The organism is Enorma shizhengliae, from assembly GCF_009676995.1.
GTDB classification, from domain to species: Bacteria; Actinomycetota; Coriobacteriia; order Coriobacteriales; family Coriobacteriaceae; genus Enorma; species Enorma massiliensis.
This window is the reverse complement of record NZ_VTFZ01000014.1, coordinates 1-43,256: the sequence shown is the minus strand read 5'-3', so window position 1 is coordinate 43,256 and position 43,256 is coordinate 1. Positions and strand designations below refer to the sequence as shown.

Annotated in this window: 33 protein-coding genes; 16 read left to right on the top strand and 17 right to left on the bottom strand. The window is 61.1% G+C overall.

Annotation, left to right across the window (positions count from 1 at the left end; genetic code table 11):
- Positions 1–82: 82 nt before the first annotated feature.
- Together GJE22_RS09540 and GJE22_RS10235 are read right to left on the bottom strand one after the other, a co-directional pair.
- A complete protein-coding gene (locus tag GJE22_RS09540) occupies positions 83–1,696 on the bottom strand; it encodes a DUF2130 domain-containing protein (protein ID WP_144688862.1) in 1,614 nt (537 codons plus the stop codon).
- 513 nt (positions 1,697–2,209) lie between these two features.
- A complete protein-coding gene (locus GJE22_RS10235) occupies positions 2,210–3,184 on the bottom strand; it encodes a patatin-like phospholipase family protein (protein ID WP_154324169.1) in 975 nt (324 codons plus the stop codon).
- 349 nt (positions 3,185–3,533) lie between these two features.
- Here GJE22_RS10235 and GJE22_RS10115 point away from each other — a divergent pair, with 349 nt between their 5' ends.
- The 11 genes from GJE22_RS10115 to GJE22_RS09480 all read left to right on the top strand — a co-directional run bounded on the left by GJE22_RS10115 (position 3,534) and on the right by GJE22_RS09480 (position 15,835).
- On the top strand, positions 3,534–4,376 hold the full coding sequence (locus GJE22_RS10115) for a response regulator transcription factor (RefSeq protein WP_235895870.1): 843 nt from the start codon (positions 3,534–3,536) through the stop codon (positions 4,374–4,376).
- Positions 4,369–6,039 carry a sensor histidine kinase gene (locus GJE22_RS09525; RefSeq protein ID WP_186297461.1) on the top strand — a complete coding sequence of 557 codons (1,671 nt, stop codon included), beginning with the start codon at positions 4,369–4,371 and terminating at the stop codon, positions 6,037–6,039. Before GJE22_RS10115 ends, GJE22_RS09525 begins: the two co-directional genes overlap by 8 nt.
- A 246-nt stretch (positions 6,040–6,285) precedes the next feature.
- Complete coding sequence (locus GJE22_RS09520) at positions 6,286–7,875, top strand: amino acid adenylation domain-containing protein (protein ID WP_144688860.1); 1,590 nt, start codon at positions 6,286–6,288, stop codon at positions 7,873–7,875.
- A 74-nt stretch (positions 7,876–7,949) separates the two neighbouring features.
- The gene (locus GJE22_RS09515; protein WP_144688859.1) at positions 7,950–9,152 is read left to right on the top strand and encodes a diaminopimelate decarboxylase family protein; all 1,203 of its coding nucleotides are present in this window, start codon (positions 7,950–7,952) and stop codon (positions 9,150–9,152) included.
- Positions 9,153–9,200: 48 nt separating this feature from the next.
- On the top strand, positions 9,201–9,434 hold the full coding sequence (locus GJE22_RS09510; RefSeq protein ID WP_019129071.1) for a phosphopantetheine-binding protein: 234 nt from the start codon (positions 9,201–9,203) through the stop codon (positions 9,432–9,434).
- A gap of 18 nt (positions 9,435–9,452) precedes the next feature.
- Positions 9,453–11,126 (top strand): MBOAT family O-acyltransferase, encoded by a 1,674-nt coding sequence (locus GJE22_RS09505; protein ID WP_144688858.1) that lies wholly within the window; start codon positions 9,453–9,455, stop codon positions 11,124–11,126.
- Positions 11,127–11,189: 63 nt separating this feature from the next.
- A complete protein-coding gene (locus GJE22_RS09500) occupies positions 11,190–12,194 on the top strand; it encodes a hypothetical protein (protein WP_144688857.1) in 1,005 nt (334 codons plus the stop codon).
- Positions 12,195–12,365: 171 nt separating this feature from the next.
- Positions 12,366–13,352 (top strand): hypothetical protein, encoded by a 987-nt coding sequence (locus tag GJE22_RS09495; RefSeq protein ID WP_144688856.1) that lies wholly within the window; start codon positions 12,366–12,368, stop codon positions 13,350–13,352.
- A 199-nt stretch (positions 13,353–13,551) separates the two neighbouring features.
- Positions 13,552–14,073, top strand: a complete 522-nt coding sequence (locus GJE22_RS09490; RefSeq protein WP_144688855.1) for a nitroreductase — start codon at positions 13,552–13,554, stop codon at positions 14,071–14,073.
- A gap of 67 nt (positions 14,074–14,140) precedes the next feature.
- A complete protein-coding gene (locus GJE22_RS09485) occupies positions 14,141–14,416 on the top strand; it encodes a GNAT family N-acetyltransferase (protein ID WP_144688854.1) in 276 nt (91 codons plus the stop codon).
- Between the two features lie 390 nt (positions 14,417–14,806).
- On the top strand, positions 14,807–15,835 hold the full coding sequence (locus tag GJE22_RS09480; RefSeq protein ID WP_144688853.1) for a 3-deoxy-7-phosphoheptulonate synthase: 1,029 nt from the start codon (positions 14,807–14,809) through the stop codon (positions 15,833–15,835).
- Between the two features lie 228 nt (positions 15,836–16,063).
- On the opposite strand, the gene GJE22_RS09475 is transcribed toward GJE22_RS09480, so the two are convergent.
- Complete coding sequence (locus GJE22_RS09475; RefSeq protein WP_144688852.1) at positions 16,064–16,720, bottom strand: HAD family hydrolase; 657 nt, start codon at positions 16,718–16,720, stop codon at positions 16,064–16,066.
- Between the two features lie 160 nt (positions 16,721–16,880).
- Between GJE22_RS09475 and GJE22_RS09470 the strand changes: the two genes are divergently transcribed.
- Positions 16,881–17,351: a low molecular weight protein-tyrosine-phosphatase gene (locus tag GJE22_RS09470; protein WP_144688851.1), complete on the top strand. Its 471-nt coding sequence runs from the start codon at positions 16,881–16,883 to the stop codon at positions 17,349–17,351.
- Between the two features lie 22 nt (positions 17,352–17,373).
- Here GJE22_RS09470 and GJE22_RS09465 read toward each other — a convergent pair whose 3' ends face one another.
- From GJE22_RS09465 to bsh, 3 genes are all read right to left on the bottom strand, one after another.
- Complete coding sequence (locus GJE22_RS09465) at positions 17,374–18,681, bottom strand: MFS transporter (RefSeq protein WP_144688850.1); 1,308 nt, start codon at positions 18,679–18,681, stop codon at positions 17,374–17,376.
- A gap of 198 nt (positions 18,682–18,879) precedes the next feature.
- Entirely contained in the window at positions 18,880–20,685 is a 1,806-nt protein-coding gene (locus GJE22_RS09460) for an MFS transporter (protein ID WP_235895869.1), read from the bottom strand.
- A 163-nt stretch (positions 20,686–20,848) separates the two neighbouring features.
- Positions 20,849–21,823: a choloylglycine hydrolase gene (bsh, locus tag GJE22_RS09455; protein ID WP_144688849.1), complete on the bottom strand. Its 975-nt coding sequence runs from the start codon at positions 21,821–21,823 to the stop codon at positions 20,849–20,851.
- Positions 21,824–22,235: 412 nt separating this feature from the next.
- Here bsh and GJE22_RS09450 point away from each other — a divergent pair, with 412 nt between their 5' ends.
- Both GJE22_RS09450 and GJE22_RS09445 read left to right on the top strand, forming a co-directional pair.
- Positions 22,236–26,270: a M60 family metallopeptidase gene (locus GJE22_RS09450; RefSeq protein WP_235895868.1), complete on the top strand. Its 4,035-nt coding sequence runs from the start codon at positions 22,236–22,238 to the stop codon at positions 26,268–26,270.
- 189 nt (positions 26,271–26,459) lie between these two features.
- Positions 26,460–27,248, top strand: a complete 789-nt coding sequence (locus tag GJE22_RS09445; RefSeq protein WP_144688848.1) for an ADP-ribosylglycohydrolase family protein — start codon at positions 26,460–26,462, stop codon at positions 27,246–27,248.
- Between the two features lie 15 nt (positions 27,249–27,263).
- On the opposite strand, the gene GJE22_RS09440 is transcribed toward GJE22_RS09445, so the two are convergent.
- Positions 27,264–27,917 (bottom strand): class I SAM-dependent methyltransferase, encoded by a 654-nt coding sequence (locus tag GJE22_RS09440; RefSeq protein WP_218957905.1) that lies wholly within the window; start codon positions 27,915–27,917, stop codon positions 27,264–27,266.
- 316 nt (positions 27,918–28,233) lie between these two features.
- Positions 28,234–28,599, bottom strand: coding sequence for an SWIM zinc finger family protein (locus tag GJE22_RS09435; RefSeq protein ID WP_186297460.1), 366 nt, complete (start codon positions 28,597–28,599; stop codon positions 28,234–28,236).
- 240 nt (positions 28,600–28,839) lie between these two features.
- On the opposite strand from GJE22_RS09435, the gene GJE22_RS09430 reads away from it, so the two are divergent.
- Both GJE22_RS09430 and GJE22_RS09425 read left to right on the top strand, forming a co-directional pair.
- Complete coding sequence (locus GJE22_RS09430) at positions 28,840–29,118, top strand: type II toxin-antitoxin system RelB/DinJ family antitoxin (protein WP_144688845.1); 279 nt, start codon at positions 28,840–28,842, stop codon at positions 29,116–29,118.
- Positions 29,119–29,124: 6 nt separating this feature from the next.
- The gene (locus GJE22_RS09425) at positions 29,125–29,406 is read left to right on the top strand and encodes a type II toxin-antitoxin system YafQ family toxin (RefSeq protein WP_144688844.1); all 282 of its coding nucleotides are present in this window, start codon (positions 29,125–29,127) and stop codon (positions 29,404–29,406) included.
- 1,769 nt (positions 29,407–31,175) lie between these two features.
- Here GJE22_RS09425 and GJE22_RS09420 read toward each other — a convergent pair.
- The 9 genes from GJE22_RS09420 to GJE22_RS09380 form a co-directional block, all read right to left on the bottom strand.
- Positions 31,176–31,832, bottom strand: coding sequence for a hypothetical protein (locus tag GJE22_RS09420; RefSeq protein ID WP_144688842.1), 657 nt, complete (start codon positions 31,830–31,832; stop codon positions 31,176–31,178).
- Between the two features lie 229 nt (positions 31,833–32,061).
- Entirely contained in the window at positions 32,062–35,175 is a 3,114-nt protein-coding gene (locus tag GJE22_RS09415; RefSeq protein WP_144688841.1) for a type I restriction endonuclease subunit R, read from the bottom strand.
- 197 nt (positions 35,176–35,372) lie between these two features.
- Positions 35,373–36,548 carry a restriction endonuclease subunit S gene (locus GJE22_RS09410; RefSeq protein WP_144688840.1) on the bottom strand — a complete coding sequence of 392 codons (1,176 nt, stop codon included), beginning with the start codon at positions 36,546–36,548 and terminating at the stop codon, positions 35,373–35,375.
- 2 nt (positions 36,549–36,550) lie between these two features.
- A complete protein-coding gene (locus GJE22_RS09405) occupies positions 36,551–38,116 on the bottom strand; it encodes a type I restriction-modification system subunit M (RefSeq protein WP_144688839.1) in 1,566 nt (521 codons plus the stop codon).
- 52 nt (positions 38,117–38,168) lie between these two features.
- Entirely contained in the window at positions 38,169–38,702 is a 534-nt protein-coding gene (locus GJE22_RS09400; protein ID WP_144688838.1) for a hypothetical protein, read from the bottom strand.
- A 2-nt stretch (positions 38,703–38,704) separates the two neighbouring features.
- Positions 38,705–40,429: an N-6 DNA methylase gene (locus GJE22_RS09395; RefSeq protein WP_144688837.1), complete on the bottom strand. Its 1,725-nt coding sequence runs from the start codon at positions 40,427–40,429 to the stop codon at positions 38,705–38,707.
- Between the two features lie 487 nt (positions 40,430–40,916).
- Positions 40,917–42,263 carry a hypothetical protein gene (locus tag GJE22_RS09390; protein ID WP_144688836.1) on the bottom strand — a complete coding sequence of 449 codons (1,347 nt, stop codon included), beginning with the start codon at positions 42,261–42,263 and terminating at the stop codon, positions 40,917–40,919.
- 331 nt (positions 42,264–42,594) lie between these two features.
- Positions 42,595–42,870 carry a DUF4160 domain-containing protein gene (locus GJE22_RS09385; RefSeq protein WP_144688835.1) on the bottom strand — a complete coding sequence of 92 codons (276 nt, stop codon included), beginning with the start codon at positions 42,868–42,870 and terminating at the stop codon, positions 42,595–42,597.
- Entirely contained in the window at positions 42,863–43,123 is a 261-nt protein-coding gene (locus tag GJE22_RS09380; RefSeq protein ID WP_144688834.1) for a hypothetical protein, read from the bottom strand. Before GJE22_RS09380 ends, GJE22_RS09385 begins: the two co-directional genes overlap by 8 nt.
- Positions 43,124–43,256 lie beyond the last annotated feature (133 nt).

Below are 43,256 nucleotides of genomic sequence, written 5' to 3'. Positions count from 1 at the left end.
CTTCCCCCACACTGTGGGGGTTTTAAAAACTTAAAAAAACCCCTTTCTTGCCACTTTAACCCCCCCCACAACTGTCTCACGGCTACGCCTCTGCGTCGTCCCGCTCGGCAGCTTCGGCGATGCGCGCCTCCTCGAAGGCGGCCTTCATGGTAGGATTGCCGCGCGTGAGCTTCTTGATGGTGAGGCCCTGCGCCTTGTCGTTAGCTAGGCGCAGGTTGCGGTCGCTCGAGAGCAGTGCCTCCTTGGTCTTCTGCAGATGGCTAATGGTCTTGTCAATCTCCTCGATCGCCGTCTGGAACTTGCGGTTCGCCAGCTCGAAGTTGCGCGAGAACCCTTCCTGGAACGCCTCCAACTTCGATTCGAAATTAGTCACGTCCACGTTCTGCTGCCGCATGATAGCGAGCTCCTGCTTGTAGGCAAGCGCGTTCATGGCGGCGTTACGCAGAAGTGTGATGAGCGGGATGAAGAACTGCGGGCGGATCACGTACATCTTTTCGTAGCGGTAGCTCACGTCCACGATGCCCGTGTTGTAGAGCTCGCTCTCCGGTTCCAGCAGGCTCACCAGCACCGCGTACTCGCACTTCTTCTTCGTGCGGTCCGCATCGAGCTTCTTGAAGAAGTCCTCGTTCTTGTGTTTGGTGGCCGTGGCATCGTTTTCGTTCTTCATCTCGAACATGATGGAGATGATCTCGTTGCCGTTATCGTCGCATTCACGGAAGATGAAATCGCCCTTGGAGCGGTGCGAGCCATCCTCGCCCTCAACAGCATCGTTGTCTTTCTCGAAGTACGCGTGCGGGAAGGCCGTCATGCGCAGGCGGTTGAACTCGGTCTCGCAGTGCTGCTCGAGCGTCTCGCCCACCATCTTGGTGGACAGGCGCACCTTCATGTCGCGCAGGCGCTCGATTTCCTCGTCCTTGTAGCGAATGAGCGCATCGCTCGCCTTTTTGGATTGCTCGAGCTCAAGCGCGTGCGAGGCCTCGAGCTGCTGGCGCTCGCTATCGTGAAGCGCGCGCTCGCTCGCAAGTGCTGAGCGTGCCTCGTCACGCTCGCGCTCCGCCGCCGTAACCGCCTGCGCCACGGCAAGCTCCTGCCTCGCCGCATCGGCGGCAATCTGCTGCCTGAGCTTGGAAATCTCGGCATCCTTGGCGGCAATGCCCCGGGAAAGCTCCTCGCGTGTCGCAGCGCGCGCGTTCTCAAGCGCAACCGCCTGCTGCTGGGCAGATGCCTCAGCCTGGGCCTTGAGTCGAGCGATTTCGGCGTCGCGAGCGGCGATATCCTCCTGAAGACGCCGAGCTGCCTGCGCCTGGGAGAGCTCCGCCTCCGTCTCTTGCTGAGCCAACTTCGCCCGCAGCTCGTCGCACGTGCGCTCGAGCTCCGACAGCTGCTGCTGAGCATCTCGCTGCGCCTGCGCCGCGGCGCGCTCCTCAGCGAGCCCGCGCTCGTTCGCCGCGGATGCAAGCTGTGCCTCGAGCTCGGCGATGCGCGCATCGCGCCCCGAAACGGTTTCCTGAAGCTGGCGCTCGGCCTTCTGTTCGGCAAGCTCCACCGCTGCCGCACGCTCGCGCTCCATTATGCGCTCGCGCTCGGCGAGCTGACGCGAAAACTCCTGGTCGCGCACCTGGCGCGCGATATCCGCATACCCTTGTTCGTCTACCTGGAACACCGTACCGCACTGGGGGCACTTTATCTCGTTCATAAACGGACCTTTCTTCCAAAGACGCCTGCGCTCATGGTTCCTTTTACTGGAATCAGTCTACCCCGGCATGCGGACAGAAGAATGCGGCGCTTGCCCGGAAAGCTAACGAAACGTATGTAGACGAGCAGACGAACCGTACCTGTCCGTCACGAACGCCGCACGTCGCGGGCGGCTAAGGTCATCGGACGGTTAAGGCTTCCCCGTGCGTTCGGGCGGGATTCGAACGCGCCCGGCGCGCCTGCCGTCCCCGGACCGGACTGGGACATCGCCTGTGTTGTCGGGCAGGATTCGGACGCGCGCGGGACGTTTTGCCATTCTCGGGCGGGATTCGGACATAGCCAGCGTTCTTGGGCGAGATTCGGACGGAACAGGGCCCTTGAATGTCCAAATGCCGCCCGAAGGCGGCCAACATGTCCGAATGCCGCCCGACAAAGGAGAACGGCAGCGGAGTGTCGCCCAGCTCAGAAGAGCAACGGCGAATGCCGACCGGCAACGCCGTCAGGGTGAGACAGTTTAACCCGGCACAACTGTCTCCCTGTTCATCCCGAGGTACGAGCGCAGCGCGTCGAGCGTAGCCTTGCCGTCGCGGCGGCCGACCTGGTACACGTGGTCGAGAATCGCCGGATCCTTCACCGAGAGCGGCGTCTTGACCGATTCGCTCGGCCGAATCACAAACACCTTGCCCTCACGCTCCAACCGCGCGAGCTCGTCGAGCTGCGCGTTGTAGCGCTCATGACGGTTGGCCAGAAGCTCGACCAGCTTGGGATACCGGTGCAGCAGCACGCGCAGCGCGGGCATGAGGCCGTTGGGCCCCTTCCGATACCCCTCGGGCTGCGTACACACCACCACGCAGCGGTCGTAGCCCTGATCGAGCATCCAGCGGAAAGGAATGGAATCGGCCGTTCCGCCATCGAGCAGCAACCGCCCTTCCAGCTCAACGGGGCGAGAGAGCGCCGGAATAGCCGACGAGGCGCGCATCCACTCCACGTCCTCCACGTCGCCGCGGTTCACGTCGTGGTACACCGGCTCGCCGGTTTGGATATCGGTCGCCACCACGGTGAATCGCATGGGGTTAGCAGCATAGGTTCCCACGTCGAACACGTCGAGCTCCCAAGGGAGGCGTCCGAAGGCGAACTCCCGATTGAAGAGGTTCCCCGTGGTGAGCAAGCTTCTCATGCCTGCATAGCGGGGATCATTGCAGAACCTTTTGTTATAGCGAACCGCGCGCCCCAACTGGCACGACTTGAAATTGCACCCGAAAGTCGCGCCCGCGGAAACTCCCACCGTATGCGTGGCCCCTATGCCCTCCTCGAGCCATACGTCAAACACGCCCTCGGTATAGTGGCCGCGAAAACCGCCACCCTCGAACACCACGCCTACCGTATGCGGCAACGCGCCAAACTTGGGGCGCTCGCTCGGATCCCGCACATCGGAAAGCCTGTAGTCTGCACCCGAGCCAACAATCTTAGGTTCTTTCGCCTGTACCATGCCATACCTCACTTAATCATGGCTTTTGAGTATAGCGCGGCGCATGGAAAAGGTAGTCGGCTTCCTCGGCGCCTTCGTCGCCCCATGGCCGTATCACCGGGCGAGTCCTCGCCCGCTCCAGCCCCGTCGCCCATCGGGACGGGCGGGCCCTCGCTCCATCGCAGGACGAGCCAGCGACCCCCAGCGCAGTCGCCCGTCGCCGGGCAGGGCCGGCAAGCCGCCCCGTCCCGTCGCCCCATGGATTCTTCACGGCCGCTTAAGCCAGACTTCACTGCTGTGGAAAGCCCATGCAGGGCAGCGGTTCACCGTAGAATCGAGAGAGTGCCGATAAACGGAAGGGGGCTAAACCATGGCAGAAACAGTCTTGATCGTAGAGGACGACCGGGATATCGTCGAGCTGCTGTCGCTCTATCTAACCGGCAGCGGGTACGACGTCGTCACTGCTGGAAATGGGGAAGAAGCTCTCGAGCAACTTCAGCAGCACCCTGCCGATATCGCGCTTGTCGACATCATGATGCCGCGCATGAACGGCTACGACTTCATCAAGGCCCTCCGCGCCACGGACAACATCCCCGTCATCATCATCTCGGCTCGCACGCAGGCTGCCGACAAGATCGTGGGGCTTGACGCCGGAGCGGATGGATTCATCGCGAAGCCCTTCAACCCGCTTGAGGTCACAGCGCAGATTCGCGCCCTCCTGCGCCGCCGGGCCACCGACGTTGCCGACGCCCTCGCCGCAGCCGGCCGCACCGCCCCCACCTCAGATGAGGCGCGCGCTACCGCACCATCGGAAGGCGAGGCATCCTTTCCAGGACCAGACGCCTCTGGCCCCAGTGATCGCGCGGCCGCAGAGAGCACCCCCGCGCCTTCAACCCCCTCGCAAGACGGCGCGCATGTGCTGCGCGTGGGCGACCTCGCCTTTGACACTGAACGGCTCGAGCTCTTCAAAGGCGGCACGCCGATTCCGCTCACCGCCGCCGAGCTCAAGATCATGGCAACCTTCATGGCCGCCCCTGGTCGCGTTTTCAGCAAAGCTCAGCTCTATGCCTGCATCAACGGGGAGAGCTTCGCTGGCAGCGAGGCAAGCGTGATGGTTCATGTCTCCAACATCCGTGCCAAGCTGGAAGACGACCCGCTGCGTCCGGCATACATCAAGACCATCCGCGGTATGGGATACAAGATCGATGGCTAGCGAATTCGAACACACACCCTCTTCCCGCAGCCCCTTGCATCGCCTGCGCAAGAGCATCGCCGTGCGCTGCCTCGCCGGCCTCGTCGTCTACGCAGCGCTCCTAGCACTCGTGCTCTGGGGCATCAACCGCGCGAGCGAGAATCTGTTCGACAGCGCCTTTCCCTCCATGGAAACCGTGCTGACGTATGCCGACGATCTAGAGCATGACCGCTTCGATGCGCTGCAGACGCAAGCGCTCGAGCACTGCAAGATCGTCATCTTCGACGGCGACGGCACACGGCTCTACGCATCGAGCGCACGGGCAGCGGAGAAGATCCATGCCTCCGACCTCGACCTCATCAGCGAATACGATGAGCAGAGCTTCTACGAGGTGTTCCAGGAAAGCACCGTCGACGGCCTGCACTACCGCATCGTGCAGTGCACCTACAGCCTCGAAGATGGGTTCACCAAGCGCATCACGGCGTGGTGCGAGCTCGACGAAAACCTAACCGTGGTGGCCGGCGATCTATTCGCCGACCGCGGCGCGCTCACACAGCGCGAGTTCGACTTCCTGCAGGGCGTCTACAGCGCGCAGATGTCTGTAGAGCGCGTGAGCTACCAGACCGTAGACGGCGAAGAGCGCATTCTCGTGCTGGCCGCCCCGCTCGTAAGCGGCATTCGCTACCAGCAAGTCGTAGACGAGGCCAACCGCCTGCCGCTCCTTGCTGCCCCCGTGGCGCTCGTCATCACCATTGGCTGCGCGTGGTACCTGGTGGGCGTCGCGAAACGTGCGACGCGCCCGCTGGACCGCGCGATCAACGCCTACCGCCGCGGAGAGGAGCAAGTGGACGCGGCGACCGACGTTCCCACCGAACTCGTGCCCATCTACGACAACTTCACCGACCTCATGGACGAGCTGCGCGAGGCGCGCGAGGACAGCCAGCGCATCATCGCCAACATCTCGCACGACCTCAAGACGCCGCTCACCGTGATCTACGGGTACGCACAGGCCTTCCGCGACGGGCGCGTTCCACCGGAAAAGGAGCAAGACTACCACCGCATCATCGGAGAGAAGGCGCTTGCCGCAAGCGAGCTCATCGACACGCTCTTCGCCTATGCGAAGATGGAGCACCCCGAATACGCCCCGAACCTCGAGCCATGGCGCGTAGACGAGCTGGTGCGCTCGGTGGCGCACGAGGCAGAGGCCCAGGTAGAGCAGGCAGGCTGTTCGCTCTTCGTGGTTCCCGAAGGCGCATCGCTCGCGCAGGCCGCACAGGGAGACGAGAGCCCTGGCGTGGCGGCGAGCAGCGCCGAGCCCATCGCCCGCATAGACCGGCAGCTCTTCCATCGGCTGCTCATGAACCTCATCAGTAATGCTTGCGCCCACAACCCTTCGGGCACAAGCATCTATCTCGCCTGCGAGGTCGACGCCGGACGCGGCCTCGTGCGCGTGCGGGTGGCCGACACCGGCACGGGAATCCCCGACCACATCGCCTCTCACGCCTTCGACCCCTTCGTGACCGAAAACGCTGCACGCTCCACCAACGGGGGAACCGGACTGGGCCTCACCATCGCGCGGCGCGCTGCCGAGCTCATGGGCGGCACGCTCACCCTTTCCCCGAACCCTCCCCACCCGTGCGCTACGGAGTTCGTAATCGAACTGCCCCGCTGCACAAAAGAGTGAACGCTGCGTGCGGCCGGCTTCCGTGCGATGCTCGGCTTCATCGTCGCGGCGGTCGTGGTGAACGCTGCGTGCGGCCGGCTTCCGTAAACCGGTGTGCACCCCACCGCGTGCGAACCTAAAGATTGCCCAACCGCACGCGGGGTCGCCGTGCGCGCGAGCCTAAAGAAACCTTTAGCAAGCGTTCAGGTGCGCTAAAGCTTCCCTTCCCATACTGGAACCCATCGAACCGACCAGTTGGAGGAAGCAATGCACACGACGGCGCATACACCGATCGAATATCTTGAGCGATCTGCCCGGCTGTTCCCGAGCAAGACCGCAGTGATCGACGAGTTTGGCACCTGCACCTATGCCGAGCTGCTCGAGCGCAGCCGAGCCATCGCCCAAGGCCTTCTTGCCGCAGACGCGCGATCGAACGCCTCCGGCGACCCGGAGATCCGCACTTCGGGCTCCGTAAACGCGCCCGCGCCGCAGCCCGTCGTCGTCTTCATGGAGAAGCGCATCGATATGCTCGCCTCCTTCCTCGGTGCCCTCATGGCGGGCCGCTTCTACGTGCCGGTCGACCCCAGCGTGCCTGCAGAGCGAGCGCGAAACGTCTATGCCACCCTTGCGAATGGGAAGCCGGAAGAAAACGGCCCGATCGTGATCGCGAACGCCGATACCATAACCGCGGCGCGGGCAATCTTTCCGGAAGGCCGCGTAGCGCTCGTGGATGACCTTCTGCAGCACACGGTCGATAGCGCGGCGCTCGAGAACGTCGCGCGTTCCTTGGTGAGCAGCAACCCCGCCTATGTGCTCTTCACGTCTGGATCGACCGGCATGCCGAAGGGCGTGGCCGTGAGCCACCGCTCCATCTGCGGGTTCATCGATGCATTCGTGGAAGCCTTCGGCATCCGCGACGATGACGTCATCGGCAACCAGGCGCCGTTCGACTTCGATGTCTCGGTCAAAGACATCTACGGCGCACTCGCGACAGGCGCCACGATCGTCTTGCTGCCGCGCAGGCTGTTCAGCGCCCCCGCGCAGCTGGTGGATGCTCTTCGCGAGCACGAGGTCACGGTCATGACCTGGGCGGTGGCCGCGCTCTGCCTCGTGAGCAGCCTGCACGGCCTCGACCACGCCCCGCTGCCGAGCGTGCGCCTTGTCCTGTTCTCGGGCGAGGTCATGCCGCGCAAGCATCTCGCACGCTGGCTAGAGCACCTGCCCGAGGCAACCTTCGCGAACCTCTACGGGCCTACCGAGATCACCTGCAACTGCCTCTATCACATCGTGGATCGCAGCCGCGCCTACCTCGACGGCCTGCCCCTGGGCGAGCCGCTCGGCGACCGCCGCATCCTGGTGCTGGACGAAAGCATGCAGCCCGTTAGCGAGCCCGGACAGGTGGGCGAGCTCTATGTGGGCGGCCCGAACATCGCGCTCGGCTACTACGCCGACCCCGCTCGCACGGAGGGCGCCTTCATGCCGAACCCCATCCCCGGAGCGTTGCCGGAAACCGTATACCGCACCGGAGACCTCGTGCGCATAGGCGAGGGCAGGGAGCTCTTCTTCAGCGGGCGGGCGGACAACCAGATCAAGCATCAGGGCCACCGCATCGAGCTGGAAGAGATCGACGCCGCCTTCGAGCGATGCCCCGGTGTCGAGCGCTGCCGCTGCGCCTATAACGAGCGCTTCAAACGCATCCATGCGTTCTTCGAGGGCTCGGCCGAAATCGATGAGCTCCGACGCGCCGTGAGCTCGATGCTCCCCGGCCCCATGGTGCCCGCAAGCATCGAGCGCGTGGAGCGCATGCCACTCACCAAGAACGGCAAGGTCGACCGCCGCGCGCTGCTCAACGCGTGACACTTTCCCCCGGTACAACTGTCTCAGAGACAGTTTAACCCGGCACAACTGTCTCACCACCTAAGGAGGAAACCATGCTGACCGATTCCGCACTGCGTGCACTCGCCGACCGCTTCGGCACGCCGCTCTACGTCTTCGATGACCGCGCGCTCGTGCAGCGCGTCCGCTACCTGCGCAAGGCCCTGCCGGCTCGCGTGGGCATCTGCTTCGCCATCAAGGCAAACCCCTTCGTTCTCCCCGCGCTCGAGCCCCTCGTCGACCGGCTCGAGGTGTGCTCGCCCGGCGAGTATCGCATCTGCCGCGCCCTCGGCCTGCCCCACGACAAAATCGTGGTCTCGGGCGTGCATAAGGACATCCAGACCGTATCGAGCGCCGTGAGCGAACGGCAGGCGCCCGCAGCCGTCACCATCGAGTCGGTCTCCCAGCTTGACCTGGTCCTGCACCAAGCCGCCACGCACTCGGCACGCGTGCCGGTGCTCCTGCGGCTCAGCAGCGGTAACCAATTTGGCATGGGGCGCGACGACGTGAAGGCCGCGGTCACGCGCCTGCGCCACAACGGGCGCGTGCGCCTTGCAGGGCTCCAGTTCTTCTCCGGCACGCAGAAGAACTCCCTCAAGCGGCTTGCCCGCGAGCTCCGCGGCCTGGATGCGTTCATTCAGGAGCTTGAGCAGGATTGCGGCTGGCGCGTGCCCGAGCTGGAGTTTGGCCCCGGGTTCCCCGTCTCGTACTTCGCCCACGACGACTTCGATGAGAAGGAGTTTCTGGCGGAATTCAGCGCGCTTATCGAGGGCATGTCCTTCCAGGGCCACATCATGCTTGAGCTCGGCCGCAGCCTTACCGCCTCATGCGGTACCTACCTCACGCGCGTGGTAGACGCCAAGGTGAACGCGGGGCAGCGATATGCCATCGTGGACGGCGGCATGCACCAGCTCGTGTACTTCGGCCAATCCATGGCCATGAAGCAACCGTGCTGCCACCTGCTTGGCGCCGATGACGAGAACGCCGCCCCAGCAGACGAAGAGCTCTGGAACATCTGCGGCTCGCTCTGCACGGTAAACGACATCCTTGCCAAGCAGCTCCCCCTCTCCGGGCTCGAGCAGGGCAGCATCCTTGCTTTCGAGAACGCCGGCGCCTATTGCATGACCGAGGGCATCTCGCTCTTTTTGAGCCGCGACCTTCCGCGCGTGATCATGGTCGACGAGCATGGCGCCCCCACGCTCGTGCGCGACGGGCTGCGCACCGACATCCTCAACACCCCGCTCTTCCCCATCAGGTAACACCCCGACGCAACAAGCGCGCTGGGCCACATCTAAGAAAGGACCATCATGGACGCAATTCTCGACATCTTGAACGAACTCAAGCCCGGTATCGATTACCGCACGCGCCACGACCTCGTCGATACGCGCGAGCTCGATTCGCTCACCATCATCACGCTCGTCTCGGAGCTCGAGGATGCCTTCGACATCACCATCCCCGCCGTGGAGATCGTGCCCGCTAACTTCAACTCCCTCGAGGGCATGTGGAACATGGTTCAGCGCCTGCGCGAAGCTGGCTTTTAGCGAGGTGCCGGGGCTCTCATGACTTCGTACTTCTCTTTGACGATGCTCGGGCTCATCCTGCCCGGCACGGCGGTCGCCTACCAGGTCATGCCGCGCCGGGCGCGCTGGGCCGTGCTTCTCGCCGCTAGCTATGTCACCTTCTGGGCCATCAGCGGAAAGCTGCTCGCCTTCCTTTTGGCGTCGACCGTGACCATCTGGCTCTGCGGCCTTGCGCTCGATCGCGAGATCAAGCAGCGCGGCGAGGCCCTGCGGGCTCCGGGCGCCAACCGCAAGGCGGTCAAGCAAAGCTATGCGAGGCGCATGCGCCTCATCATGGCGGCGGGCGCGGCGGTCAACCTTGGAATGCTCTTCGCCTTCAAATACGTGGTGTTCGCGCACCGCCTGCTCGCTCCGCTCGCCGCCCCGCTCCTCACCCACCTGGGGATCGGCTGGACAGCACCGGCGGCAATCGCGGCGCCCATCGGCATCTCCTTCTACACGCTGCAGGCCGTCTCCTACCTCGTGGACGTGTATCGCCAGAGCGTCACCGCCGATCGCAACCTGTGCCGCCTGGCGCTCTTCATGGCATTCTTCCCCCAAATCATGGAGGGGCCCATCTGCCGCTACGGCCAGACGGCGCAAGCGCTCTGGGCGGGCCACGGCATCACCTGGGAGAACCTCGTATCGGGAAGCCAGCGCATCCTTTGGGGCGCGGCAAAGAAGCTTATCGTTGCCGATCGGGTGAATCTGCTGGTGAAGACCGTCTTTGCCTCATATGAGTCTTACGACGGCGGCGTGATCGCCCTCGCCGCGGTGCTCTATACCATCCAGCTGTATTGCGACTTCTCGGGCACGATGGATTTCGTGGTGGGCACGGGGCGCATCTTCGGCGTGCGCCTGCCCGAGAACTTCCGACAGCCCTTCTTCTCGCGCACCGCATCCGAATTCTGGCAGCGCTGGCACATCACCCTGGGCACGTGGTTTCGCGACTACGTGTTCTACCCCGTATCGCTCAGCAAGCCGGTGAAGCGCCTGACCACCTCGGCGCGGCATCTCCTGGGCAATCGCATGGGACCGGTGGCCGCGAGCGGCGTGGCGCTCCTCGCCGTTTGGCTCGGCAACGGCCTCTGGCACGGAGCAGGAGGGCAGTACGTGCTGTTCGGACTGTTCTGGTTCACGATCATTTGGCTCGGCGGCTTCGCTGAGCCGATCGCGCAGTCCATCTGCGAGCGCCTGGGGATCGATCGCTCGGCGCTCCCGTATCGCGCCTTCCAGCACGCGCGCACCCTGGTGATCGTCTTTTGCGGAGAGCTCATCTTCCGCGCCGATGGCGGATGGGCGGCGCTCGGTATGCTGAAGCGGCTCTTCAGCCAGTTCTCGCTTGCATCGTTCGCCGACGGCACCGCATTCAAGCTCGGCATGGACGGCGCCGATTTTGCCTGCGTTGGCATCGCTATCGCAGTGCTCTTCGTCGTTGGGCTGCTGAGGGAGCGCGCGCAGCACGACCCTGCCGCCTCCGCCACCCCGGCAGGACACGCGGGCATGCCGGCGGCAGCCACCGCGAACACCGCAGCCACCCGCTTCGCCCTCGCCTGGTGGCAGAACTTCAACGTGCGCTGGGTACTTGGCTGCGCCCTCATCCTTGCCATCGTGGTGTTCGGCGCCTATGGAACGGGCTATGTTCCCGTCGACCCCATGTACGCATCGTTCTAGCAAGCATCAGTACCGGCAGGCAACAGGTCCCGCCGGGCACGACAGCGGCTGATAGGAGGTCCCATGCTTCATGACGCAACAACGCCTGCCACGGGGCGCACCCAACAGCGGGCGGCGCGGTACATGTGCATCGCGCTGCGCCTCGTCGTTACCGGCATCGTGCTCTGCGGCCTCCTTGCCGCGGTGTCGCGCATCGTGCAGCCGAAGAACAACCAGGCCGAATTCGGTCAGAGCGATCCCGAGGCCCACGGCGTGCTCGGCGAGCCGCGCGATAGCATCGACGTTCTCGTTCTGGGAGACTCCGAGTCGTTTTGCTCCATCTCGCCCCTGCAGCTTTGGGGCGAGCAGGGCATCACCTCCTACGTATGCGGCACGAGTGGGCAGATACTCCCGCTCACCCGCTCCCTGCTGTTGAGCGCGCTGAGCAAGCAGCATCCTAAGGTCGTAGTCCTCGAAACCAACTGCCTCTTCCGCCCGTTCCGACCGGGGTTCGCGCTCAACCGCGCCCTCCAAGACAAGTTCCCGGTGTTCGAATACCACAACCGCTGGAAGAAGCTGCGCGCGGAAGACCTCGTCTACGCGCCCCAGACCACCTGGACGCACGAGCTCAAGGGCTTTCGCATCAAGAAGGACACGGTTGCCGCAGACCCTTCCGGCTACATGGCCCCTACCGACGAGCTGGCGCCGATGCCGCGCCTGAGCGAGCTGTACCTGCGCAGCATTGCGAGGATCTGCCGTGATAACGGCACCAGGCTCGTGCTCGTGAGCACGCCGAGTACGGTGAACTGGAACACGGCGCGCCATAACCGCACCCAGCTCCTAGCGGGCGAGCTGGGCATCGACTACATCGACTTCAATATGGGCAGCCAGCGCGTCGAGATTGACTGGGCTACCGATACCTGCGACAAAGGCGACCATCTCAATATCTACGGCGCTCAAAAGGTCACGAGCAAGCTTGGCGAGATCCTGCGCGCTACGTACCAGGTGCCGAGCCATGCGAACGAGAAGGCATATGCCTCTTGGAACGACGCGTACGCGCGCTACGCCAAGCAGCTCGCCGGAACGTGATGCCGCGCGGAGCCGGCACGCGCGGGCACCTTCGCCCGTCCTCGGCGCCCGCGCTCCTCGGCGCCCCGCCGCCTCCTAGCGCGCTGCCCCCTCCTAGCGCGCTGCCTGCCGTGGCGCCTCACCCGCCTTATCGCGTTCTCAAGCCCCGCCTATCCATACCGAAAGGAACCCATGCCACTCAGCAAGCCTTCACCCGAGCTCAGGCACATCGCCCTGCGTCTCGCCGTCACCGCCGCCGCGCTCGTCATCGCACTCGCCGGCATATCGCGCATCGTGCTACCCAAACACAACCAAGATGCGCACGGCCCCAATAACTACGAAGCCGCCCACGGCATCTTCGCCGAGCCGGAAAACTCCGTCGACCTGCTATTTCTTGGCGATTCCGAAACCTACTGTGCCATCACGCCCCTTGAGCTCTGGCGCGACCACGGCATCGCCTCGTACATCAGCGCCACGGGCGCCCAGCGCTTGCCGCTCACGCTCTCCATGCTCAACCGCGTCCTCGGCTGCCAGCGCCCCAAGGTCGTGGTGCTCGAAACCAACTGCCTATTCCGCGCGGTCACGCCGGGCACGGTGGCGCGCCAGACCGCAAACGACGCCCTCCCCGTGCTTGAATACCACAACCGGTGGAAGACGCTAAGGTCCGACGACCTCACGGCGGCCCCCTTCTCCATCGGCACCGCCGACTTCAAGGGCTATCGCCTCAAGACGGGCGTCAGCGCTGCCGACGACTCGTCCTACATGACGCCCACGATGGACAGCGAGTCCATTCGATCGCTCAACCGCTGGTACCTGGAGCAAATCGCAGACGTCTGCCGTAGCCACGACATCAAGCTCGTGCTCGTGAGCACGCCGAGCACCGTGAACTGGAATATGAAGCGCCACAACTGCGTGCAGCAGCTTGCAGGCGAGCTCGACGTCGATTACATCGATCTCAACACGGGCAAGAACCGAGCTCAGATCGACTGGTCGACCGATACCTTCGACGGCGGCGATCACCTGAACCTCAACGGCGCCAAGAAGGCAACGGCTAAGCTCGGCGAGATATTGCGGAACCGCTACCAGTTGCCCGACCATTCCGGCGAGAGCGCCTACCGTTCCTGGGACGAGGCCTACGCGCGCTACGAACGTGTCGTGAACGAGGGCGCGGCATCGTAGCGCCGGCCTGTACCCCACGGGCGCCGATTCCCGCCAGCTGCCCGCCAAGCCCCGGCTCGCGCCAATCCCCGCCATCTGCCCGCCAAGCCCCGGCTCGCGACAATCCCCGCCGGCTGCCCGCCAAGCCCCGGCTCGCGCCGATTGCCCACCGGCTCCTTCGGGTACAACAAGGTGGATATCCCACGAGCAAGGAGGCACCATGAACACGCTTGAAGCACTCGAAACACGCCGGAGCTGCCGAGCCTACACCAGCGAGCCCGTCGCACCGGAACTCATCGACCAGATCATCAGGGCGGGAACCTACGCCCCCACCGGCATGGGACGCCAATCCCCCATCATTGTCGCCATCACGAACAAAGAGGTGCGCGACCGGCTTTCGCGCATCAACGCGCGCGTCATGGACAGTGAAGACGACCCGTTCTACGGGGCGCCGGCCGTGCTCGTCGTGCTCGCACGCAAGGATGTGGGTACGCACGTGTACGATGGCAGCCTGGTGATGGGAAACATGCTGAACGCCGCCCATGAGCTGGGCCTTGGCAGCTGCTGGATCCATCGCGCGAAGGAAGAGTTCGAAACACCCGAGGGCCGCGCCATCTTGGAGGGCCTGGGCATCGATGCCGACGCATACGAGGGCATCGGCAACTGCATCGTAGGCCATGCCTCCGAGCCCGCGCCGGAAGCCGCCCCGCGCAAGACAGACTACGCTTACCATATCGACTAGCTGCGCATGTAACGAGCCCGCGCGACCGGATCCGCAGGGCGCGCTGCAAACTATCTGAGGAGGCCCCATGCCTTACGCCACCCATGAGAACGACGTTCAGTACCTCGCAGATGATGGCACAGTACTCGGCGAGGTTACCTTTCCAAGCTGCGGCGATGGCATCGTGGACATCAACCACACGTTTGTAGACGGATCTCTGCGCGGACAGGGCATCGCGGGCGAGCTGCTCTCCCGTGCAGCAGCCGAGCTCGAGAGGAGCGGGCGGCGCGCCCATCCCTCCTGCTCGTACGCCGTTCGGTGGTTCGAGAAGCACGCGGAGTACGCGCATCTGCTTGCGGAATGAGAAAAACTGCCCCGCCATATCCGAAATGAGCGCGCCGCATGCGCAATTCGCCCCGCGTCATGGCTTCGGCCAAGGCACGGGGCTCTCTTTTTCAACTTTTGGGCACTTGATTCCCAAATGTCCAAGTACAAAGAGATCCCTCGTTACCATAATCGCAGGCCAGAGGCTTGGCCAATATGTCGCTACTCAGCAGAACCCCGATTAAGTGCCCAAAAGTTGAAAACGCTTCTAAACCTTGCTCCCTCGCCGCCCCGATCACGGTAACAACTGCGTTACGGCGGCGTTTCGCGCGCGTTTCCTGCGGTTCGGCTTCATAATAGACCCCACCTGAATATCAACGGGCCCGCCATCGCCGAGGCGCGGCCGGCCCATGCAAGGATAGGGGTCGATATGTCCATGAAGTTCAAGCGCCTGCTGCCCATCCCCAAGGAAATCCGCGAGGAGATGCCGCTTTCCGCCGAGACCGCGGCGAAGAAGCCGGCGTTCGACGCGCAGGTGGCCGACATTCTCACGGGCAAGGACGACCGCAAACTCGTCATCATCGGCCCGTGCTCCGCCGACCGCGAGGACTCCGTGCTCGAATACGCCGGCCGTCTGGCGAAGCTTGCCGAGCGCGTGAGCGAGCGCCTCTTCATCGTGCCGCGCGTCTACACCAACAAGCCGCGCACCAAGGGCACGGGCTACAAGGGGCTCCTGCACAACCCCGACCCCGAGGGCCCGAGCGATCTTTTGGGCGGCGTCAAGGCAATCCGCCGCATGCACCTGCGCGTTGCGGAGGAAACTGGCATGTTCACCGCCGACGAGATGCTCTACCCCACCAACTACCAGTACCTCATCGATGTACTTGGCTACATCGCCGTGGGCGCGCGCTCGGTAGAGAACCAGGAGCACCGCCTCGTGGCTTCGGGCGTTCCCATGCCCATCGGCATGAAGAACCCCACCGGAGGGTCCACGAGCGTCATGCTCAACTCCATCTACGCGGCGCAGCAGCCGCAGACCTTCGTCTTCCGCAACTGGGAGGTCGAGACTACGGGCAACCCGCTCGCGCACGCGGTGCTGCGCGGCTATATCGGCGAGGACGGGCTCAACTACCCCAACTACCATTACGAGTACCTGGAGCGCCTGGCAGAGAAGTACACCGAGGCAGATTTCGTCAACCCGGCGGTTATCGTGGACTGCAACCACGACAATTCGGGCAAGCGCCCCTTCGAACAGATCCGCATCAGCCACGAGGTTGCAGATTCCATGCGCCGCTCAGAGCAAATCCGTCATCTCATCAAGGGCTTCATGGTGGAAAGCTACCTGGAAGACGGCAACCAGCCCATCGACGGCGGCGTGTACGGCAAGTCCATCACCGACCCATGCCTCGGCTGGGAGAAAACGGAGCGCCTGGTACTCGATCTCGCAGAGCGCGTGTAGCCGGAGCCAGAAACTGCAAGTTTGGGCCGGTTTTGAGCGGTACCCTCGAGTAGCGACAAGATGCGCACATGCGAAACCGCAGGTTGGAGCTCCAGCTGATTCTTGTCTACTTGGCACACCGGCGCAAAACCGGCCTAAACTTGAAAAGCACGGCAGGTCTTGGCGAAAAACCCGAAAGCCGGACCGCCTTGGCGAAAGATCGCAGCAGGCGTTTCCCAGTCCAGCTTCCTAGCCGATGGCGCCCGCCTGCAGCAGATCGCGCACCTCGTAGAGGTCCCGGCAGATGCGCGTCGCCAGGGAGCGCATCTCGTCATCCGGCTGCACCAAGTCGGGCACCATGATGGTAATGAAGCCGCCTGCGGCGCCGGCGCGCACGCCGTTGAAAGAATCCTCGAGCACGAGCGCCTCGTGCGCATCGCACCCTAAGAGCTCTGCCGCGCGAAGGAAGACATCGGGCTCCGGCTTGGCGTGCTCGACCTCAAGCCCAGACACCGTGGCAGAAAAGCACGCAGAAACGCCCGCGTTCTCAAGGTTCTGCGCAATCTGGCTCGCCGGCGAAGAAGACGCCACCGCCGCGGGTATGCCTTGCTCTCCCAGATACGCGAGGAGCTCATCGAGGCCGGGCTTCTTCTCCACCCCGGCGCGCAGGTGCTCCTCCACGATGGCATGCCAAACATCCCAGAGCTCATCCGCGTCGACGCTCTCGTCGTACCACGCGTGGACAACCTTCGCGAACTCACCTCCCGCGGTACCGCGCACCGCGTCCGAGAGACCGGGCTTATAGGCGAGGCCCAGAGCATCGGTCGCCGGCTTTAGGTTTTCTCCCCATACGGGCTCGGTGTCGAACATGAGCCCGTCCATGTCGAAGATGACGCCTTTGACCATTACGTACTCCCTATCCATTGGCCCGCTCTGTAAAGCTCTGAACACAGAAGACGATGGAGCGCCTCGCCCCATGCGCGAACCATTATCGTATACTTCGAGGCGTCCTCGCGGGAGGCATGAAATTGTTTCCAAGCGCGAAGCTGCACGACCAAGGAGCCCTATGAGCGAGCAAGCAACCCGCATCCTGTTCGTCTGCCACGGCAACATCTGCCGATCGCCCATGGCCGAGTTCGTCATGAAAGACCTCGTGCAGAAACACGGGCTCGAAAACCGGTTCCTAATCGCCTCGGCTGCCACCAGCACCGAGGAGATCGGCAACGATATTCACCGGGGCACGCGCCGCGTGCTCACCGAGCACGGCGTACCCTTCGCGCCCCGAAGCGCGCGGCGGCTTCGCTCAGACGATGCGGCTGCCTGGGACTATATCGTGGGGATGGATGAGGCCAACGTGCGCAACATCGGCCGCATGCTGGGACCAGGCGCGCTGGAGCGCACTTTCAAGCTGCTCGCCTTCGCCGGGCGCGCGGACGATGTCGCCGATCCGTGGTACACGGGCGACTTCGAGACCACCTATCGCGACGTGCTCGAGGGGTGCACGGCGCTACTCGAGCGCATCGAGAGCGGGCAATGACGCACGATCCCGGCTGGATTCATCACGACACGCGCTCGATATGCCTGATGCTCGGAATCAACCAGGTAATCACAGCGAGCACTAGCATGGACGAACCGGCGAGCACGAACCAGATGGGCGCGCCCACCGTATCGGCGAGCAACGTCGACACCGCGAGCCCCGCCGGCATGGCCCAGGCCATGATGCTCCCGTAGAGGCCAAAAACGCGTCCCAGGTACTCGGGCGGAATGCGTTCTTGCATGAGCGCGGTCTGCGGGCCCGAATAGAAGGGGGAACTGAGCCCCATCACCGCGCTTGCAGCGAGAAAACCCATGAAACCGTCTGGTCCCAAGAGCCCCGCAGCCAGCGTTGCCACCCCATACACCGCGCACGAAGCCACCACGCTCAGCGCGCGATTCGCAAAGCCACCGGTAGCTGCCAAAAGCATGCTGCCCGCGATCATGCCCACCGAGAACACCACCTCTGCGAGGGCGGCATCGGCAGTCGTGCCCGCAAAGTGGCCGAGCGTCATAATGGGAAAGAGCGCCGATATGGGCGAGAACACGAGCGTGAAGGCAAACCCGCACCACAGCAGGGCGAAAAGCCCTCGATACCTGCGAAGCACGCGGTAGCCCTCCGCGGTCTCACGAGCGAGCTGGCGCACCTGCGTCGCAAGGCCCTCGCGAACCACAGGAGCCGTGGGCCGTCCGCTTAACCGCGCGGCGAGGACGGCCACGCTCGCGAACAGCGCACCGGCAACGTCAAGCGCGACCATCGCGGTAAGTCCCCACACCGGGTATATCGCCGCCGCCGCAGCCGTTCCCAAGATGTACCCGCCCGATTGCACAAGCTGCGTTACGCCCGCAAGACGGGTAAGGTGCTCAGGCGGAGCCACAAGCGGGGTCAGCGCCTGGAAGGCAGGAGTGTGAAACGCGCTTCCGATGGCCCTGAAGAACAAGGCAACGATTACCATCCACACCGGCAAGGAGCCGGCCATCGACGCAAGCGCCACGAGCGCGCTCGCCGCAGCGATGAAGAGGTCGGCCCCGACAAGCACGCGTTTGAGCGGAAGGCGGTCGACGATCGCACCCGCGACAGAACCCAACAGCGCGAGCGGCAGGAAGCCCATGAGCGATGCCAGCGACAGCATGCTCGCAGAATTCGTGGTGAGCGTAATGTGCCAGATGAACCCCATCTGCAAGATAGAGCTGGTGAGCACCGAGACGAGCTCTCCGCCCCACACGCAGGCAAGCTTTAGCTTCCAAGAGCCGTCCGGCACAGGTATTGTGCCCGGCGCCGCTCCGTCTACCGCATGAGGCGCGGCTTCCGGCGCATCGGATGTTCGCGACATGATGGCCCCTCCTCGCGCCCACTGGCCCCGCGAGCGCAAACAGCGCATATGCGCGGAACAGCATAGCAGACGCAACCGAGGAGCGCAGGAGGCAAATCCTTGCGGAGCACCGCACGCCCGCCATGAAAAAGCGCCCCGAACGAGGCGCTTCTCGTGATGTCAAATGGTGAGGATATTATAAGCACGGGCTATCCCCCGTCAGGAGCGACCGCCCTTCGCCTTAGTGGACCCGGCGCTTCCCACTGGATCCCTTCGCTCGCCATCCCGGATTGCCGGCGTGGTGATAAGGCCTGCCAGCACCACAGCCCCGCCGACGGCATATGCCATGCGCACCGCATCGAGGCGCGCCGTTGCCTCGATCGACACAAGCTCCTTGCGCTCGCCGTCGGTCATGGGGATTCCCGCGATCTCGTCCTCGAAGGTCCGGTTGCTGCCCAGGTCGATGCTCACGCCCGGCAAAGCGCTCGACACTCGAGGCGAAATAGAGGCATCCGCCGCAGCACGGCTTCGAACCGTACCGGTAATCCCAAAGATCAGCACCGCGCCCAGCAACGCCACGCCGAGGGCCTGGCCCACATTACGCATCGTGCTCTGGATACCGCCCGACTGCGATGCTTCGCGCTCGGGAAGCGCCATCGCCACCACGTTGCTCGCGTGGGCAGAGACCGTACCCGCGCCCACGCCCGCCATGAAGGCACCCAGGTACACGAGGGGCGCGCTTGCGCCGTTCTCGGTCACAGAGAACGCCATGATGCCGAGTGCAACAGCCATTGCCACGTAACCGGCTTGGATTACGCGGCGCGGGCTAGCCTGCGGCATGAACTTGGGGATGCCAAGTGCCAGCGCGAAGGTGGGAACGCCGGTGACGATCGAGATGGTCCCCACTGCCACGGGCGACCAGCCGGCCACAAGCTGCAGGTAGGGCGCCATGAGAATGGACTGGGCCCCCATAAAGAAGAAGGTGAGGGCACAGGCCACAAGACCGGCGCGCACCTGGGGAGTTGTGAGAAACGCACTCGGCAGCACCGCGATGCCGCCCCGCGCCTCTACGCGGCGCTCATAGGCAACGAGGATGCCGAGAACCACAATACCTGCCACAGCCATGGGAAGTGCGGGCGAGATGCCCAGGATGGTGAAGGGCGCCGTGGAGAGAGGCGTCACGAGGCCCCACGATGAGATGCTCGAGAGGCCAATGAGCAGGAGGAACAGGCCCGACGCAGCCAGAGCGACGCCCACGCCGTCGAAGCCCGCCCGCTCGCGCGGCTGCTCGATGGCGGGAAGGGTGAACGACGCAGCGAGCACGATCGCGAAGTAGCCCGCGAGAGCGAGGAAGGTAACGTGCATGCCAGCCACCTGCATGACCACGCCGAGCGCAAGGGGAAGCAGCGCGGAAAGACCCGAAGCCGCACCGATGGCACCGAACGCGATCACGCGATCGTGACCCTGGTAGATAAGAGGGATGAGCCCCAGCACCGAAGGGATCATGAAGCTCGCGCCAAGGCCCACCAGCACCCGGCCGCCCCAGATGAAGACGGCCATGCTGGGTGCTAGGGCAAGCACGACCTCGCCGAGGGCGCAAAGTAGGATGCCGCCGCGGAAGGTCTTCTTCCAGCCGACCATGGTGCCGGCAAGACCGCCCGCGATCATGAATGCACCGCCTACGAGCGGATAGATCATGTTGGCGAGCTGAATCTGGGCCGTGGTGGCGCCGAGCTCGCTCGTGAGCGACGCCGTCGCCAGCGAGAGCGCCCCGTTATCGCCGGTTGCACCCATCTGCGCAAGGATGAGGACGATGATGGGCAAGATCAAGAAGCGAGCCGCTGCGCTCGCGGAGGCAGCTGCGGGGGCAGACGCCGTAGTCGCGGGGGCCTCTGCGGCTCCCGGAGTGGCAACGGAGGCAGCGCCCGAGTTACCCGCAGGCCGCGCATTCACCGCCGAAGCGGTCGTTTTGGCCTGAGAGGCCCGGGCGGGCTGCGCAGCCCGCGCCTGGTGGTTGTTATTCACGTGTACGCCTTTCAAACATGGTTAGTAGGTGCCGTGCAGACCACACATGGCCCGCACGGCGGTACCGCGCGCCCCGCATGCGCCGGGGCACGCTGGGCCATGCCGCATAGCACGCTGGCCATGCGGCGGCCCCGGGCAAAGCATAGGAGCTCGAAGAGGGGCCCTACGCCGCCGGTGCGAAGAAGGGCTCGCTTCCGCTTACATCGCATGCGGAGAGCGGGTACGCGCGGATGCCCGGCTCGTCATAGGTGGCATGGTAATACGTGAGCGTCTCCGCCGAGAAGCAGCTCGTATACAGGGTGATTTCCGACGATCCGTCGGCCATGCGCGCCGCCCCCATGGGCACGGCAACCGCACCGAGCGTGCGGAACAGACGGCTCACATTGGCAGCCTCGGACTCCTGAACAGGATAATGGCTGTTCACAAATGCCGCCTTCACGAAGCGGGCAGGGCCACTGTAGTCCCCCGGAATCCCCTGCATGCCCATGCCCGATCCGAAGGGGGCAAGCTGCGCCTTATCCCACGTGGCAGTGGCGGGCTCGGCATCGGTGAGAACCAGATAGTTGCGGAGGTTCGTGCGCTGCCAGCCAAAATCGGGCTCGTTGGTGAGCACGTCGACATCGTTCTCCCACACCTTAAGGCCGTCTTCGAGGCACTCGACCACGATGCTGCCCGTGGCGTCAGCAACGATCCAGTGCAGGTTTGCAACGGGAAGATCGGACGAGACGGGCTTGGCCACAACGGTAGTCTTGGAGAGAGCTCGGCGCACCTCATCGAGCGAGGAGAAGTTGCGAGCAATCCAGAAGGGAAACTCATAGGCGGCGACGTTCACCGCATCCGGCTGGCTGCATGCATGGGCGGCATAACGCGCGCTCTGCGGGAAGTTGAGCCCCGCAACGGCAAGGCCGGCATCGTTACCGCAATCGAAGTAGAGCGGGACGCCGCCCGCCACGATTCCCATGCCGATCACCGTATGGGCGTGCGCGCTATCGAGGTCGCTGGGGCGCTCGAAGGCAGCGGGCACCTCGGCAGCAGGGGGCGTCACCACCACGCGCTCGCCATAGCCTTGAGTCCAATCGAGGTTCCGGCCGAAATACATAGAACCTGAGGTGCTGGTAAAGCGGATGCCCGTGCACATGGGCCCGCCCCCTTTCTTGCCCGAGGCAACACCTCGGGTCGAAGCGATAGATACTTCTCTTCTGCCCGTAACCCTCTATTAGTTACAACCGATATACTTAGGAATGACTGAAGAGGGGTAACATTTTTGGCTAAAGCGTCAACAGATCTGCAGGAGCGTCGTATTTCAAAGCATCACCGCAGGTAGGCCGCCTACTCGAGTCTTCTTATCAACGGAGCAACAGGCGAGAGCCGGCGCTTTCCGAACACCACGCCGACGCCCCCCCGACATATGATGCAGAACCTATGGATTCGGCTCCCGGAGACTTCCACGCGTAATGTTACCCGGGGTATACAAGTTCCGCACCTAGACAGACTCTGCCTCCGCGCTCAAACGATTCCCCAGCGCGGCTACGCCCCTCACGGGGCGCAAGATGCGAAAGGATTTGGACATCATGCCCAACAGCAGAATAGCACCTACAACCCTGCGCGCCCTCCTTGCCGCGAGCCTTGTGCTCTCGGGCCCCGGCGCGGGCGCTGTACTCACCTCACCCGCGCTCGCCTTTGCAGACGAAAATAGCGGCCAGAAGCATAGCGAAAGTGAGACCAGCACCGCCGCACCCGCGGAAGACGCGCCTGCCGATACAACCGAGCCGGTTCCTGCGGAAGACGCATCCGCCGAGACTGCCACCGTTCCCGCAGAAGACTCCTCCGCCGGCACCACCGCGCCCGCCCCCGCAACAAGCGCGCCCTCCGAAGACGCCGAGCCTACCTCCGAAGCAGACGCCTCCGCCGGCACGGTCGCCCTCGTCCACGACGGCGAACGGACGGCGTACGGCTCGCTCGTCGAGGCGGCTCGGGCCGCACAGGACGGTGATGCCATCGAAGTCTCCGGCGCGCTCAGCATCAGCGAACCCGTAGCGGTCGACGCGGGCCGCTCAATCACACTGCGCGCCACCGCAGACACCTCCATCAAGCGCACGGAGCAATTCCCGCAAGAGGGCGGGAAGGCTGCGGGCATGTTCCGCTTGTCGGACGGTGCCTCGCTCACACTCGAAGCAGCCGACCCCGCCACGGGCGAGCTCGTCATCGACAGCGAGCGGACCGATTCGAACGACGCCGTCGTCACCCTGCGTGGGCAGTCCACCTTCACCATGCGCGCGGGCACGGCCATCGAGGGCGCTCAGTGCTCATGGAAGCCGTGGGGTGCCGTCTATGTGCGCGAGGGCACGTTCGTGCTAGACGGTGGCGAAATCCGCAACGGGTTCGCCATGCGCAACGCCGCTGTTGCGGTGGAGCGCGGCAGCACCTTCGAGATGCGCGCGGGCGCCATCACCGGAAACCGCACGAGCTACTCCGAGTCCATCGTGTGGACCAAGGGAGTCGTGCGCATGACGGGCGGCAGCATCGCGGGGAACTCGTCCAATGTGTCGAGCGACGGCGTGGTGCACGTGCTCGAGGGCGGCGCGCTCAGCTTCACGGGCGGCACCATCGGCAACAACAACCCCAACAACACGTTCGGCGTGCGCGTAGACGCCCGCGGATCGCTTGAGCTGGGTGGACAGGCCCGCTTCGAGGGCACCGACCGCGTGAGCCTAGCGCAAGGAGCGGCGCTCTCGTTCGCAAGCGCGCCGGAGGCACACACCACGGACGACCCGATCGAGGTCGTGCTCGCGGGCGAGTGGCCGGCGGGCGGCGTGGTGGCAACCGCCTCCTCGCCCGAAGTGGCACGCATCGCGCTGGAGCGCCTCTCGGTGCGCCGTGCGGGAACGCCCGAAAAAACGGCCTCCGTGGGCCTCGACGCCGCCGACCAGCGTCGCATCACCCTTGCCTCGGCCGACGTAGCTGCGCTTTTCGACCTGCTCGACAACCCCTTCGCCGACAACCTCGGCCTCCAGCTGCGCGGCGAGCTCACAGGGCCCGATGCTCTCGATAGCCTGCGCGCGACGGTAGAGGAGCACTTCGCTGGCGTGGACACCCCCGAGAAGCGCGTGCGCCTGCAGCAGATCGAGGACATCGAGCGCTATGCGGCCTACCTCGACGCGCATCGCGACGAGCTCGCGGACACGGTGCGCGAGCTCTCTCAGCTGGGAGACCCGTGGGCCGAGGCGCAGCGCACCCAGCAGGGCTATCAGTTCGACAACCTCGATGCCACGGGGCTCTACCTCAAGCCCGGCCGGATGAACGAGATCCTGGTCTACGTTGATGCCGACGACCCTTCGAAGCTCTCGGTTGCTTGGCGCCAGGTGGGCGTGACCGACACGAACAACTACCCGTCGCTCAACCTCGGCCAGAAAAGCGGGTTGGTGAACGGCATCAATCGCATTACCGTGGACCTCACAGGGAAAACCTATGGCTCCATGCTCTACCTGCGCAACGACTCCACCGAGAACGCGGCGCACGTGCGCATCGAGGCGGCGGATGCGGCCGCGGTCGCGATGGGGGCAGCGGGCGACGGTGCAGAAGCGGCCTCGGGCGACGACGCGGGCGGCTCGGGCACCCCGGCCGGCACCGAGGCCGGCAGCAGCCCCGCCCTGGGCACGAGCCTGGGCGAGCACCCCTTCTACGAGCACGATCCCGCCCACCCCGAGCGCTTCTGGGCCTTTGTGCAAGACATCCGCGCGTACGCTGCCCGGGCACAGGCGGGCCAGGTGGCCGACATGACGCTCATCCAGATGGGCGACCAAGGCAGCGCACAGTTCGCCGTGAGCGCGACCGCCATGGCGAAGGCGTACTCCGGCATCTCGTCCGAGGCCGAGGCCATCGGCTATATCGAGAAATCGAACACCGCCATCCAGAACCGGCTTGAGTTCTATTGGGCGTTCGACGGGTTCGACCCAGCCCAGACAAGCGGTCCCAACGCCATCACCACCGCACGCGTGCACACGGCGTTCACCCGCACGGTCTCGAGCCCCTCGACCATGTACGCCTACGGGCGCTACTTCCACATGCCGGAGAGCACGGCCGCATCGTTCCTCGCGGGCGACGACATGTACGGCTGGGGCATGTCGCACGAGTACGGCCACATGCTCGACAACAACGTGATCGCGGTTGCCGAGGAGACGAACAACCTGTACTCCATCGCCGGCTCGCGCCACGGCGGCATCGAGGCGTCGCGCGCGGCGGGAACGGCGTTCAACCCCTCGGCGTGCTACCGCGTGAACGCCATGAACGCCACCAAGCGCCGCGATGCCGAGCTTGCGCAGATGGCCGCCGACCCGAACTACGTGCCCGACTGGATGAACGACAACGTTTGGGGCACCTATATCTGGACGCATGTGACCACGTGGTGGAACGGCCTGCACTTCTTCGACGACTGGGATTACGCGGGCTACGACTTCTCCGCGAGCCCCTACACCGAAGAGATCGCAGCGGATGTGGAGACGTACGGCGCCTACGGGGCGACCCTGCGCATCCTGCGCGGCAATCCGGCTGCCGTGAAGACCATCGAGGACCTGGCGAGCAATGCCACCACGGGTGTTAAGTACAACCGCATGGCCGTGGCCTTCACCATGGGAACGGGTTACAACTTCGCCGAGTACCTCTACGAGCTCGGCGAGCGCGACCTAGCGCCCGAGGTGCTGGAATGGTGCGCGCAATACCCCTCGATGCCGCGCAAGGTGAAATACTTCTCGCTGAACACCGACGCGCAGATCATCAACGGAGCGAAGACGTACGAGGAGATCGTGGGCGCAGACGGCACGGTTGAGCCCGAGCTTACGGTCGAGATCGTGGGCGACGCGCTGCGCGTGACGGCCTCGATGCCGAGCGACGAGCTCACACGCGCCACGACGGCGTGGGAGCTCTACCGCGACGGGCAGCTCGTGGGCTTCTCGCGCGACGGGGCATTCGAGCTCACCGGCGACGTGGGTGACGGAGATCCGGCGTCCTTTAGCGTGGTGGCCTACGACGTGCGGTTGAATCCGCATACCGCGCTTACCGGTGGTGATGCTGGTGAGGAGCCTGGAGGCGGCGAAGAAGGCGAGGAGCCCGGTGATGGCTCCGGCGACGGCGAGGTGACCCCGCCTGAAGGCGGTGGTCAAGAACCGGGCAACGGGTCAGATAGCGGCGACGGAGGCGGCCAGAAACCCGGCGGCGATGGAGGCGAAGGCGGATCCGACGAGGACTCTGGGAGCGGCGAGCAGCCGCCGGCAGGCGAAGACGGAGAGGACTCGGGCGAGAGCGACGGTTCAGAAGGCGACGAGCCCGGTAGCGATAATCCCAGCAACGGATCATCGGACGGAAACCAGACCGCTCCCCCGCAAGGCGATAGCGACTCCGGCGAAGGCGGAGAATCCCGCCCCGGGGCCAGCGCAGACGCCGACATATCCCGTGCGGAAGAGGACGGCGGCAAGCTCGCCGCCACCGGCGACGCGCTCTCGCTGCCCATGATGGTTGCTGCTGCAGGAAGCGCGCTCGCCTTTGCAGGGGCTGCAATCGCCGCGCGCATACGCCGCAAGAGAGATTAGCAAGCGGTACTTGATTGCCGTAGCAGCCAGCAAACGAACACCACGGCACGCACAAACACCATAGGACCATGCGGGCTCCGGGCACATCGCTCGGGGCCCGCCTTCGTTTGTCCGCTCGCAAGATGCCCGCTCAAACCGCGCGCGTGATATGGTTGACTATCGAGCAGAGACAACGAGCTGGGAGGCGCCATGGCGGGAACGCTGCGCGATTGCATCTACGGACAGGCAGTGGCCGATGCGCTCGGCGTGCCGTACGAGTTTCGCCCACGGGGGACGTTTCGCTGCACGGGCATGATGGGCCACGGCTCGCACAACCAACCTGCGGGAACGTGGTCGGACGACACATCGATGGCGCTTGCCATCTGCGACAGCTACCGCGAGCTGGGCCGTGTGGACGCAGAAGACATCCGAACGCGGTTTTGCCGCTGGTACCGCGAGGGCGCCTATACCGTGGACGACCTGTTCGACATCGGCGGAGCGACGGCTCGAGCGCTCGACCAGGGCTTTGGCTGCGCAGACGAATGGGACAACGGCAACGGCTCGCTCATGCGCACGGTCCCCTTGGCTTTCACCGATGTGCGCGACGAGGACATCGAGGCGGTCTCGGCCATCACACACGCGCACCGCACCTCGACCAAAGCATGCGTAGAGCTCGTTGCGATTGCCCGGCGATTGGCAGTGGGCGTCCCGATGCGAGAAGCCGCGGGCCCGTATACTGCACTCGCCGAGCGCCCTGTACGTGAGGTGCGCTCCGGAGGCTTCGTGCGCGACACGCTGGAGGCGTCCCTCTGGTGTCTGCTCACAACGAACAGCTACCGAGACTGCACACTCGCCGCCGTCAATCTCGGCGACGATACCGACACCACCGCCGCCGTGGCCGGGGCGCTGGCGGGCATCGTATACGGCATTGAGGGGATTCCCGCCGAGTGGCTTGGCACGCTGCGTGGAAAGAACGTGATCGAGAGCTGCTTGTTTTAGCGAACAGGGACGAATCTACCTCACGCCCTCATAACGCCAGACGGAATAATGCTGCGGAAACTCGTAGAACTTGATGCTTCTACCAGAAGCCGTTTGGAACATCTGAATGCTGCCCGAACGGACGAGCCGCCAACCGGGACGTCCCTGGTAGGCGAACGACTCCCCGTTATCGGACATGTGGACGAGCGTGAAGGGCGGTGCCGCCTCGCGCTCGGCCTTGTCGAGGAAGCGCGTGAGCACCGCGGTGTCGAATGGATTGAACAGGTAAAAGCAGGTATAGGGCGCGAGCGAGATATCGAGCACGCTGCCAGCGATAACGTTGAGCTGGGGAGACGATGCTGCCCACGATGAGGCGATGTTGGCGAGACGGGCATCCAACTCCACGCCCGTTGCCCGGCATGGGAGCTGCGAGGCTGCATAGGCGAGAACCCTGCCCGTTCCGCAGCCTACATCGAGCAGATGGTCATCCGCCGTGAGACCAAGCTTGCCAAACAGCTCTTCCAGCACAAAATACGGCGTCGGGGTTGGTTCGTTCGCGCCGGCGGATGCCAGGTCCGCGCGGACCTGAGCGTCCACGTGAAGCGAACGGCCGCACAGGGCAATATCCCGCGCCGCATCGGCAGCAAGAAGGTCCGCCTTGCTGGTTATCGATGCGTATGAAGCAACCACGGCATTACCCCCTCTCGTTGGGCCCTGGCGGGTCGCTCGGAGCGCTCGATTCGAGGCGCTGCTAGCGGAAAATGCTCGCTCAGCATCCCCATCGGGCACCAGATCTTTCCCAAACAGGACCGCCAACACCACTCGTTCCAGTTTTGGGAACATCTTTTTGCCGCGGTCGCCTTGCCGCATGCCAACGTTTCCAAAATCCTGCGGTTTTCCTGCGTTCAATACGCCGCGTTTCGTATCGTTGAAAACGATATTCCCAAAAGTGGAATGAACCTGCAAACGGTGCCTCGGAAGAGCGAGGATGCGTCGTTCAGGAGCTCTACCACCAGCGGTCGCGGCGCTCCTCCAGCTCGATCAGCGCGTCGAGCAAGGCCTTGCGAAGCTCGCCTTTCTTGAGGCTGTTCACGTAACGGACGAGCTCCGCGCGATGGGCTTCCTCCTCGCGCTTATATTCCAGCTCCGCCTGTTCGACCTCCCACTTGAAGGCATCGATCTGCTGGGGATAGGCCGCGAACACCGTGGCAACCATGTGTTTGCAGATACGCCTCGTGCCCGCCGCGTGCGGGCAGTCGCAATAGGACTGCCGAACATGCGCAGTGTCCACGTGGACGGTGTAGGGCAGATTTGCGGAGCCCTCCACCTCGGCGTCAAAGGCACCCTTGCCGACAGGGCGGAGGTTCTTCACACGCCCCTGCTCCACATTGTCGAGCCCGCGCCACAGGGAGGCTCCGCTGGCCATCCGAAGGATTGAGAGAAGCTGCGTGGGAGGGTCTCCTTTAGCGCTGCACTGACGCGCTCCGCTTTTCACCTCCTGCCCGGAAAAGCAAGGCGCACTTTATCTAAGAATAGCCAAATGCCGCGAACAACCTCGCTATATATGGGTATGTGATACAATGCATATGCAATGTCAATGCAAGGAGTGACAATGGCTAAGAGCGCATCGATCAGCATGAGGGTCAATCCGCAGATCAAGGCAGAGGCAGAATCGATTTACGGAAGCCTCGGAATGACTCTCACTGAAGCAATCAACATCTTCCTGCACAAATCGATTCTCGAGGGCGGGCTGCCGTTCGACGTTCGGCAGCCGCGGTACAACAGCGAGACCGAAGCGGCGATGCACGAAGCCCGCGATATCCTTGCGGGGAAGGTGCCCGCGGAGCCCTACGACTCGACGTCGGCCATGTTCGCCGCATTAGACGAGTAACCGAACATGGCGCTCAAGCTCGTCCCCACCTCGCAATTCAAGCGCGACTACAAGCGAATGAAGAAACGTGGACTCAACATGAATGAGCTCCAAGTTGTGCTTGATAAGCTTTGCACAGAGAAGCCGCTTGAGGAACGGCACCGCGACCATGCGCTCGTTGGTAGGTATATCGGTTTTCGCGAATGCCATATCCGACCTGACTGGCTCCTTGTGTACGCGATAGACAAAGACAAGCTCATCCTTGTCGCATCACGCACCGGAACTCACTCTGATCTGTTTGACGAGTGACGCCACCTAATCTAGTAGACTAGCTGACAACAGTACCCCGCACGCCTCTCTCGGAAACGATGAAGCGCACCAGGCGGGGTCGTACTTTTCTAACGCCCAGCTGCGAAGTGCCTCCGCCTCGCAAGCCACAGGTCTTCGAACGCCGACCCGTCGCTTGCAAGCGAGATCTCGCCCGGTGACGAGGAAAAGCACGCCGCAAACGTCATGGACCCTCTTTCACCCGATACTCTGGCGAGCGCTCCCAATTGCCTCGATACGCCCGCACGCCGGGCGCAAGATCGATCTGGTATAGGCGAAAATCAACCACGGGCTTCTTAGAAAACAACTGTTCGTGATAGGTGTAGCGATATGTCATGCCGAACGCGCACATGACCGCGCCGCTGCGCAAGTTGCCCGCATCGTGGGTCGCGGTGAGGGGCGAATGTTCCGCGGTGCATGCCCGCACTTCGAAAAAAGATGCGACTTATCCGCTCTGGGCCGCTCATTTGGACGCTTCGGAGTGGCAGCGCGCATCTCTTGCAGGCGTTATGTGGAATGAATTGCGCATCACCTGAACATTCGATTGGATAACTTACGATTGGCGGGCGGCGAACCCGGAGAGCCGTCGAAACGCCCGGCAGCGAGGTCTAGAGATGCGGGCCGATTACCGCTCGCCCCCACTGGCTGAACCATCCCCTTCTTCGTTGGATCGGATGCCGCCTTGATTACATTCACCGCTCGGTCATTCGAATAGTTTGCGTAATTCTTTTCTGTGCTTGCACCGCCCCGTTCCACGGTCAAATTGGAGCGAACCCCCGAGGTAAACCAAGCGAGCAGCCCCACGAACACGATCAGGGTAATCAAGATGAGGAACGCCTAGCCATTGATAAGGACGTACATCGCAATGCAGGGCGCTGTGAACGCGGTGGGCACGATGGATAGCCCGCTGCAGTCCCTTGAAACAATCCCCATGCCTCCAATCCATCAAAGTCCACCATTCACCCATGGCAGCTTCCCACACGGACATGTTATTGCGTTCAGCTACCGCCGACAGCACTGAATGCCCCCCCCCTGAGCTCTAGATGCGCAACGAACGAATGCTTGTGATTCCAGCTCATTATTTGAATCATTCACGCTGCGAACAGGCTGTGTGCCCGCGCTCTAAGCCACTCAAGATTCGAAGCCAGTATAATCCACCCACATGCGAACCTGCGATCCTGTGCGATAGAATCCAGATGTCGTGATTCGAACACCCCGCCTATATGAAGAACAAGGGCGTATCCGGCTTTCCGAACACGCCCTTACTGGAGCTAGAGATTCCCAGCATTCATCATAGCGCACGCTTCAAAGCCTAAATAGCAAAGCGAATCATTGCGAAATCGCAATGTGCAGACATTGTCCGTGCATCGATGCTATTTAGCCGTGATGAATATCCCGGCAACACCAGAAACATCCATCCACACGAGTCACCATGCGCTTCGCCTTGCTAAGAGCCTCGTAATCATCTGAACACCAGCCCAGATCGATTCGATTTCCATACCAAGGATCATGCGAGCACCCGCTCTTATGGACCTCATGCTCGCCGGAATTCTGATGGTTGCGATTCAAGTAGTAATGAGGCATAGCCCCTCCTTTCGGAACGTTGTCTGCTGACAAACGGGGGCTGAAATGGCATACTACAAGTGTATGCATGTGCAATATGCCACGTCAGCCAGTAGCTGTCGGATTGCAGTCCGGCAGCTACTAATTTAATTCGAGCAATTTAATCACCTCCTTTCACGACACTGAAACTACGCGCTTTCCTGGACAACATACCGTCTAAGAAGCTCTTCATGGCGGGGCAAATCTAGAATGGCTTCCAATAGAGAATGCGCGGAGAATATCGAGCGATACTTTTCGGTTGGCACATACCTTCCGCGACCTGATTGACGCATGGCTCCTGCAGAAACGAGTGACATCAGCGTGGACTGCACCTTGTAGTCCGAATACCCCGACCTCATCTTCAAATCATTCGCGCTAACAACACCAAGACGTTCGAAATCCTCAGCGATACGAGCACAAATGGACTCAACGTCACCCAATGGGATGACCTTCCTGTACAGCCTCTCAGAATCCGACTTACTCAGTCCTATTTTTACTAGGTCGTTATTAGAAACGAAGTAAATAGGCGACCCTTTCGATATAACGCCGCGAGTTTCGGAAACGCCTGTCCTGGAGTCTTCTGACTTCTTTTCTTTCTGCGCTGCATTTTTTCTAGTTGCTTCGCCTTTCTTTGCATCCAGGCTCGCAACAGCGCCATCAAAACGCTCCCCTATTAGGCGAACATCGTGAGCACATGTCAGGTACAGCGAAAGCAAATCATAATTATCAGTCGCGCCAGCGCCCACCAACGAAAGCAGGGACTGCTCGAGCGTTCGAAACTGCTTAGACACATCGCCGGTCTGCATCGCAAACTCCTTTCGACTAATACGCAATATACACGCTAATACTTTAAGAGTCAATTAAGTTTTACCGTGTCTCAGAGTTTTCAAAACGACATTGACATAAATGCACGTCGTGCATCACCACCGCAAACGAATCAGAGAGCAAAACTGAGCCATCCGCACTTATTGTCAAGATAAAACACAAATGGACCCATAAGCGCTGATAGCTCATAGCCTTCATCCATGAGTATGGCTAATGTATGCTCCTATCTTCCGACCCATTTTCCATCGGATACCGATTCGTAAGACTCCGATATTTCTCAAAGAACGCCTTGAGTGCATCGACCACCGTGCGGCGCTTTTGACCATAGGGATTGCCCTTAGCGAATCGGGACACCGGTCGCATGACCTTCGAGATTGCGACGCCAGTATCAGGTATGCCGCCCGCGGTGAAAGACTCCGACATAAGCGCTCGAGTCTCTTCGGGCTTAAGCCGGTTCTCTTCGACGATGCGCTCCAAATCGGACTCCATCGACGCCGCGACATGCCGCCTCCACTCTCGAGCAATCACGCCATGGCGCTCCTGCTCCGGCATCTCAGCAATGTCGACCTTCGTCTCTGAAACATCGCCGAATCCAACAAGTCGCATGAAGGCTTCGATGAGCTCGGCCTTATCGCGCAGCTCGGGTGACGAGGCAACGGCGCTGCGAATCTTGTCGGCAATCTCCTTGTCCTGCACATTATCGCCATGGCGCTGCTCGACGAGCATCAGAATGTAGTCGATATTTATCTCGACCTGCTTTACCAGCTCCATCTCGAAGACCAAGTCGTCTCCGATATCAACCAGCTCGGCCTCGCGTTTCCGACGATACTTATCGGCGATATCAAGATAGTGGCTCTGATAATCCTGAAGCTCGCGCTCGCCGATGGGATCGTCGTTAGCAAAATCGTCGAAACAGGACAGGATGTTCCGCAATCGAAGAATGGCTCCGAACGTCTTGACCAGTTCTTTCTCAGCTTCCTCGCCAAGCAGGTCAAAGCCGCCTTGAAGCGGAAACGCCGTGCGCAGGTGCTCGAGCAGCTCGGCATAACGCTGGAAATAGACCTCGTAGGGCTTGAGAAGCACGATGCCGCCGGCATCGGGGTCGCCGAACAAGGCAAGTGCCTCGTCCACTTCATCAGAGAGGTCGCGGAAGCACACGATGTTTCCGAAGGTCTTGACCGAGTTGAGAATACGGTTCGTCCGGCTGAACGCCTGAATCAAGCCGTGCATGCAGAGATTCTTATCAACCCAAAGGGTATTGAGCGTTTTGGCATCGAAGCCGGTAAGGAACATGTCGACCACGATGAGCAAATCGAGCTCCCGATTCTTCATACGGTCAGAAACGTCCTTGTAGTAGTTGTCGAACCCCTTTGAGTCGGTACCGCAACTTGTCCCGAACATGGCGTTGTAATCCGCGATCGCCGCATCAAGGAAGTTGCGGTCTGCCTGCAGCATGCCATCAGTGTCCATAGCCTCTTCGGCAAGCATGCCATCGCCTTCTTCCCCGTTGGCGGCATAGGTGAAGATGACGGCAACCTTCAAATCAAACCCAGGTCGCTCCGCAAGCAGCTCCTTGATCTGGAAATAATATGCCTTAGCCGACTCAATCGAATCGCACGCCAAAATGGAGTTGAAGCCCTTACGGCGCTGCCCCTTGTACTGATAGCTCGCGCCGTCTCGCTTGGTCATATGGTCGTAATGGTCGAGGATGTACTCGCTCACGATATGGATGCGCTTGGGATTCTGCCAAGCCGTGTTGGTGTCGATGCCCTCAACAAGCTCGTCAGGCCTACCGTCCTTTCTGCGGAACGTCTTGATATAGTCCACCTTGAACGGAAGCACGTTCCCATGATCGATTGCGTTGACCACGGTGTACTTGTGCAGGCAATCGCCAAACGCCTGCTGCGTCGTCTTAAGATCGGGATCGCCGCCCGAGCGGGAGTTCTTCGCGAAGATAGGCGTGCCCGTAAAGCCGAACAGCAGATAGTTCTTGAAGAACTTCGTAATCGCCTTGTGCATCTTACCGAACTGCGAGCGGTGACACTCATCAAAGATAAAAGCAACGTTGCGCGAAAAGACGGGGTACTTCTTATCAGCCTTGGAAAGATACGAGACGAGCTTCTGAATGGTGGTAACGCAAATCCGCTTATCAGCATCTGGAGATTCGAGGTTCTTTGCAAGCTTCTTTGTACTCTTCGACCCATTCACCGCACCCGGCTGGAACTTGTTGTACTCCTTCATGGTCTGGTAATCCAAATCCTTGCGGTCGACCACGAAGAGCACCTTATCGATGCCCTCCATGAGCGAAGCAAGCTGCGCTGCCTTGAACGAGGTGAGCGTCTTGCCCGATCCGGTGGTATGCCATACATAACCACCTGCCGCAATCGTGCCGAGCCGCCGCCTATCGGAAAGGGCAATCAGCATTCGGTTGAGAATCCGCTCGGTAGCGCAAATCTGGTAGGGACGCATGACCAAGAGCTCATTTGAGACATTGAGCACGCAATAATGGGTGAGCACCATGAGCAACGTGCCGCGCGAGAGGAACGATGCGGCAAACGGCACAAGGTCGGTGATGCGATGATTCTCCGCGTCGGTCCACCAGCTCGTGAACTGGTAGGATGCGCTCGTCTTTTTTCCGCGTTCGTTGCTCGTTTTCTGCCAGCGTGTGGTGTTCGAGTAGTACTTGGTGTTGGTTCCGTTGGAGATAACGAAGATCTGCACATACTCGAACAGACCGCACTCGCTCCAGAAGCTTTCGCGCTGATACCGCTCAATTTGGTTGAAGGCCTCACGCAGCGGCACGCCGCGACGCTTGAGCTCGATGTGCACGAGCGGAAGACCGTTGACGAGAATGGTGACGTCGTATCGATTCTTGTGAGCGCCCTCGTTCGCCTCGTACTGATTGAGCACCTGCAGGCGATTCTTATGGATGTGGTCGCGGTCAAGGAGCTTGATGTTGACGAGCGCGCCGTCCCCCATCGTGAAATCTATAACCGGGGATTTCTGGATGATCCGGGCCTTATCGACAATACCGTCCGAAGAATTGGCGACCTTCGACGTGAAGAAGGTATTCCAATCCTCATCAGTAAAGGTGAGGTTGTTGAGCTTCTCAATTTGATCGCGCAGGTTTGAGATAAGACCCGCTTGGTCATTGATGCGCAGACGCTGATACCCCTGAGAAACGAGCTGTGCGATGAGGCTCTCTTCGAGCTCCGCTTCCGTCTGATAGGCGGAAGAATCCGTCACAGTCTTGGGAGCCTCTGCGCAGACGGTCGCCTCAGGACCTTCGAGCAGGATGGAATAGGTCTTTCCGACAGGAGCCATTTCTCCAGCATCTTCCGGCACGGAAGCAATTGCATCCTCGTCGCATTCGGTACAAACAGATGAGGCCGATGAGCTGTCGTATTCAACAGCTACTCTCTTTAGAGGCCCGCTTCCGTCATACTCTATCCCCACTAGGGGTAAAAACGAGCTGTTTCCATGCTTATCTGAGGCAAAATCAGAGCAGTCAGGCTCGAGCATCAAACACCCTCCTTGCGCGGGAAGTTGAGAAGCTTATCCCGATAGTACTCGAACTGCTGCCGGCGCGCTGTGATCTCGGCGGGCAGGCCGTCGGTGAGGGAGGTTGTGAGCGAGTCGAAGCGGTCGAGGATGTCGACAATCTGTTGTTGGACAGCGAGGGATGGGACAGGGATTTCAATCGAAGCAAGGCGCCTTGCGGAGATTCTTGTCATTTTTGCTTCGGTTACATACATCCTTTTCTGCCTTCCAAACTCACTTGTCTGGAAGAAGTACGCAACGTATTTTGGATTCATCGAATGATGGTAAATAGAGCAATCGTCATGGACTGCAACCGGCACTTCACCAAGCCAAGCGACCGCCTTCGCAATGTCTCTTGCGTCCTCGCCCGTGCAAGCAATTACCAAATCTCCTGGCTGCGCATACCGAAGAGAGTCGGCCTTATCGGCACGTACAAAGGAGAAGACATCTTCGGTTGCCGTATCAAAACTCGTATAAATCTCAGCGTAATGAATACTAGGGACACCATCATCAACATAATCTGCCTTGGTAAATCGCCTGCCACGAGTGAAAGTGCCAAGTTCACCCAATGTTCGCAAGCCGACGGGCTGCCCTGCCATCTTCTCGAGGCTCTCAGGAGAAAATAGATGGTCACAGTAGTAGGTATATTGCGCCTTACGCGCCTCCAGCTCCGCCTCCAGCTCCGCCTCCAGCTCCGCGAAGGAGTCTAGTATCCTCACGACTTTGAGCTGAACCTCGATGGGCGGAACAGGGACCTCCATTTTATTCAAAACTGACCAATGACGGTTATAACCACGAGACGGGATATATAGGTTGCTAACCGCATGGTATGCATATCTGGGCACAAGAACATTCTTTGGAGCCAATATCTTGAGTCCATCAGCTCCTTGCGCAAAAGGAAAATCAGCCCATTTCACTTCTCGTGTATGATCACCAAACAATACGTATTCGCCAGTAGGTATTAAAGCAGACTCGTCATCTGTGTAGCCCGCGATATCAGACTGTCCTTGGTCGATGATTGGAAATAGAGACCCGTTTCCATAATTTGCTCGCTGAATTGTCTTTGGTGATGCTACTACAGAAAACAAACTCTTGATGGATTTATACTCCACCCCATCCGGACAGAGCTCGGCAATCAGCTCATCAATACGTGCCATCGCTATGCCTCCAAATCTGCCACGATGGCGTCAATTTGCTCGCGTAGCTCCTGCTCGCGCGCAACGATATCGGCGATGCGCTTGTTGAGCTCATCAATGTCAATCTTCTCGCGCGTGTCGCGCTTCTCGACATACGTGCCGACAGATAGGCTGTACGCGTTCTCGCCGCCGATCTCGTCGATACCAACGAGCTTGGCAAAGTGCTCTTCCTCGCTTCTGCCGTGAACCGTCTCGTAGATGCGCTGGATATTCTCGGGCGAAAGCTTGTTCTTGTTGCCCACATGGATGAATTCCTCGGATGCGTCCACGAACAGCACCCGGTCGTCCTGCTTTGACTTCGAGAGCACGATGACGCATACAGCGATGGTCACACCGAAGAAGAGATTCGCGGGGAGCTGGATTACTGCCTCGACGAAGTTGCTGTCCACCAGATATTTGCGGATCTTCTGCTCTGCGCCGCCGCGGTACAGGACGCCGGGGAACTCAACGATGGCAGCCTTTCCGCTGGCCGAGAGCCACGAGAGCATGTGCATCGTAAAGGCGAGGTCGGCCTTCGACTTGGGCGCGAGCACGCCCGCCGGCGAGAAGCGCGGGTCGTTGATGAGCGTAGGGTCTTCGTCGCCCACCCACTTCGTCGAGTAAGGCGGATTGGAAACGATGGCATCGAACGGCTCATCGTCCCAGTGGTACGGATTGATGAGGGTATCGCCGCGCGCGATGTTGAAACGATCGAAGTTGATGTGGTGCAGGAACATGTTCATGCGGCATAGATTGTACGTAGTGGGATTGATTTCTTGCCCGAAGAAACCAACGCGAACGTTTTCACTACCGAGGAACTTTGCAAACTTGAGAAGCAGTGAGCCTGAGCCGCATGCAGGGTCGTAGACCTTTGAAAGGCTCGTACGGTCGCCGATAACGATGCGCGCAAGAAGCTCCGAAACCTCCTGCGGTGTGAAGAACTCACCACCCGACTTGCCCGCCCCGGACGCATACATGTTCATAAGATACTCGTACGCGTCGCCAAAGAGGTCGATATGGGCATCGCGCACGCTACCGAAATCGAGGTTGCGGATACCCTCGATGATCTTGGCAAGGCGTGCGTTGCGCTCGGTGAGGTCGGCGCCTAAACGGTTGCTCGTTACGTCGACGTCGTCGAAGAGGCCCTTGAAGCTATCTTCGGAAGCCGTACCCACGCTGGATGCCTCAATGGAATTGAAGATTTCCTTGATGTGAACGTTGAGCTCCGGATCTTTGTCCGGAGCGATGGCAATGTTCTGGAACAGCTGGGACGGCAGGATGAAGAAGCCCTTCTCCTTCGTGACGTCCTCACGCGCCGCCTCGGCGTCCTCGTCGGAAAGCTCCGCATAGGAGAACGACTCGTCGCCCGCTTCACGCTCGCCCTCGTCAATGAACTCAGCAATGTCCTCCGAAATGAAGCGATAGAACAGGAAGCAGAGGATGTAGGCTTTGAAATCCCAGCCATCGACTGCGCCGCGGACTTCGTCCGCGATTCCCCAGATTGTTTTGAACAGCTCGGCGCGCTGGATCTCCCTTGTGTCCTGTGCCATGAGGCACCTTCCCTTCTTGTTAGGGCCTATAGAAATCGTAACGGATACAAGCTCAGGCAAACTGCTCTTTGAGCTCTCTGAGGGCGTTTCTGAAGCTGTTGTTGGTAATCTTGAGCTCGATCTTCGTTGACAGCTTGAACAGCTGGGGATAATCGTTGGGGTTGTTCTCCACGCGGGCGATGAAGCTGCTCGCCTCCGCGGTGCCGGGGGTGCTGTGCGGCATGGGACCGGCAAAGATAGCGGCATAGCCCATACTGCCCCTGATCTTCCCAAAGTCGAAGTGCTTGAGCTGCTTGTACCCTGTCTTGAACTCAAATCGATCTGAGTCGAAGCCTTCTTTTCTTGCCGTGCTTCGGAGCTTGTCGACAGGCACCTGGCTCGCGCCAAGAACGATGATTTTGCCGGTTTCAAGCGGACTGGGGTCTTCGCCGCGACCCAGCAGGTCTGACATCCCCAGAGTTGCGAGCAAGTCTTCAAGCTCTCCCGTGCGGTTGGCCCTCGTCAGGGCTTCCAGCAGTTCCAGATGCATGCGCCCCATCATCGCTTCATAGAGGTCGTCGAGCTCTTGTTGGGTAAGCGGCGCCAACGCTAGGCCTCCTCGTCGAAGAGGTCGACGAGCCCCTGGCGGGCGCGAGCGAGGCGGAGCTTGAGGATGCCTATCTCGTCGAGCTTCGCACGATAGGCCGCGGCGATCTGCGCCTGCTTTTCTGCACTTTCGAGCGGAATCTTGATCGCGCGGAGCTCGCTGAGCGGCAAGTTAGGAATGACCGTGCCTTTCGATGCCCGTGCGAGGCTCTCCTTTCCCTTGGGGCTACTAAGGAATGCGGCGACGTAATACGGATCGACCTTCGCGGTATCGAGCTTGATGGTGTACAGGTTGCCGTTCGCGAGGATTCTCTGACCCTCCGGCACCTCGGCGACAGCGACCTTGTAGGGCGCGCCGTTCTTGGAGAGCAGCAGGTCGCCGGTCTCGAGGCAGTATTTCTCAAGCTTGGCGTCTAGATCCTTGAGGAAGGGAAGTTCGTCGTCGATAGATCCGTCCACGATGTTGGCGAGGTTTAGGTAGCGGATGCCCGTGTCTTCGGCGCAGGTGAGCTCATCGAGCTCCTTGGCCCTGAGCCCCGCTCCGCGCGTGACATCGAGTATGACGCTCTTCAATGCTACGGGGTTGACCAGCCTAATCTCCTTCTGCAGGTAGCGGTTTGCCGAGAGCGTGTACTCGCGCTCCGCCAACTCGCCGACTTGCGCTAAGGCGCTCTTGTCGGAGTCCGTGCCCATGCGTGCCAGAATCTCTTGGACGTCGCCCGCTGAGAGGTTTACTCCACGACGTTCCTTGGTCCCGAGGTCGGTGGCGTCCACAAGCCTTACGCCCTCCGTGTTGCCATGACCGAGGACCACCAAGGTCGTACCAATGTTGCTCCATGGAGAGAAGACGCCCGCCGGCAGCGAGACGGCAGCGCGGATCCACCCGTTCTCGATGAAGTACCTGCGCACGCGGGCGTCGGCGCCGTTGAAGGCGGAGCCGTTCGTCATGATGCCAACCGCGATGCCGTCCTTGTTGATGGAGTCGATCAGGAGACGGTTGAACACCCAGTCCGCCGAGGTCGGGCGGCCGTACTCGGACATACCCTTGAGGACCTTCTCCAGATACTCGGATCTGCCCTCGAGGTGCTTCGCCCTCATGCCCCACGGGTAGTTCGAGAAGACCTTATCGGCCTTTTCGTTAGTAAGTGCACGCTCGAAGTAGTCGAACATATCGTCTAGCTCGTAAGTGGCTCCTGAGCCCGAAACCTTCGCGCGAATACGGGCCGCCGCGACGTTGCCGACGTTAAGCTCGACACCGATGAGCCGCGAACCTCCGCTCGTCTTCGCGGTTCGTTCAAGGAAGGTTCCGACCCCGCTTCCGAAGTCGACGACCAAATCGCCGTCCTGCACGTCGAGAATCCCGCAGACGAGGGAAGCGATGCTATCGGGAGTCGAGCACTCTCCGCTCATGGGACTATCAGCAACTGGTCCGGCGAGAAGATACCCAAGCAGGTCTTCTGTGGACACCTTTTCCGCCATCGCGTAGAGACGATCGACGTCGACCTTAGGAGCGACATCATCAAGGGAATCGCGGATAAGTTGGTCGTCCCCAGCTGCAGCCTCAATCACTTCGGAAAGCGAGCTGTACGACCCGTCACTGAACTTGATGGTGTAGGCGAGGAATGCACAGAAGTATGTGCTCATGCCCGCAGGAAACTCGACGGCCCCCCTCATGGCGTCGGCAACCCGCCAAATTGCCTCCGTGTTGCCAGAGATGTTGTTCAGCAATGTTGACTCCCTTCAACAATGGTTATTGATAACCTTTGTTGAAATCAGTGTATGATGTATTTCGGTTATTGTCAACCAGAAAATTTGGTTTATCGTAACCATGGTAGTACGAGAGGAACGAGCCTTCATTGTGACAACCCCATAGCCCGTACTCATCTAATAGGTGCAGGCTTTTTCTATGCCCACCTGACTTGAAGAGACGGACAGATGGATGGCTTGCAGAACGAAACAAAGCTCAGCGAAGAAAGCGCAGCACAGCTGCAGGAGCCGCTGTGTGCGGGCGACCAGCGCCATAGATGAAGCGGGGCACCGAGAACCGCATCCTCCTCATCGCGGAATGTTCCTTTGCGCCGTCCGCGCATAAGAAATTGGATAACGAGCCGTTGTCCAATTTCGCTTTACCGGCATGGCCCGCTCTCCGTCAAGGCCGACGAGCGCCGAACTAGTGCCGATGCAAACAGCTGACGCCCAGGTTTCTAATCGAACATCATTTCCCAAACGGCAGCTTGAACGGCAACGACTTCGTGATCTTTCCTGGGTCAACCCCTTTGAGCGCATCACCGAACTGCTGGGCACCATCCGCCAGCGCAGAACCGAGGTCGGCCGCGCTCTTGCCAACAGCGCTACCCAAATCGGATGCCCCTTTTCCAATGGCCGAACCGGCACCCTGTGCGCCCTCAAGCGCCTTGCCGCCCAATTCGGCAGCACCTTCCAATGCCTTGCTGCCAAGATCCACTGCGTCAGCGGCCGCCTCTCCCACAAACTGTCCTACAACCTTGTCCCAGCTCTGCGCATGCTCGATAACTCGCGCATCCATCTCCAAGTCCAGGCATTGGGCAAACTGATCAGCCAGCGTCAACAAATCCTCAAGCTTCTCGATGCCTTGATCCGCCTTGATGGGATGCAGCAGCTTATCACCCCGAGCGATTTCAGCCGACCTCTCGAGGGCGTCCCGGAATTGATCGATACAGCTGCGTACGCGCTGAACACGTTCCTTGCGCGCCTCCACAATGGCGCTCCGATGTTCCTCGATCACCTCAGGAGCCTCAGCCAGCGCGCGTTCAAGCTCTAAGACAGAAAGCTTGTCACGCGTTTGCACCGCCTGCGCAACCACAGCAAACCAAAGAGCCGTGTCATCGTGTGCAGAACCAAGAACATGGTCCAGCTCGTCCACATTTCCCGCTTTCGCAAGCTTCTCCGCAATCCCACTCAACTTGGTGAGCGCATACGCCAAAGCCCTCGATGTCGTTTGAGCGCAGGGGGCAACCTTTGACCACGCCGCTTCGTTCAACGTTCCCGTCTTACTGCGAATAGCTGCGGCCTCATCAAGCTCTAGCGCAACGCCCATAAGGTCTGCAATTGTCTGGTCTTTCTGGTCGCGCAGCAGATCGGAAACCTTCTCGTCAATATCGGCCAGATAATCGGTTATCTCCCTAATGGACTGTTCGAGCGCCATCTGCGCCATCATTCCGCCCACCCCTGCAGCCATTGCGGGGCTGAACAAGTCGCCCGGGCTCTCGAACTTAAGCCATTTGACGATCTGACCATTCTTCTTCTGCACGACACCAGGTTGGAGCGCGCCCTTCTTGCCGTATTGCTTCACCAGCTCTGCGGACTCTTTGGTCAGCTTGACCCAGCGACCGGACGATTCCGCAACTTCTCCGGCGACCTTGAGCGCAACGCCCGCCGTTCCAGCCGCTCGTACGGTAAAGGCGCGCGACGCAAGGTGATTGTCATTCAGAAAGGCTGTAATTGCCTTCTGGTCACCTAGGAACAGCAGGCCTTGTTCGTCGTTGATGACGGCTATCTCTTGAGAACTGTCCTTCTCCGCCATAGGCCCCCTCTGCATGCGTTGTCCACCCACCATGATAGTTCGTTCGCCATAGGACTGCGGCAGCCTCGTCGGACCTCCTTGACAGAAAAATGTCCCAACGAGGCGTTATGGTCCACTTGAAACAGTCTACGGAAGGAGGTGCATATGAGAAAGCGTATTGCCAAGCCAACCGTTCACTTTATGAACAGAGGCAGGCACGGCAATATTCACATTCCCCAATACCGAGTATACAAGAATGGCCATCTTCACCGTACGGGAACCAAAACCGTTCGATTCTAGCAGCTGGGGCACCGACCGCACTTGCGGCCGGTGCCCCATCAGGCATTGCGCTCTACTTGTAAAACGAAATGCCACCATGGAAATACTCACGCCAGCGCTGACATATCTCCTCATGGTTTGCCATGATGAAATCCATCACATCTGCCAGATTACGTCTGGTCAACTTGCTTCCATTGCTCGCAAGGATGCATCCACCGTTTCGTGTGAGCCAAATCTTCGTAGCATGTGGCGATGGGCGACCTTTGGCAACATGAACGTGAACAGGTTTTCCGTTTTCGCCCGTCCAGAAGAAAATGGCAAATCCTTGAAATAGGAACAACCTAGGCATGCGTCTTTGATGCTTCCCGTGCCAGTCGAAGGATTAGCGGCGCATTGTTGTGGATAAACGTGTTGAGGTACGTCATATCGTCATCAGTAAAACCCTCGATGCCCGACCACTCAAACGCCGGAAGCGTACAACGGGCTGTATCAAAACCCAGGTCGACGGGGCGCTCAATTGAGACTTCGACAACACCGTCATCCAAAACATTGGAGTAGGCAACTTGCGTTCCGTCTTCAAGTTCAACGTAGCTGTAGAACATGATGCACCTCCTCCTATATTGAAGTTGCCACTTCTCGCGCAGTGGCCGCGCTTCTTTACCCGTAGACGCGAATATGGGATAAAGGGCGCGAACGGGGCGGAGGGCGCGCGCTCCTCCTTGGGGTACGGCCCCT

Coding starts and splice junctions, on each gene's coding strand:
- GJE22_RS09540 (WP_144688862.1), bottom strand. CDS start 1,696: ATGAACGAGATAAAGTGCCCCCAGTGCGGTACGGTGTTCCAGGTAGAC.
- GJE22_RS10235 (WP_154324169.1), bottom strand. CDS start 3,184: ATGGTACAGGCGAAAGAACCTAAGATTGTTGGCTCGGGTGCAGACTAC.
- GJE22_RS10115 (WP_235895870.1), top strand. CDS start 3,534: ATGGCAGAAACAGTCTTGATCGTAGAGGACGACCGGGATATCGTCGAG.
- GJE22_RS09525 (WP_186297461.1), top strand. CDS start 4,369: ATGGCTAGCGAATTCGAACACACACCCTCTTCCCGCAGCCCCTTGCAT.
- GJE22_RS09520 (WP_144688860.1), top strand. CDS start 6,286: ATGCACACGACGGCGCATACACCGATCGAATATCTTGAGCGATCTGCC.
- GJE22_RS09515 (WP_144688859.1), top strand. CDS start 7,950: ATGCTGACCGATTCCGCACTGCGTGCACTCGCCGACCGCTTCGGCACG.
- GJE22_RS09510 (WP_019129071.1), top strand. CDS start 9,201: ATGGACGCAATTCTCGACATCTTGAACGAACTCAAGCCCGGTATCGAT.
- GJE22_RS09505 (WP_144688858.1), top strand. CDS start 9,453: ATGACTTCGTACTTCTCTTTGACGATGCTCGGGCTCATCCTGCCCGGC.
- GJE22_RS09500 (WP_144688857.1), top strand. CDS start 11,190: ATGCTTCATGACGCAACAACGCCTGCCACGGGGCGCACCCAACAGCGG.
- GJE22_RS09495 (WP_144688856.1), top strand. CDS start 12,366: ATGCCACTCAGCAAGCCTTCACCCGAGCTCAGGCACATCGCCCTGCGT.
- GJE22_RS09490 (WP_144688855.1), top strand. CDS start 13,552: ATGAACACGCTTGAAGCACTCGAAACACGCCGGAGCTGCCGAGCCTAC.
- GJE22_RS09485 (WP_144688854.1), top strand. CDS start 14,141: ATGCCTTACGCCACCCATGAGAACGACGTTCAGTACCTCGCAGATGAT.
- GJE22_RS09480 (WP_144688853.1), top strand. CDS start 14,807: ATGTCCATGAAGTTCAAGCGCCTGCTGCCCATCCCCAAGGAAATCCGC.
- GJE22_RS09475 (WP_144688852.1), bottom strand. CDS start 16,720: ATGGTCAAAGGCGTCATCTTCGACATGGACGGGCTCATGTTCGACACC.
- GJE22_RS09470 (WP_144688851.1), top strand. CDS start 16,881: ATGAGCGAGCAAGCAACCCGCATCCTGTTCGTCTGCCACGGCAACATC.
- GJE22_RS09465 (WP_144688850.1), bottom strand. CDS start 18,681: ATGTCGCGAACATCCGATGCGCCGGAAGCCGCGCCTCATGCGGTAGAC.
- bsh (WP_144688849.1), bottom strand. CDS start 21,823: ATGTGCACGGGCATCCGCTTTACCAGCACCTCAGGTTCTATGTATTTC.
- GJE22_RS09450 (WP_235895868.1), top strand. CDS start 22,236: ATGCGAAAGGATTTGGACATCATGCCCAACAGCAGAATAGCACCTACA.
- GJE22_RS09445 (WP_144688848.1), top strand. CDS start 26,460: ATGGCGGGAACGCTGCGCGATTGCATCTACGGACAGGCAGTGGCCGAT.
- GJE22_RS09430 (WP_144688845.1), top strand. CDS start 28,840: ATGGCTAAGAGCGCATCGATCAGCATGAGGGTCAATCCGCAGATCAAG.
- GJE22_RS09425 (WP_144688844.1), top strand. CDS start 29,125: ATGGCGCTCAAGCTCGTCCCCACCTCGCAATTCAAGCGCGACTACAAG.
- GJE22_RS09420 (WP_144688842.1), bottom strand. CDS start 31,832: ATGCAGACCGGCGATGTGTCTAAGCAGTTTCGAACGCTCGAGCAGTCC.
- GJE22_RS09415 (WP_144688841.1), bottom strand. CDS start 35,175: ATGGCTCCTGTCGGAAAGACCTATTCCATCCTGCTCGAAGGTCCTGAG.
- GJE22_RS09410 (WP_144688840.1), bottom strand. CDS start 36,548: ATGGCACGTATTGATGAGCTGATTGCCGAGCTCTGTCCGGATGGGGTG.
- GJE22_RS09405 (WP_144688839.1), bottom strand. CDS start 38,116: ATGGCACAGGACACAAGGGAGATCCAGCGCGCCGAGCTGTTCAAAACA.
- GJE22_RS09390 (WP_144688836.1), bottom strand. CDS start 42,263: ATGGCGGAGAAGGACAGTTCTCAAGAGATAGCCGTCATCAACGACGAA.
- GJE22_RS09385 (WP_144688835.1), bottom strand. CDS start 42,870: ATGCCTAGGTTGTTCCTATTTCAAGGATTTGCCATTTTCTTCTGGACG.
- GJE22_RS09380 (WP_144688834.1), bottom strand. CDS start 43,123: ATGTTCTACAGCTACGTTGAACTTGAAGACGGAACGCAAGTTGCCTAC.